Origin of the sequence: Herminiimonas sp. CN (genome assembly GCF_000622895.1) — a bacterium.
Lineage (GTDB): Bacteria > Pseudomonadota > Gammaproteobacteria > Burkholderiales > Burkholderiaceae_D > AVCC01.
The window spans coordinates 1-41,664 of sequence record NZ_AVCC01000023.1; the positions used below are offsets into that span (position 1 = coordinate 1).

The following is a 41,664-nucleotide window of genomic DNA, read 5'->3' on the forward strand; positions in this document are numbered from 1 at the left end:
CTGGAATGGCGAACAGCACATTGCTTTTCCTGCTTACAACGGCATTCTGCGTTTTGATTTGTCGGAGCAGGGGGTCGATGCGGATTGGTTGCGTAATGAGATACTGACGATTCGTCTGCGCAGTGGCGGAGAGCGGATGAAACTGGCTTTTAATCGTCCAACCAAAAGCCTGAAATATCATTATCAAGCTTGTAATGTTCCGGCTTGGGAGCGTGCGCGTCTGCCTATCATTACGACAGGCGAAGGTGCGGTTTTGTTTGCGGCCGGCATCGGTATGGATTGTCATCACCTTCGAAATACACTGGGACAGAAAATTTCATTACACTGGCAAGCGGATAATATTTGATCTTTTTATGTGCGCCGCTTTCTTTAGTTGCGTTTTCCAATGCGATCACTTGTTATTTTGCGTTGCAGCATGTACAGTTAAAAGCTTTTTTATATTTTTTCCCTTTTTGAAGTCAACCTTTTAATTCCCATGGCCTTAATCGTTCATAAATATGGCGGCACATCAATGGGCTCGACTGAGCGCATCAAAAATGTAGCCAGGCGCGTTGCAAAGTGGCATGATGCCGGCCACCAAATTATCGTGGTTCCTTCCGCCATGTCTGGCGAAACCAACCGCTTGATTAGTCTCGCCAAGGAAATCATGGATCAACCAGATCCGCGTGAACTTGACATGATAGCCGCCACTGGCGAACAGGTATCGGTTGGCCTGTTATCAATGGCGTTATTGGCGATCGGGAAAAAAGCGGTTTCCTATGCCGGTTGGCAAGTTCCGATCAAGACTGACTCCGCGTTTAACAAGGCGCGCATTCAATCGATTGATGATCTCAAAGTGCGTCGTGATCTGGATGCGGGGAAAATCGTTATCATCGCCGGCTTTCAAGGTGTCGATGAGGATGGCAATATCGCGACGCTGGGGCGCGGCGGTTCAGATACCTCTGCGGTTGCCGTAGCTGCTGCCATGCAGGCGGCCGAATGCCTGATTTTTACCGATGTTGATGGTGTCTACACAACTGATCCTCGTGTGGTTTCCGAGGCGCGACGTCTGAAGACGGTTACGTTTGAAGAAATGCTGGAGCTAGCCTCGCTGGGCTCAAAAGTCTTGCAAATTCGATCGGTTGAGTTTGCGGGAAACTACAGGATGCCGACACGGGTGTTGTCGTCGTTGACTGATCCGATGATACCGCTGGAGGTAGAAGCCAATTCCGGCACACTGATTTCGTTTGAGGAAGATACACATATGGAACAAGCCGTTATTTCCGGCATCGCATTTAGCCGCGATGAAGCCAAAATTACCGTACTGGGGGTGCCTGACAAGCCGGGTATTGCCTATCAGATTCTTGGTCCTATCTCTGATGCAAATATTGAAGTCGATATGATCATCCAGAATCAATCGGTGGAAGGCAAGACGGATTTTACTTTCACAGTGCCGCGCAATGAATATATCAAGGCCATGAATGTCTTGAACGAAAGCGTCAAGGCGCACATCGGTGCAGCCAGTATCATCGGCGATACCAAGGTTTCGAAAGTTTCTGTGGTCGGTGTCGGTATGCGCAGCCATGTGGGAATTGCTTCACAGATGTTCCGCACTCTGTCCGAAGAGGGAATTAACATTCAGATGATTTCCACCTCTGAAATCAAGATATCGGTTTTAATCGATGAGAAATACATGGAGTTGGCAGTGCGTGCCCTGCATAAGACTTTCAATCTGGAAAATGCATAAAAAAATCGCAGAAATGTGTTTTAAGGCATAGATTTCTTGACCAATTGCATCCAAGAAGATATGATCCTTTCCTTTGTTGCAGCGGGTAATTACCCCCGCTAAGACGTGGAGACTTGGCCGAGTGGTCGAAGGCACTTCCCTGCTAAGGAAGCATATGGGCTTAAACCTGTATCGAGGGTTCGACTCCCTCAGTCTCCGCCAGTTTTTGTAGTATTGCGGCTGTAGCTCAGCTGGATAGAGTACTTGGCTACGAACCAAGGGGTCGTGGGTTCGATTCCTGCCAGCCGCACCAGTATACGGAAAATGGATTGGCGAAAGCCAATCCATTTTTATTTATATGAATTTGTATAATGAACGTCCCTTATTACCCTGGATTTTTCACAGGGATAAGTATCAGTAGAATATTTAAAATCGAAAGAATTGACTGAACTTAGTTATTTCATTCTGAAAATATCATGCTATAATTTCGACTTTCGCGGCTGTAGCTCAGCTGGATAGAGTACTTGGCTACGAACCAAGGGGTCGTGGGTTCGATTCCTGCCAGCCGCACCAGTATTTAAAGCCGTTAGTGATGCGAGTCACTAACGGTTTTTTTACATTCATCCGATAACGCATCGCATATTTCTGCTCGTGCGTGGTTGATTTCAAACAATGGATTATTTGATGTTACGCAGGCGAAGATTGTTAATCTGCGGAAATAAAAAAAGCTGAAATTACGTTGTATTCCGGTTATTTGGTAAGTACATTTGGATCAGCGACGGCGACAGACTTGTCTTCGATGGGGGGGGGGGCGCGGGTCGTGGCAGCCAGACTATACGTCCGAAAATTTATGCTTGCAGTGAAACCAACAGTACGTCAAATTGAGCGTGATGATGGGAGTAAATTCAGCTTTTGGCTCTGATCGCCGCATCCGAATATCATGCGATATTTAAGAATTCAGGTCTGGACGTGAAGCAGTATGTCGTCTCGCTCGATTCACATCTGGATGCACATATTCGTATCTCGTGCCGGGCTTGGGCAATACGGGCGATCGGATATTCGGTGCAAAGTGATCAAATTTCTAAACAAAATCGGATGGTCAGTTTTTTTTGAAGCTTATGGAGTATAATTCCGCAATCGTTGAGATTCGAGCTAGTGGTGCAGTATTAGTCTGTCATTCCTTCTTGCTTCAAACGATGTAACGGGTATATGCCCAACTTAACTGAAATAGGAATTGCAATGGCAACTGGTATCGTAAAATGGTTCAATGATTCTAAAGGCTTCGGCTTCATCACTCCGGATGAAGGCGGAGAAGATTTGTTCGCTCACTTTTCAGCGATTCAATCGAATGGCTTCAAGTCTCTGCAAGAGAACCAACGCGTGTCTTTCGAAGTAACTGCTGGCCCTAAAGGCAAGCAAGCTTCGAACATTCAGCCTATCTAACGCTGAATACAGCGAGATAGTAAAAAACCCGGCATGCCGGGTTTTTTTCGTGCATACGCCTGCTGCATTTGGTTGGTCTTGAGCGGCTCTTGCGTCTTGTCCTATAACAATGTCGACAGCATTACGGCGCACTATTATTAAAATTCGTGAAAGAATACATGCGACTGTAATCGTGCTTGAAAACGCATATTTTTAACCTTATTTTCAACTTATATTGACATGATTGGAGCGAATATGCGTGCTGATAAATTGACGACAAAATTACAGGAAGCCTTGGCGGATGCCCAGAGCTTGGCAGTTGGAAACGATAACCAATATATTGAGCCGGTGCATTTGCTAACGGCCTTGTTGAATCAGGATGATGGTGGCGCGCGCTCCCTGCTGCAGCGGGCCGGCGTGAATATCGGTGGCTTGTCTGCAGCCTTGAGAAGCTCGCTTGATCGCATGGCGAAAGTCAGCGGCACCGGGGGGGAAGTGCAGGTTGGGCGAGAACTCAGTTCTTTGCTGAATCTGGCCGACAAGGAAGCGCAAAAGCGCGGCGATCAGTTTATCGCCAGCGAAATGGTTCTGCTTGCAATGGCCGATGACAAGTCGGATGCCGGCAAGCTATCGCGTGAAAACGGCTTGACGCGCAAGGCGCTGGAAGCTGCGATTACTGCGGTGCGTGGCGGTACCAGTGTGAATTCGCAGGAAGCCGAAGGGCAGCGCGAGGCGCTCAAAAAATACACGCTGGACCTGACCGAGCGGGCGCGCATGGGCAAGCTCGACCCAGTGATTGGGCGCGATGATGAAATCCGTCGTGCGATCCAGGTATTGCAGCGCCGCACCAAGAATAATCCGGTGTTGATTGGCGAGCCAGGCGTGGGCAAGACCGCTATCGTGGAAGGCTTGGCGCAGCGGATCGTCAATGGCGAAGTGCCTGATAGCCTGAAGAACAAGCGTGTGCTTTCACTCGATATGGCAGCGCTGGTCGCCGGCGCCAAATACCGCGGCGAATTTGAGGAGCGCTTGAAGTCGGTACTCAAGGAATTGGCGCAGGATGAAGGCCAGACCATCGTCTTCATCGACGAATTGCATACCATGGTCGGTGCTGGTAAGGCCGAAGGTGCGATGGATGCCGGCAATATGCTCAAACCTGCGCTGGCACGCGGCGAGTTGCACTGCGTCGGCGCAACCACTCTGGATGAGTACCGCAAGTATGTCGAAAAAGATGCGGCGCTGGAGCGGCGTTTCCAGAAAGTCCTGGTCGATGAGCCTAGCGTGGAGGCGACTATCGCGATCTTGCGCGGCCTGAAAGGACGCTATGAAGTCCATCACGGAGTCGAGATTACCGACCCTGCGATCGTTGCCGCAGCCGAATTGTCACATCGTTACATCACCGATCGCTTCTTGCCGGACAAGGCAATCGACCTGATCGACGAGGCTGCATCCAAGATCAAGATCGAAGGCGATTCCAAACCGGAAGTCATGGATAAGCTGGACCGCCGCATCATCCAGTTGAAAATCGAGCGCGAAGCGGTGAAGAAGGAGAAGGACGAAGCATCGCTCAAACGATTGGGCTTGATACAGGACGAAATTCTCAAGCTTGAACGGGAGTATGCTGATTTCGAAGAGATATTGAAAGCGGAAAAAGCTAGCGTGCAGGGGAGTACGCATATCAAGGAAGAGATTGAAAAGATTCGCCTGCAGATGGAGGAAGCAACCCGCCAGAGCGACTGGCAGAAAGTGTCCGAACTGAAATACGGCAAATTGCTGGAGCTGGAGAAGGCGCTGGAAGCGCAGGCGCAGCAGGATGCGCAAGTCGACAAGCTGGCGACGGATAAGCCGAAACTTTTGCGAACCCAGGTCGGAGCGGAGGAAATCGCTGAAGTGGTGTCGCGTGCGACCGGCATCCCAGTGTCTAAAATGATGCAGGGTGAACGCGAAAAACTACTGCACATGGAAGATGCACTGCATCAGCGCGTGGTCGGACAGCAAGAAGCAATCGTTGCAGTGTCGGATGCGATCCGGCGGTCGCGCGCCGGCTTGGGCGATCCGAATCGTCCCTACGGTTCTTTCATGTTTCTCGGCCCGACCGGGGTCGGCAAGACCGAATTGTGCAAGGCGCTGGCCACCTTCCTGTTCGATACCGAGGAATCGATGATTCGCATCGACATGAGCGAATTCATGGAAAAACATTCGGTCGCGCGCCTGATCGGTGCCCCGCCCGGGTATGTCGGCTACGACGAAGGCGGTTATCTGACGGAAGCAGTGCGGCGCAAACCGTATAGCGTGATCCTGCTTGATGAAGTCGAAAAGGCCCATCACGACGTATTCAATGTGTTGTTGCAGGTGCTTGACGATGGCCGCATGACGGATGGCCAGGGGCGCACCGTAGACTTCAAGAATACGGTGATCGTGATGACCTCCAACTTGGGGTCGCACAAAATTCAGGCCATGGAGGGCAGCGATCCTGCTTTGGTGAAAATGGAGGTTATGGCTGAGGTGCGATCCCATTTCCGCCCGGAATTCATCAATCGCATTGATGAAATCGTCGTGTTCCATGCGCTCGACGAGAAGAATATCGGTGCCATCGCCAAGATCCAGCTGAAAATTCTGGAGCAACGTTTGGCGAGCATGGAAATGGAACTGGATATTTCTGACGAGGCACTCCAGAAAATTGCGGAAGCGGGCTTTGATCCGGTGTATGGAGCACGACCGCTGAAGCGTGCAATCCAGCATCAAATTGAAAATCCGCTGTCAAAATTGATATTGCAGGGGCAGTTTGGTCCGAAGGATGTAATCAGGGTAAGCGTACATGAAGGGCATTTCACCTTCATGCGTTGAGCATTTACAGCGAAAAAATCACTGACAGACTTTTGTTTGTCAGTGATTTTTCATTTCTCATGAGCTGGCGTAGTCAATCTACGCTGCCTTTGACTTATCGGCCGCGGCCACCAGAGCGGTGTTGTGCCGATGAGCGCACTGCAACATTGCCATTGGCTGGTGCCGGCCCGGAGCGCGGTTTACCTGGTGTTCCACTGCGTGGTTTGCCGGCGCCACCTGCGCGTGGCTGTTGACCTCTGCCGCCACCACCACCGCTACGTAACTGAATCGGCTGTGCTTTGGCATGCGGATCAGGCTCGAAACCGTCGATGATTTCGCGCGGCAATTCGCGCTTGATCAGCTTTTCGATGTCTTTCAGCAGGCTGAATTCATCGACGCAGACCAGCGAAACCGCTTCGCCGGTAGCGCCGGCACGACCAGTGCGGCCGATCCGGTGCACATAATCTTCGGCTACGTTAGGCAAGTCGTAATTGACCACGTGCGGCAATTGATCGATATCGATGCCGCGCGCGGCAATGTCGGTTGCGACCAGTACCTGCAGATTGCCGTCCTTGAATTCCGCCAATGCTTTGGTGCGGGCCGACTGGCTCTTGTTGCCGTGGATCGCCATCGCGCTGATCGCATCTTTTTCGAGTTGCTCGACCAGCTTGTTGGCGCCATGCTTGGTGCGGGTAAATACCAGCACTTGCGACCATTGGTGGGTCTTGATCAAGTGGGTCAGCATCGGATGTTTCTTGTCGCGATCGACCGGATGCACTTTCTGCGCAATGATTTCTACGGTCGAATTGCGTCGCGCTACTTCGATCATGGCTGGTGCATTCAGCAAGCCATCGGCCAGCGTCTTGATCTCATCGGAGAAAGTGGCGGAAAACAGCAGGTTCTGGCGTTTTTTCGGTAATGCAGCCAAAACGCGCTTGATGTCCTTGATGAAGCCCATGTCTAGCATGCGATCGGCTTCATCCAGTACCAGGATTTCAACGTGATTCAGGTTGACCGTGCCTTGCTGCATGTGGTCCAGCAAACGGCCCGGCGTGGCGACCAGAATGTCGACGCCATGCTTGAGCAGCTTGATTTGCGGGTTGATACCAACGCCGCCGAAGATCACGGCCGAGGTCAGCTTCAGGTATTTTCCGTATTGACGCACGCTTTCCTCGACCTGGGCTGCCAGTTCGCGGGTCGGCGTCAGGATCAGGGTACGAATCGGGGTGCCATGCACGTTCGGATTTTTTATTGCGGTAGAAAGACGGTGCAGAATTGGCAGCGTAAAGCCGGCCGTCTTGCCGGTGCCGGTCTGGGCGCCAGCAAGCAAGTCGCCGCCCGCTAATACGGCAGGGATGGCTTGCGCTTGAATGGGAGTTGGGGTGGTGTAACCTTGATCGGATACAGCACGGAGAATTGCATCGGACAGGCCGAGTTCAGTAAATAGCATGGATTATTTTAAAAAGATCGGCCTGTCGCCATTCAAGGCGCCAGTCGCAGGCAAACAGATCGGTATGCGGAAAAGGTCGTAATAGACAGCGACAAGGGGACTGGTAAAGTGCCGCGTGCCGCAGTATAGCAGTAGCCGCGGTACACGGGGGATTTAACGATGGATGTGGAATGAGGCACGATCAGGCCGACCCTTAACTTGGAACCGGATCCGCACATGTATCAGTTGCAAAATAAAAAAGCCATCGGTCAGAGCGCGATGGCTTTTTCGTCGAAGCAGTTTTATTTACCCGCAAATGCCGTCAGTGCTGCCAGCATTTGCGCAAATACCTTGGGATTGCCGGCAATGATGTTACCGTGGTTCAGGTAGTCGGATTCACCGGAAAAATCGCCCATGATGCCGCCGGCTTCAGTCACCAGCAGCGATCCGGCGGCGATATCCCACGGCTTCAAGCCCTTGATGAAGTAACCATCCAGATAGCCGCACGCCAGGTACGCCAGATCGAGCGCGGCCGAGCCGCCTTGGCGCACGCCGTGGGATTTTTCCGCCATCAGACAAAACATCTTCAGGAATTCATCCATGTTGGCGGCATTGGCGTGGGTCAGGCTGGTGCCCAGCAAGGCGTCGCCGAGCTTGTCGCGCTTGGTTACGCGAATGCGTTTGTCGTTCAAATGGGCACCGGCGCCTTTGCTGGCCGTGAATAAATCGTTGCGGCTGGGGTCGTAGACAACTGCTTGGGTGATGACGCCGCGCTGCTGCAGTGCAATCGATACGCAGTATTGCGGATAACCGTGGATGAAGTTGGTGGTGCCGTCGAGCGGATCGATGATCCAGACGTTTTCATTTTCGTCGTGCAGGTTGGTGGAGGCGCCGGACTCTTCGGCCAGCACGGCGTGGCTCGGATAGGCGTTCAGCAGGATTTCGATGATTGCCTGCTCGGCAGCCTGATCGACGTCGGTGACGAAGTCGTTATGTTGTTTTTCAGTGACCGTAACGCGGTCGAGATCGAATGAGGCACGATTGATGACAGCCGCGCCGCGGCGGGCGGCCTTGACCGCCGTATTGAGCATGGGATGCATAGTGGTTCCGTTAAAATGGCGGCACTGTTTCGCAGGCAACAGCACCGCAAACAAAAGCCGCACAACATGGATTAAAGAACGATGCGGTATATTTGTGGCCAGAATGTCTGTGCAAGACGCCTGATTTCCCTATTTTTACCGCGCAATGACGCTATTTTAAATGAACCTGCAGCAAACCAACACGTCTCTTTTCAAGCGTCTGCGCTTTGTCCTCGTCGAAACCAGCCGTTCCGGGAACATCGGATCGGTTGCCCGCGCCATGAAAACCATGGGTTTTTCGGATCTAGTGCTGGTCAATCCGCGCTTTGCCAACATGCCACAGCAGGACGAAGCGATTGCGTTTGCCAGTGGTGCGCAGGATATTCTTGCTGCCGCACGCGAAGTCGGCTCAATCGAAGATGCGCTGGAAGGGTGTAATTTTGCCGCGGCCATCAGTGCCAGACTACGCGAATTTTCACCGCCGATCGTGTCGCCGCGCAATCTGGCCAACCAGTTGGCCGAAGATTGCAGTCTACATGCAGCGCTGGTATTTGGGAACGAGCGCTTTGGCTTGCCTAACGGCATAGTCGAAAAATGCAATGTGCTGATCAATATTCCGGCCAACCCGATTTACTCATCCCTGAATCTGGCACAGGCGGCGCAAGTGCTGGCTTATGAGTGCCGCGTCGCCGCAATCGGCGATGGAGTTTCAGACACGAGTATCGGTTTTCACGGTGCAGCTGCAGGCATTGCCGAGATCGAAGGCATGTATGTGCATCTGGAGCAGGCGCTGAAGGCAATTGGTTTTCTGAATCCGGAGCAACCGAAGAAATTGATGTCGCGCCTGAAGCGCTTATTTTCGCGGACACAACTGGAGGCGGAGGAAGTTAATATTCTGCGCGGAATCGCCAAAAAAAATTCTAGACCGGTAGCTGCAGCAAGGTTGTATGCACTATTTATATACTGCACTTGGTATTTTTAATTAACGTACGTATATATGCGATAAATTTGATGTAATTTCATATACTCATTGTTTTTAATTGATATCTGGTAAGAATGAGTATCATTGAAGCGTACCCCTGCACTGCATATGCGCGGCGGTATTTCGAAAGGGGCTGGCCGGCTTGCCTGCAGCTGCGGAGCAATGGGAGGCGATCTTGCTGCGCGGGATCGGCAGTCCAGATTCCTGCGGCAAGGCATTGGTGGCGCAGAAGTGGTGCGGCTATTAAAGTTGCAACGCGCCGGTTGCGATGATAACTACCTGTTCGGCGCAGCGGTTATAGCTAGCGTAAGCCGGCGCAACGATCAACAGTATATTGGTGGATGGAGCACGCCATTCAATCGTCTGGCGCGCATCTTCATGCCCGGCTGTGCGCATCTGCTTTAGCGGCTACCGGGGTGTATGCTTGCAGAATCAGACCCATGACCGCAGCAGTCCGACTGCCAATCCTTCAAGAGCGAAATCATCGTCATCCGGTTTGATTTTTATTGGCACAAAGTCTGAATTTTCCGGCAGCAATTCGATCAGTGCGCCGGTTTTTCGGTAGCGCTTGACCGTCACATCATCGCCCAGTCTGGCGACGATAATCTGGCCGTTTTTGACACTGTCCGCTTTTTTGACTGCCAGCAGGTCGCCATCCAGAATGCCGGCATCGCGCATCGACATTCCCCGCACCTTCAGTAGAAAATCTGGCTTGCTGGAGAACAGACTGGGATCGACCTGATAGGTAGCTTCAATATGTTCCAGCGCCAGAATCGGCGAGCCGGCTGCCACGCGACCAACCAACGGCAGGCTTAGCTGCATCAGTCGGGCGTGCGGTAAGGTCATTTGCGCATCGCGACTGTGCTGGCTCCGCATTTGATCGCGCGCGTCACACAGGCGAATGCCGCGCGATATGCCTGGCGAAAGCTCGATTACACCCTTGCGCGCCAGTGCTTGCAGATGTTCCTCGGCAGCGTTGACCGAGCGAAAGCCCAGTTCAGTCGCGATTTCCGCGCGCGTCGGCGGAAAACCTGTATTTTCAATCGCATCCTTGATCAGGTTTAAAATTTGCTCTTGACGCGCAGTAAGTTTTAGCATGGTGTTTTTTGACGCTGTTCATATAAGCAGCCTGTATTTTTGTACAGTGTGACATTGAATGCAAGCGTATTGTGCTTAATGCCGGTTATTTTCTGGCCTGTGGCCTGCATGCAGCCAGCATTCTTGAGATTTTCAGGGTTTCGCAGTATAATTACTGGCTTTTCTCTTCCCACACTCGTCTTGACGCCGAGGTGGGCGATTTTTTAATCAGTCCAGAAGGAGTTCACATGCGTCATTATGAAATAGTATTTATCGTCCATCCGGATCAAAGCGAGCAAGTGCCTGCGATGATCGAACGCTACAAAGCCAGCGTAACTGCGCGCGGCGGTCAGATCCATCGTGTGGAAGACTGGGGCCGTCGTCAGATGGCGTACATGATCCAGAAGCTTGCCAAAGCGCATTATGTCTGCATGAATATCGAATGCGACAATGAAACCTTGGTTGAAATTGAAACAGCGTTCAAATTCAACGATGCCATCCTGCGCCACCTCACCATCAAGATGAAAAAAGCTGAGACAGCTCCATCGCCAATGATGAAGACCGTGCAAAAGGAAGATGCTGCCAAGAGCCATCGCACTGAGGCACCTGCTGCCGCAGCACCAGTCCCGGCAGCTGCGTAATTGCGCCCCAGGGAGTGAACCGAACATAGTGAATCGGCTGCAATTTGTTGCCAGTATTGTTGAACGTGATGTGCTGCGTTACACACCGGCAGGTATTCCGATGGTGTCGGCAAGATTGCTGCACAGTTCGCAACAGATGGAAGCAGGCATTGGCAGATCGGTCGAGTTTGAAATCGCAGCGCTAGCCGCAGGCGAAGTTTCAGGCCGGTTCAACCAGGCTGATTTAGGCGGCATGTTTCAGTTCACGGGATTCCTGGCACGCAAGAACCGTAACAGCAAAAGCCTCGTATTCCACATCATGGATTTCGAGACATATTCATTAGCACATTGTTAAAGTACAGGAGCCTAAAATGGCATTCGGTAAAAAATTCGATAAAAGCAAGCTCAAATTAAAACGTCAACAGCAAAACCCACTGTTCAAGCGCAAGAAATTCTGCCGTTTTGCGGCCGGACATGTTGCGCAGGTCGATTACAAGGACATTGATACGCTCAAGGATTTCGTTCAGGAAAACGGCAAGATCATGCCGGCACGCCTGACCGGAACCAAGGCTATTTATCAGCGTCAGGTTGATACTGCAATCAAGCGCGCGCGTTACCTCGCGCTGTTGCCGTACACCGACCTGCACACTGCGTAATTGACGGCTGATTCAATTACGAAAATTCGGAGAAAAATATGCAAGTTATTCTGTTAGATAAAGTTGTTAATCTCGGCAATCTTGGTGAAGTGGTGCGCGTCAAGGACGGTTATGCACGCAATTTCCTGATCCCGCAACGCATGGCGCGTCGCGCGACAGCACATGCTATTGCTGAATTTGAAGTCAAGCGCGCAGAGCTGGAAACAGCTGCATTGGCAAAATTGGCAGTGGCGCAAGCGCTGGGCGCGAAACTGGCCGGCATGACAGTGCAGATTACGCAAAAATCGGGTGTCGATGGCCGTTTGTTCGGCTCCGTTACCAATGCCGATGTTGCTGAAGCACTGACCAAGCAAGGTTTTGCAGTCGAAAAAGCGCAAGTACGCTTGGGTACTGGCCAAATCAAGACTGTTGGCGATCACGCTATTTCGGTTGCTTTGCATTCTGATGTGCTGGTTGATCTGACGGTCTCTGTTTTGGGTGAGCACGCTTAATCAACTTGTATCCCTGATGCATTAGCTGTTTGAAAAGCCGGGCTTGCCCGGCTTTTTTTTGCCCGGATTTTTCCTGAATTTTTCTATGCGGAAATAAAGAACGTTCAAAGTGTTTTTTGAACAGTATTTTTCATTGCTTGCAACCGGAAAATTTTAGCGCTCGAGATTGAACTCGGGCCGAACCGTGATGCGACAGCGGTATAATGCGCGCCATGAATAATCGTTCTGATCCTCAACTAGACTCTCTTCGCGTACCGCCGCATTCCATAGAAGCAGAACAATCAGTATTGGGTGGTTTGCTGCTGGATAACGCGGCTTGGGACCGGATTGCCGACTTTTTGCATAGCGACGATTTTTACCGTTTTGACCACCGCGTCATCTTCCAGAATATCGTCAAGCTGATTAATGCATCCAGACCGGCTGACGTAATTACCGTTTTTGAAGCCTTGACCAGCGTAGGCAAGGCGGAAGAAGTCGGTGGCTTGTCTTACCTGAATGCGCTGGCGCAAAACACACCGTCTGCCGCCAATATTCGCCGCTACGCAGAAATCGTGCGCGACCGAGGCGTGCTGCGCAAGTTGATCACGGTTTCCGACGAGATTTCCGGCCAGGCTTTTAATCCGCAGGGCAAGGAAGTCAAGCAAATGCTGGACGAAGCCGAGTCAAAAATCTTCGCAATTGCCGAGGAGGGCGCTCGCGGAGCGCAAGGTTTCCAGGAAATCCAGCCGTTGCTGACACAGGTAGTTGAACGTATCGATGAACTGTACAACCGCGACAACCAGAACGATATCACGGGGGTACCGACCGGATTTGCTGATCTGGACCGCATGACGTCTGGCCTGCAACCAGGTGACCTTGTCATTGTGGCGGGACGACCGTCGATGGGTAAAACCGCATTTTCAATCAATATCGGGGAGCATGTCGCGATTGAAAGCGGCTTGCCGGTAGCCGTGTTCTCGATGGAAATGGGGGGCACGCAACTGGCCATGCGCATGCTGGGCTCAGTCGGACGTCTCGATCAGCACCGCTTGCGTACCGGCCGCCTGGCCGATGAGGATTGGCCGCGTTTGACCCACGCAATCCAGAAAATGAATGATGCGCAACTGTATATCGACGAGACTCCGGCGCTGAATTCGATCGAACTGCGCGCCCGTTCCCGGCGCTTGTCGCGCCAGTGCGGCAAACTCGGCCTGATCATCATCGATTACCTGCAACTGATGTCAGCTAACAGTTCGGGCGAAAACCGCGCTACCGAAATTTCGGAAATTTCGCGCAGCTTGAAAGGATTGGCCAAGGAACTCAATTGCCCGGTGATTGCCTTGTCGCAGCTGAATCGTTCGCTTGAGCAACGTCCCAATAAGCGGCCTGTGATGTCGGACTTGCGCGAGTCCGGCGCGATTGAGCAGGATGCCGATGTGATCCTTTTCATTTATCGCGATGAAGTATACAACCCGGATTCTCCGGATAAAGGGACGGCTGAAATCATCATCGGCAAGCAACGTAACGGGCCGATTGGCAGCGTGCGATTGACCTTTATGGGGCAATACACCAAATTTGATAACTATACCGGCGCACAAAATTTCCACGGCGGCGATTGAGCGACGTTTGATTCCTGATTTGGTGTCCCCAGCGGCGCCGAGTTTTTGTAAAATTTTCAATTAGAGCTGCAAACCAGAAGAAAGAGTACATATGTTCGGACGTTTGATGCCTACTGAAGGCAAATTTTTTGACCTGTTTTCCCAGCATGCCGATTTGTGTGTGCAGGGAGCGCAAGAAATGGTCGCGTTGATGACAAATTTCGATGATCTCGATAAACGCGCACATGCGATCGAAACTATTGAAAAACAGGCAGATAAGGTGACGCATGAAACCATCGATTTGCTGCATAAAACCTTTATCACGCCATTGGATCGCGACGATATTCATCAATTGATTACGCGCATGGACGATATCCTCGACTTGCTAGAAGATGCGGCACAAACAGTCTCGCTGTACGACATCAAGGCCATTACACCCGAAGCAAAACGATTGGCAGAGCTATGCCTGAGTTGCACGGAAAAGGTTAAAGTTGGAGTTTCCCTGCTGCATAACATGGATAACTCGGAGAAAATCCTGGCTATTTGCAAGGAAATCGATCGCCTTGAGTCAGATGCGGATCATGTGATGCGCGCAGCCATGTCAAAATTGTTTCGCGATGAACCGGATGTGCGCAATCTGATCAAGCTGAAAGCAATTTACGAAATTCTTGAAACAGTCACCGACCGCTGCGAAGATGTCGCCAATATCATTGAAGGCATTATCGTAGAGAACGCCTAAGCCTCCTCGGGCTATCGAATCAGGCTTTGTAACGTGCGGTTTGATTATGGCGTTTCGAGCATATCGAAACCACCAATCGGCAACCCTTACCCGCGCTCCCGGCAGTGCTTCTCCGGGAGTGCATAAAATCTAAACGGCTTCCATGCACACACTTCAAATCAGCATTTATGTGCTCGCTTTACTGATCGCGTTGGCGTTGTTGTTCGACTTCATGAACGGTTTTCATGATGCCGCCAACGCCATTGCAACAGTCGTATCAACCGGAGTCATGAAGCCGCAAACTGCGGTGGCAATGGCAGCTACGTTCAACTTTATTGCAATTCTTATATTCCAACTGAAAGTCGCATCTACCGTCGGCAAGGGCACCATTGATCCGCAGGTAATTGACCATTATGTGGTTTTCGGAGCTCTGATCGGCGCGATTTGCTGGAATTTCCTGACCTGGTATTACGGCATTCCATCGTCGTCATCGCACGCCCTGATTGGCGGCCTGGTAGGCGCTGCAGTGGCTAAAGCGGGAACCGATTCGCTGATAGCTTCCGGTTTGCTGAAAATCATCGCATTTATCGTACTGTCGCCGCTGCTGGGCTTTATCTTCGGATCGATCATGATGTTGCTGGTTTCGTGGCTATTTGTAAAATCGACGCCGCGCCGGGTGGATAAATGGTTTCGTCGCTTGCAACTGCTTTCAGCATCGATGTACAGCCTGGGGCACGGCGGCAATGATGCGCAAAAGACCATGGGGATTATCTGGATGTTGCTGATTGCTTCCGGCTACCTCGGAGCGCATGATCCACTGCCGATCTGGGTCGTTATTTCCTGTTATAGCGCAATCAGTTTCGGCACCCTGTTCGGCGGCTGGCGCATTGTCAAGACGATGGGGCAACGGATCACGAAACTCAAACCGGTGGGTGGATTTTGCGCCGAATCCGGCGGTGCGATGACATTGTTTCTGGCAACCGCTCTTGGCGTTCCAGTCTCCACCACGCATACCATAACCGGCGCAATTGTCGGGGTTGGTTCGGTGCAGAAAATGTCAGCGGTGCGCTGGGGCGTGGCCGGCAATATTGTGTGGGCATGGATTTTCACGATTCCTGCATCGGCTTTCGTTGCCGCCATTGCCTGGTGGATCGGAACGCAGATTCTCTAATCCTGATTCGAACAGCGAATTTGTGCAAAGATAAAAAAACCCACTGATGCGATTCAGTGGGTTTTTTGTGTGCTCAGAACGTACAAACGAATGCTACAACACCTCGCTGGCGTGGTCGGCCAGGCGTGAACGCTCGCCGCGCGCCAGGGTTATATGGCCGCTGTGCGTCCAGCCCTTGAAGCGATCGACAACATAGGTCAGACCGCTGGAGCCTTCGGTCAGGTAAGGGGTATCGATCTGCGCGATGTTGCCCAGGCAGATGATCTTGGTGCCCGGACCGGCGCGCGTCACCAGTGTTTTCAATTGCTTCGGCGTCAGATTTTGCGCTTCGTCGATGATCAGAAACTTGTTGACGAAAGTGCGGCCGCGCATGAAGTTGAGCGACTTGATCTTGATGCGTGATCGGATCAGGTCCTGCGTTGCTGCCCGGCCCCAGTCCCCGGCATCGGTATCGGACTTGTTCAGGACTTCAAGGTTATCGTCGAATGCGCCCATCCAGGGCGACATTTTTTCCTCTTCGGTACCCGGCAGGAACCCGATATCTTCGCCGACCGGCACGGTGACGCGGGTTACGATGATTTCGTTGTAGAGCTTGGATTCGAGCACTTGCGCCAAGCCGGATGCAAGCGCCAGCAAAGTTTTCCCGGTGCCGGCCTGACCCAGCAGGGTGACGAAATCGCATTCCGGATCCATCAGCAGATTGAGTGCGAAATTCTGCTCGCGGTTGCGCGAGGTAATACCCCATACGCTATTCTTGACGTGGCCGTAGTCGCGCAGGGTTTGCAGAACGGCGGTTTTGCCGTTGATTTGCCGGACCTGCGCATATAAAGGTGTTTCGCCGGTTTTTGGTTCCAGATAGACGAATTGATTGAGCAGGAATGACGGCACCAGCGGTCCGGTGAGGCGGTAAAAAGTGTATCCGCTACCGTTCTTGTTTTCTTGCCATGACTCCATGTTTTTGCTGTGCTTATCCCAGAAATCGTCAGGCAGTTGCATGATTCCCGAGTAGAGCAGATCGGTGTCCTCCATGACATGGTCATTGAAGTAGTCTTCCGCCGGCAGGCCCATTGCGCGCGCCTTGATGCGCATGTTGATGTCTTTGGAGACCAGCACGATGGCGCGACCGGGCTGTTCCGCTTCCAGCGCACGCACCACGCCGAGAATCTGGTTATCCGCCTTGCCTACCGGTAGTCCTTCAGGCAGGGTGGCATTTTGCAGCTTGGTCTGAAAGAACAGGCGGCCCTTGGCGTCCTTGTTGCCCAGTTTGGATAAGGGGATGCCTTCTTCAATCGCATTGTCAGGCGTGTCTGCTACCAGGGCGTCGAGCGAGCGCGAGACCTGGCGTGCGTTACGAGCGACTTCCGACATGCCTTTCTTGTGGTCGTCGAGTTCTTCCAACGTCATCATCGGCAGATATACATCGTGTTCCTCGAAACGGAACAGCGATGTCGGATCGTGCATCAGGACGTTGGTGTCCAGCACAAAGAGTTTGTGGGCACCGGCTTTATCGGCAGCACGACTGGTGCTCGATTTCAGATGGCGTTCGATCGGCTTGGCTTGTAGCGGCTTTGCTTGCAGCAGGGCAGGCTTTGATGGCGGCGTGGTCTTGCTGCGGGGTGTGCGCGCTTCAGGAGCAACCGTTACCGGCGCTGCTTGCCGAACCAGCTTTGGCGCAGCTTCAATCGGTGCCAGTGCCGGCTTTACGGATTTGCCTTTGACCGCTTTCGGGTAATCTGCCGGCGACAGGACAGTAGCGGGTTTGCTTGGCATTTTTGGCAGGGGCATCAGAACCTCAAATTAAAAATGTTTGAAAAGAACCCATACACCAGTTTGCGGACGGTAGTGGGAGAGATGACGGTTGTAATGCTAAACCGCGAAGTAAAAAAGCCGTCTGGGGCGGCGTCATGCGCTGTCCACAAACGGCTTCCTGCAAATATTTTGAGCGACTCAATGGCGGTTCGAATCAAGAAAGATTTTTGGCGAATTCCAGTACTTCATCAACGTGTCCGGGAACCTTTACTCCACGCCATTCTTTCACTAATTGACCGGTTGCGTCAATCACGAAGGTGCTGCGTTCTATGCCGCGAACTGTTTTGCCGTACATGCTTTTCATTTTCATTACACCGAACAACGTGCAAATTGCTTCGTCCGGGTCGGAGATGAGTTCGAATGGCATTTCCAGTTTGGCCTTGAAGCCTTCATGCGAGCGAAGACTGTCCCTGCTCAGGCCGAAGATTTCGGTATTGGCTTGCTGGAATTCGGCGAAAAGATCGCGAAAGGCAAGGCTTTCCGCGGTGCAGCCTGGCGTATTGTCTTTTGGATAAAAAAACAACACGATGTTCTTGCCTTTGTAATCGGAGAGCCTGAAAGTTTTTTCACTGGTCATTGCCGCAGTAAAATCCGCTAACTTCTGACCCACTTCGACGCAACTGTCTGCCAAGGTATGCTCCTATTTTGTTGTTCTGCTGTGGCATGATGGGCAATAGCCGGCGCGTTTGCATCATGTAAATATCCGGCATATCTTACCGCTCTAATCAAACGCCTGAAACGATTAATTGACCCGAGCGTCCTGGCAACTCGGCCCAGGCCAGGGTATGCGTGGGTAATGCCGTATTCTTGATTTTTTGATGCAATTGCGCCATCGATATGCAGTCATAACCCTGCGCCTGCCAACCCAGCAGCAGCTGTTCAAAAATGGGGGCCAGTTTCTGGCCTTCAAGTTCTGCGTGCAAGGTGTAGACATGGTCGCGCGGCGCTTGCGTCAATTTGAGTAGCGTACCAGCAATATTTGACAGCGTAATGACTTCGCCGTTAATGGTTCGCCCCAGCATCTCATCCAGCGTCGGCAGCGTGGTCGGCATTTGGATGCAAGTTAGCGTCTTGTCGGATATCCGCAGCCGGTATGGCCCCACGTCCGGATCAATCAGTGCCCCGGATGGGTTGAGCATCGCACGCGCATCGGAGGAGTAGGCGATGCCGCATGCATCGAGCTGGGCGAATGCATGCGGGTTCATCTGCCAGCCGGCGGCACCATGGGTCTGTGGCTGCTGGCCGAAAATTGCCTTGAAGCGCTCAAACGACCGTTGCATCTGGCGCTGCGTCCAGGCCGCGTCCGCCGTGCGCACATTGTCTTGCCACAGCACATGGTCCCAGGTGTGGATGCCGCACTCGAAACCGGCATCCCGCACCGCGCGCATTTCTGAGGCGCACTCCAGACCGATGTCGGGTGCCGGCAGCAATACGCCGTACATCAGGGTTTTCAAGCCGTAGTGCTCGACCACTGAAGTCCGCGATACCTTCTTGAAAAAACCGGGCCGGAATGCCCGCCGCAGCGCCCAGCCGGTATGATCCGGACCGAGCGAGAACAGGAAGCTTGCGTTGGCCTGGTGCTTTTGCAGCAGGCGTACCAGATTCGGCACGCCTTCGCGCGTGCCGCGATAGGTGTCGACGTCGATCTTTAAGGTAATGGAAGGCAAGGCGGTCTGCAACCCATTAATCCATCAAGGCGCGGGCTTCGGCGACTTGGCTGCGATACGCATCGAAGATGTTGCGCAGCGTATCGGCCATGTCGGTGGTCGGTTGCCAGCCCAGTTCCTCGCAGGTATTGGTGATTTTCGGCACCCGGTTCTGCACGTCCTGATAGCCGGCGCCGTAGTAAGCGCCGGAGGTGGTTTCGAGCAACTGCACCTGCTTGACGGATTCCGCGTATTCCGGATATTCGGTCGCCAGCTTCAGCATCATGCCGGCCAGATCGCGAATCGAATAATTGTTGTGCGGGTTGCCGATGTTGTAAATTTTGCCGCTGGCGATGCCGTTCTGGTTGGCGATGATTTTCATCAGCGCATCGATGCCGTCGCCGACGTGGGTGAACGCGCGTTTCTGCGCACCGCCGTCCACCAGCGAAATGTTTTCGCCGCGCACGATGTGGCCGAAGAACTGGGTCACCACGCGCGAACTGCCTTCCTTCGGCGTATGGATCGAATCCAGGCCGGCGCCGATCCAGTTGAACGGGCGAAACAGCGTGAAATTCAAGCCTTCCATGCCATAGCCCCAGATCACGCGGTCCATCAATTGCTTGGCGCAGGAGTAGATCCAGCGCGGCTTGTTGATCGGGCCGCAGATCAGTTCCGACTGTTCCGGGTCGAATTCGTCGTCGTGGCACATGCCGTACACTTCCGAAGTCGATGGGAACACCAGGTGCTTGCCGTATTTGGCCGCAGACCGGACGATCGGCAGGTTGGCCTCGAAATCGAGTTCGAATACGCGCAGCGGCTGCTTGACGTAAGTCGATGGCGTCGCGATGGCAACCAGCGGCAGGATCACATCGCATTTCTTGACGTGGTATTCGACCCATTCCTTGTTGATGGTGATGTCGCCTTCAAAAAAGTGCATGCGCGACTTGTATTCCGGATTGTCGAGCAGGTCGTTGATGCGATCCGTCATCATGTCCATGCCGTAGACGTGCCAGTCGGTGGTTTCCAGGATGCGCTTGGACAGATGATGGCCGATAAAGCCGTTGACGCCGAGAATGAGGACTTTTTTCATTGTTTGCTCTGATTTTTCATTGATTGGTGAGAAGCATCCGGAGTGCTTGCGGCGAGATGGCTTTGCCTTCGCACAATAACGTTTGGATGTCTAGCGTGCGACCGTCGCCGCAAATGCCCAGGATGGCATTATCTACTACCGCCAGGCCAGGCGGCAAATCGGCCCGGATTCGCGGGCTCAGCCGGGCGCTGCCGATAACCAGATGCTTGCCGTGGATTTCGGTAAAGGCGCCGGGGTAGGGCGGCGCCACTGCCCGGTGCAGGTTGTAGACCGCCTGTGCCGGTTGCGACCAGTCGATGCGGCCGTCCTCCGGCTTGCGCCCGCCGAAGTAGCTGCCCTGCGACAGATCGTTTTGCAAGTGCGGTGCATTGCCGGTCAACAGTGCCGGCAATGCATTCCACAGCGTTTGCTCGGCCGCCACCGTCAGCTTGCCGAATACGTCATGCGCGGTATCGTCCGGCAGGATCGGCACCGCGGTTTGTCCGATGATGACGCCGGCATCGGGTTTTGCTGTCATTTGGTGCAGCGTGGCGCCGGTTTCGGTTTCGCCGTGCAGCACCGCCCAGTTGACCGGCACCCGGCCGCGGTATTTCGGCAGCAGCGAGCCGTGCATGTTGTAGGCGCCGCGTGCGGCCAGCGCCAGCAAGGCTTGCGGCAGCATGTGGCGGTAATAAAAGCTGAAAATGAAATCGGGCTGCAGCGCCTGGATTTGTGCAAATAATGCAGGCGAGTTCGGGTCTGCTGGCGTGACGCAGGCAATGCCGTGCTCGCGGCACAGCGCGGCGACCGATTCGAACCAGATGGTTTCAGCCGGATTGTCTTCATGGCTGACCACCAGCGCCACCTCGACCCCGCGCGCCAGCAAGACTTTCAGGCAGCGCACGCCAATGCTGTGATAGGCGAAAACCACCGCTTTCATGGGTGCTCCGGCAGGCTGGGCGAAACCTTGTTTTCCTGGCGCCGCTCGACGAAAGGCGGTTCCTGCAGCACGGTTTTGACCACATATTGCGGCCGGCCGCGCACTTGCTGGAAGATGCGCCCGATGTACTCGCCCAGCAGGCCGATGCCGAACAGCACCACGCCCAGCATGAAGAATACGACCGCAAACAGCGTAAACACGCCTTCGGCTTCGGCTCCCAGCAGGAAGCGGCGCAGCAGCAGCAGCAGCACCAGCAGCCCCGATGCCGCCGACAGCACCATGCCGAGCATCGAGAACAGCTGCAAGGGTACCAGCGAGAAGCCGGTCATCAGGTCGAAATTCAGGCGGATCAGGCTGTACAGCGAATACTTGGATTCGCCTGCCACGCGCTCTTCGTGTTCGACCGTGATTTCGGTCGGCTTGCGGGCAAACGTGTATGCCAGCGCAGGCACGAAGGTATTGACCTCGCTGCACTGGTTGATCAGGTCGATCACATTGCGGCCGTAGGCGCGCAGCATGTTGCCCTGGTCGGTGATCTTGATGTGGGTGATTTTTTCGCGCAGGCGGTTCATGGCCTTGGAGGCGTAGGTGCGCCACGCCGAATCCTGCCGCTTGCGGCGGATCGAGCCGACGTAGTCGTACCCTTCGCGCATCTTGGCCACCAGGTTGCCGATTTCTTCCGGCGGATTTTGCAGGTCGGCGTCGAGCGTGACGGTGATTTCGCCGCGGGAGGCTTCGAAGCCGGCCAGAATCGCCATGTGCTGGCCGTAGTTTCCGTTCAGCAGCACCACGCGGGTGACTTCCGGACGCAGGCGGAACTGGTCGGCCAGCAGCGCCGGCGAATTGTCGCGGCTGCCATCGTTGACGAAAATGATTTCATAGCGCAGGTTCAGCGCATCCAGCGCCGGGTAGAGCCGCGCATACAGCTTGGCCAGGCCGGCTTCTTCGTTGTATATCGGGATGACGACGGAAAGTTCTGGTTTCATTGTTTTTGCATCCAGTCATAGGAGCCGCAAGCGGAGCCAAGGCATGGCGTCGCATGCCTTGGTGGCGCCGTGCTTGCGGCAGCGTGTTGTTTTCAAGCTGAAAGTACCGATTTGATTGCCGCCACGGTGCGATCGACATCCGCTTCCGTCAACGCATAAAACATCGGCAACGACACGGTCTGGCGGCCGACCCGCTCCGCCACCGGGAACATGCCGGGGCCGAAGCCGCGTTCGCGGTACAGCGTAAATAAATGGATCGGGGCGTAATGGAAGCCGATGCCGATGTTGTGCTGCATCATTTCCGCCATGAATTCGGCCCGTTTGACATGCTCTGGCAGGATGATCTGGAACAGGTGCCAGTTGGTATTGTCAAACTCGGCCAGCGGCAACTGGGCCCCGGTTCGCGCTTCGAAATCGGGGCCGAAGCCGGCGAAATAGCGCTTAGCCAGCGCGCGGCGATGCGCGGTGATGGCATCCAACTGCGCAAACTGGCCCAGCCCGATGGCGGCCGCGATGTCGGTCATGTTGTATTTGCCGCCCAGCAGATCGACATCGATGCCGTCCATGCCGCTGCGGGTGACGCCCTGCAAGCGGTATTTCTCGGCCAGCCGCGCTTCTTCGGCATTGTTGAGCACCAGGCAGCCGCCTTCGGCGGTGGTGATGTTCTTGTTGGCCTGGAAGCTGAACGATACCAAGTCGCCGAAGGAGCCGATCAGCCGGCCTTTCCAGCTGGAGCCGATGGCCTGCGCCGCGTCTTCCACCACCCGCAAGTTGTATTTTTTGGCAATCGCGTACAGCCGATCCATGTCGACCGGCAAGCCCGACAAGTGGACCGGAATGATCGCGCGGGTAGCCGGCGTGATTGCGGCTTCGAGCTTGTCGAGGTCGATGTTGCGGGTGACCGGATCGATGTCGGCAAAGACCGGAGTGGCGCCGACCTCGATGATGACATTGGCGGTGGCGACCCAGGAGATCGGGGTCGTGATCACCTCGTCGCCGGGACCAATGCCGGCGATGCGCAGCGCGATTTCCATGGTGCAGGTGCCGGAATTGAAGGTGCGCACCGGACGGCCGCCGAAATAGGCCGACAGCGCGGCTTCGAGCGCCTGCACCTTCGGCCCGCTGGTCAGCCAGCCGGAGCGCAGCACGTCGCCGACCGCGGCAATCGTCGCTTCGTCGATGCTGGGGCGGGAAAAGGGCAGGAAGGGCAGGGCGGAGTTGTCGGTCATGTTGTCGGCGTCAGGAAAGGTGGCTCGTTTTGTGATTTTCTTTGAATGCATTAATACTGCATTAGGTATATTTTAATACCGCAATGATCATATGCGGAAAATCCAAGGTTATTTGGCATACTCTGGATTTTTTAAAATCAGCTACGGGTCAGGAGTATTACTCCGACGATGATTACGCCAATTGCCAGGATGCGCTGAGCCGATACCATCTCGCCCAGAAAGTACCAGGCGCCAATCGCATTGATGATATAGCCCAGCGACAGCAATGGATAGGCGATGGTGACATCGACCCGCGACAAGCCGATGATCCAGACCACCACCGAAATCACATAGCAGGTCAGTCCGGCAATGATCGGCAGTTGCGTGGCCAGCTTGATGGCGGTGCCAAACCAGTTTTCCGCCGTCAGGTGGATCGCCCCGACCGCATTGGTACCGGCCTTGAGCAGCAGTTGCGCGATGGCGTTGAGGCAGATGCCGACGAAGATGAAGCCGAAGGTAGGCAGGTTCATAGTTGTAAGTTCATGGTTTTGCGTCGTTCGCAATTGCAATCCTGCGTCCATCCCGGGCGATGATGCGCATCGGCACCCCGCGTTGTTGCAAGTCGGCATAAATTGTCGGTGTTGTGACGGCAACCGCTTTCGGGCCTGAAGCCCATTGCTTGATGAATGCCTCGCGCGTGGGCAGCCAAAGCTGCGGCTGCCGCTTGAGCTCAAAATCCAGCTCGTCCGGATTTTCCACCATGACCATGGTGCGGCGCAAATAAAACAGCAGCGAATGATCCAGCCGGCCCACGGAGTACAGCGTCGTGGTCGGCGTGATTTCTGCTTCGATGGCAGCCACCAGTGGCCGGCCGGAAGCATAATTGCCGAGCGGATCGTGGCCGATCATCAGGAGTTGGCCGCCGACGAAGCCGCTGATTGCCAGCACGGTGGCAGCCAGCTCCCGGCGCCCGCGTTGCGCGGCAAGGAATGCGCCGATACCGCCAATCAGCATCGCGATAGCGGCGGCTGTCACCCACGGCTCGTAAGCCAGGTAGAGCGGAATTTCCAGCGGCACATCCGTCATTGTGCCGATGCGCGGCACGAAAAACAGGCCGACTGCACCGCTGGCCGCCATCAGACCGGCGGCCAGCATCAGATGCAGGCGCCCGGCAGCGTCCCAGCAGACCGCGATCAGCAAAGCCAGCGCCGGAAAAATCGGCAGGATGTAGGACGGCAGCTTGGAGCCGGAAATGCTGAAAAAGAAGAAGATGAACCCGGCCCATACCAGCAGCATGCGTTTCGGCTTGAAGGTGCTGCCGGGCGCAGCGCTCCAGCTTTTTAGCACGCTTTGAAACAGGATTCCCAGCCACGGCGCGATACCGAGCAGCAGCAGGGGGATGAAGTAATACCAGGGGCCGGCGCGATGGTGGACTTCGCTGGTGAAGCGCTGGAAGTGTTCATGGATGAAGAAAAAATACGGGAATTCCGGATTCCGGATCGATACCAGCACGAACCAGGGCGTCGTAATGGCGAAAAACAGCAGCAGTCCCTTGCCGATATGCAGCCGCTTCCAGATGCCAAAATCGTTTGCCGCCAGCGAATAAATCACCAGCACCGCGCCCGGCAATACCAGCCCGATCAAACCTTTCGAGAGCACCGCCAGCGCCATGCCGGCCCAGCAGGCCAGCATCCAGTTGCGCCGCGCGCGCGCATCGGCGTCATCGCGCTGCGCGATCAGCAAGCTGCACAGCGCCAGCGTCATCATGCCCGACAGGCCCATGTCGAGCGTATTGATGTGTCCCAGCGCCGCCCACAGAAAGCTCGACCCCAGCACCAATGCCGCCAGGAAGCCGACCCGCGCGCCAAAGACGCTGCGCCCGGCCTGGTACGTCAGCAGGATGCCGAAGAAGCCGCACAAGCCGGTCCAGAAGCGCGCCTGCCATTCGCCCAGGCCGAACAGCGTGAAAGTCAGCGCGTTCATCCAGGTTTGCAGCGGTGGTTTTTCGAAATATTTGATGCCGTTCAGGCGGGTGGTGATCCAGTCGCCGCTGGCGACCATCTCGCGCGCCATCTCGGCATAGCGGCCTTCGTCGGTGGGTACCAGCGTGCGCAAGTCCAATGCATAAAACCAGCACAGGGTAAAAATCAGGAACAGCGCCCAGACAACGGGCTTGGACTGGTGTAAATCGTTCATGCCGGGTCGGATCCGGCGCCGGTGGCTGCGGCAGGCTCGATGATCAGCGCCAGCGCGACTTTGCGGCCCTCCGCCATCAGGATGTTGTAGGTACGGCAGGCCGCCTGATTGTTCATGCATTCGACGCCGATCCGGCGCACGGTGAGCACGTTCGTCAGCTGCGGATGCACGAAGCGCTGGCGCTGGCCGGTGCCGAGGATCACCACATCGGGCTGCTGCGCTTCGATCTGCGCGAAATGCGCGGTTGTGAGGGCTTCGAATTGGTTGACCGGCCACGCGGTCGGGGCAATTTCCGGCAGCACTACCAGGCTGTGCTGGAAGCGTCTGGCGTTGATTTCGACGCCGGCATCATCGTATGCGGTGACGGTCTGGTATTGTTGTGTAGAGGTAATATGAAGCTTCATGGCGCGATTGTCAGATCGATCGGGATGCCGCCCCGGAGTCCGGCATTTATGTGCGTTCCGGGCCGAGGAAGAGCGGCAAAGCTGGCATTGTAGCTTTTTTCCGCACCAATCTCGGCTGTGATCGGTGTTTTTGATTGATAAAACACGATCCATTCGGCAGAATAGGATTTTTCGGCGCTGCAGCAAAATGCGCGCCATTGTGTATCAAAATGACAAGGAATTGCTGCTGTGCGACCGATTCAGAAGTCCAAAAAATTAGCCGAGGTCTGTTACGACATCCGTGGTCCGGTGCTGGAAAAAGCACGCCAGATGGAGGATGAAGGCCACCGCATCATCAAGCTCAATATCGGCAATCTGGCCGTATTCGGCTTCGATCCGCCGGACGAGATCGTGCAGGACATGATCCGCAATCTGCACAACGCGGCCGGCTATACCGACTCCAAGGGCATGTTTGCGCCGCGCAAATCGGTCGTGCATTACACCCAGGAGAAGAAAATCGCCGGCGTTACGGTCGATGACGTCTATCTCGGCAATGGCGCCTCCGAACTGATCGTGATGGGCATGAACGCCTTGCTCAATAGCGGCGACGAAGTGCTGGTGCCGGCGCCCGATTACCCGCTCTGGACTGCCGCCGTCAGCCTGTCCGGCGGCAGGCCGGTGCACTATGTCTGCGACGAAGCGTCCGGCTGGATGCCCGACATCGAAGACATCAAGAAAAAAATCACGCCGCACACCAAGGCGATTGTCGTCATCAACCCGAATAATCCGACCGGCGCGCTGTATCCGGTGGAAATTCTGCAGCAACTGGTCGAAGTGGCGCGGCAGCATCAGCTGATCGTGTTCGCCGATGAAATTTACGACAAAACCCTGTACGACGGCGAAACCCATACTTCGATGGCCTCGCTGGCCGACGATGTGCTGTTCATCACGCTCAACGGCTTGTCGAAAAACTATCGTTCCTGCGGCTATCGGGCCGGCTGGATGGCGGTGTCGGGCGAGAAGCGGCATGCCAGGGATTACATCGAAGGCTTGAACATGCTGGCCTCGATGCGGCTGTGCGCCAATACGCCGGGCCAGTTTGCGATCCAGACCGCGCTCGGCGGCTATCAAAGCATCAACGACCTGGTCGCGCCGAACGGCCGCCTGACCAAGCAGCGCGATCTCGCGCACCGCTTGCTGACGGAGATCCCCGGCGTCACCTGCGTCAAGCCGAAGGCGGCGTTATACATGTTTCCGCGGCTGGACCCGAAGCTGTATCCGATTGCCGACGACCAGGATTTCGCCCAGGAATTGCTGGTCGAAGAAAAAGTCCTGATAGTGCAGGGCACCGGCTTCAACTGGATCGCGCCCGACCATTTCCGGGTCGTATTCCTGCCGAATGTGGATGACCTGACCGACGCGATGGGCCGGATTGCCCGTTTCCTCAATGGTTATCGCAAGCGTCACGGCACTGCATAACTCTGCCTTCCCTGAGTGGGCCGGCTTGGAAAATCCGTGATTTTCCAAGCCGGCCTGCCGATTTTTAGCTGTTTAGTCATCTCACCACCATTGAAATCATGAAATCAATCAAAGTAGGCTTATTGGGCATCGGCACCGTTGGTTCCGGCACATTCAACGTCTTGAAGCGCAACCGGGAAGAAATCATGCGCCGCGCCGGTCGCGCCATCGAGATTACGATGGTGGCCGACCTCAACACCGAACGCGCCAGGGAGCTGACCAATGGCGAGTGCGAAGTGGTAAACGATGCCAATCTGGTCATCAACAACCCTGACATCGATATCGTCATCGAACTGATCGGCGGCTACGGCATCGCCAAGGACCTGGTGCTGAAGGCCATCGCCAACGGCAAGCATGTGGTGACCGCTAACAAGGCGCTGCTGGCGCTGCACGGCGACGCCATTTTTAAGGCCGCACAGGAGAAGGGCGTGATGGTTGCCTTCGAGGCCGCTGTCGCCGGCGGCATCCCGATCATCAAGGCACTGCGCGAAGGCCTGACAGCCAACCGGATCGAATGGCTGGCCGGCATCATCAACGGCACCACCAATTTCATCCTGTCGGAGATGCGCGACAAGGGCCTGGACTTCGATGTGGTATTGCAGGAAGCGCAACGGCTGGGCTATGCGGAAGCGGACCCGACCTTCGATATCGAAGGCATCGATGCGGCTCACAAGGTCACGCTGATGGCCGCGATCGCCTTCGGCATCCCGGTCCAGTTTGATAAGGCATACGTCGAAGGCATTACCAAGTTGCAAGGCATCGATATCCAGTATGCGGAGCAGCTCGGCTACCGCATCAAGCTGCTGGGCATTGCCAAGCGGATGCCGAACGGGATCGAATTGCGCGTGCACCCGACCCTGATTCCGGCCAAGCGCCTGATCGCCAACGTCGAAGGCGCGATGAACGCGGTCATGGTGCAGGGCGATGCGGTAGGCCCGACGCTGTATTACGGCAAGGGCGCCGGCGCCGAGCCGACCGCTTCGGCGGTGATCGCCGATCTGGTTGACATTACCCGCCTGGCCACCGCCGACCCCGAGCATCGGGTGCCGCATCTGGCGTTCCAGCCGGACGCGGTGCACGACACGCCGATCCTGCCGATGGGCGAAATCACCACTTCGTATTACCTGCGCATCCACGTCGCCGACGAAGCCGGCGTGCTGGCCAGCATCACCAGCATCCTGGCCGACGCCGGAATATCGGTCGGCGCGATGCTGCAGAAGGAGCCGGTGGAAGGCAAGCCGGAAACCGACATCATCATCCTGACGCACCAGACGCTGGAGAAGAATATCGATGCCGCCATCGCCCGCATCGAGGCGTTGCCGACGGTGCGCGGCAAGGTGGTGCGGATTCGCTCCGAAGAACTGGCGTAAATTATTTCATACTGGCTATGGTATATATAAAAATATGCCATTTCACGCTTGAATTTATTGCGATAATTAAAAATACTCTTGTATTTTTAATGTAATGCAGCAGGCCGGCATGATTCCGGCCTGCTGCCTTTAATCATTCTTCTGCGTAAAAAATGTCGGTGGCGGCTGGCCGTAGGTTTTCTTGAACCTGGCCGCAAATGCCAGCTGGCTGGCGTAGCCGAATTCGGCTGCGACTTTTGCGCCAGCGTGCGTTCGGACGTGCGGCGCCTGGGAACCTGTTCAGGTGCATCGGTACTCCCAAGCCCTATGCCAGCACGCCCTCGCATTTTTGCATACACTGAACCTTTGTTTTGCTGCGAGATAGTGATGAATAAAGAACAGACTTTGCAACAGGATGCGAAGGTGATCGGCCTGGTGGCCACCGCCCACGGCGTGTCGCACTTTTCCCAGCTGCTGCTGGCATCCTTGTTTCCCTGGCTAAAGGTGGCTTTCGACCTGTCGTATGCGCAACTGGGCCTGCTGATGACGGTGTTTTTCATCGTTTCCGGAGTCGGCCAGGCGCTGGCCGGTTTCGTGGTCGACAAGGCCGGCGCCCGCACCGTGCTGTTTGCCGGCCTGGCCTGTCTGGGCACGGCCGCGCTGGCGATGTCTCTGGCGCCCAATTACGGCATGTTGCTGGCGGGTTCGATGCTGGCCGGTTTGGGCAATTGCGTATTTCATCCGTCCGACTTCACCCTGCTCAACCAGCGGGTTTCGCTCTCGCGTCTGGGCCATGCGTTCTCGGTGCATGGTATTTCCGGCAACCTCGGCTGGGCGGCCGCGCCGATTTTCATGACCGCGATTGCGGCAGCCGCCGGTTGGCGTGTGGCGCTGTTTTCGGCCGGACTGGTGGCCTTTGCGGTGCTGGCCTTGCTATGGGTGTACCGCGCGGTGCTGGCCACGCCGGCAGCGCACCCGGCAGCATCGCACCAGGCGGCAGTCCAGGACGGCGCGTTGCTGGACTTCATGCGGCTGCCTTCGGTCTGGCTATGCTTTGCTTTTTTCCTGATCACTGCGCTGGCGCTGGGCGGGATTCAAAGTTTTTCCTCGTCCAGCCTGCGCGCGTTGTACGGCATGTCGCTGCCTTTGGCAACCGCCGCCTTCACCGCGTTCATGCTGGCGTCGGCCGCAGGCATGGTGCTGGGCGGTTTTCTGGCGGCCAGGGCCAGCCGCCATGACCGCACGATTGCGCTGGCATTCACCTTTTCCGGCGCGATGGCGCTGATTGTCGCCACCGGCGCGGTGCCGGTGTGGGCGGCGCTGGTATTGATGGGCATGGTCGGGCTGGGGGCAGGGGTCGCCGGCCCGTCGCGCGACTTGCTGATCCGCGCATCGGCCCCGAAAAACGCCACCGGACGGGTGTACGGCGTGGTGTATTCGGGGCTGGATGCCGGTGTGGCGATCGCGCCGCTGCTGTTCGGTGCGCTGATGGACGCCAGCCGGCCGGCCTGGGTGTTCATCTGCATCGGCCTGTTCCAGATGCTGGCGATCGTCACCGCGATCAATGTCGGCAACGACACCAGCAAGCGCGCTGCCGCCGCGCCGGCATAATGCTGCGCGAATTGCAATGAAAAAGGACGTCGCCGCCACGACGTCCTTTTTCATTGCGCGCGATCCGCTTACAATTTGCCCTTGCATTACTTATACCAACCAGACTGATTGCCGAGGAACCCGATGACTTTTGCCACCTGCGATATTTGCGATGCCCACGAAGACCAGCTTGCCAGCGGTGCGCTGGCGGTATTGCCGCCGCTGTTCAAGGCTTACGGCCGGGAACCGGTTTTTTCCGGCCCCGCCTATACGCTGAAAGTATTTGAAGACAATGCGCTGGTGCGCACCGCGTTGGAGCAGCCGGGCAATGGCCAGGTGCTGGTAATTGATGGCGGCGGCAGCCTGCGCTGCGCGCTGGTCGGGGGCAATCTGGCCGTGCTGGCGGTCAAAAACGGCTGGAGCGGCATCGTGGTCAATGGCTGCATACGCGATTCGGTCGAGATCAATGGCTGCGCGATCGGCGTGCGCGCGCTGGCGACCCATCCGCAAAAAAGCATCAAGAAGGGTGTCGGCGATGTGCAGCTGCGCGTGATGATCGCCGGCGTCGCCGTGCGACCAGGCAGCTGGATTTATGCCGACCAGGACGGAGTGCTGGTGGCGCAGGAAAAACTGATTTGATACGGCTGGCCTGATGCGGCCGGCTTGATTCGGTGCAATTAAATGAAAAATGCCGCGCTTGAAAAAGCGCGGCATTTTTATGCGGTAGTCGTCAGGCGGGAGTCAGGCGCATTCCTTGGTCTGGTTCAATGCCTTGCCCAAAGCCAGCGCGCGCGCATCCGCGCCCATCGCGATGCCTTCGGCACGGATCACCGTGATGTCGCTGATGCCGAAGAAGCCCATCACCGCGCGCAGATACGCTTCCTGGTGATCCATTGCCGTTTCGAAGGCGGCGCCTGCATACATGCCGCCGCGCGACGATACGATGATCATCTTCTTGCCGACAATCAATCCTTCCGGACCCTGCGCGGTGTAGCGGAAGGTGCGCCCCGCTTGCGCAATCCGGTCGATCCAGGCCTTGAGCTGGGTCGGCACCGAGAAGTTGTACATCGGCGCGCCGATCACCACCACGTCGGCTGCCAGGAACTCGCACAGCATGGTTTCGGTCAGCGCCAGTTCGGCGCGCAGGCTTTCCGGCGCAACATAACCTTTCTGCGGGCGCAATGCGGCCAGCAATTTGTCGTCCAGATGCGCCGGCGGCGCTTCGACCAGGTCGCGGTAAGTGACGGTTGCACCAGGATGGATTTCCTGCAGTTGATAGACGGTCGCTGCAGTCAGTTCCCGCGTAACCGACATCGCGCCCGTCGCGCTTGAATCAATATGAAGAACTTTCACGCTTGCTCCGTTGATGAATGAGGTTGAAATGCGATAATTGAATTAGTCTAAAATAAAAAAAATTAACGATAAATAGCCATATTTGAGAATGATTATCCTGCATATAGGATAATCGGCGGGATTGGCGCGCATGGGATCTGCAATGCACGATTTGAACGATATGTATCTGTTCGCCAAAGTAGTCGAGCAGGGCGGTTACAGCGCTGCCGCGCGCCATCTCGGGATGCAGGTATCCCGCCTCAGCCGGCGCATCAACGATCTGGAAACCAGCCTGGGCGTGCGCCTGCTCAACCGCACCACCCGCAAGATTTCGCTGACCGACATCGGCCAGACCTTTTACCAGCACTGCATCGCGCTGGTGGCCGAAGCCCAGGCGGCGCGCGACACCGTAGATCGCACCCGCGCCGAGCCGCAGGGGCTGGTGCGGCTGAGTTGCCCGGTCGGCTTGTTGCATAGCAATGTCGCCGGCATAGTGGCGCGCTTTCTGGCCGAGAAGCCGCTGGTACGGGTGCATGTGGAAGCCACCAACCGCCGGGTCGATGTGGTTGAAGAGGGTTTCGATATTGCGCTGCGGGTCAGAAGCCTGCCGCTGAAAGACTCCAACCTGGCGGTGCGCACGCTGGCCAATACCGAGCTGATCCTGCTCGGCAGCCCCAGCCTGTTTGCCCGCCATGGCAAGCCGCAGCAACTGGCCGACCTGAGCCGCTTCCCGACCCTGAGCATGACGCGCCCGGGCGATAAATATACCTGGCAGTTCACCCGCCCGGATGGCAGCGTCGAGGTCGTTGCGCACCTGCCGTGCCTGGCCACCGACGACTTCGTCACCCTGCACCGGGCCGCACTGAATGGCGTCGGCATCACCTATCTGCCCAAGTTCATGGCGCAGCAGGATCTTGCCAGCGGCGCGCTCGAACATGTGCTGCCGGAACTGACGATTCCGCAGGGCGTCGTGCATGCGCTGTTCCCGTCGCGCCGCGGCTTGGTGCCGGCGGTGCGCGATTTCATCGATGCGCTGGTGGAAGGCTTCGCGGCCGGCGAGCAAACCTTGCTTGGCTGAATCCTGTGGTTTTAAAAATACATGGAGTATGCGAATAAATGCAGTAGCTGCCGCACGTTTATATTGCGGCAATGTAAAATACATCGGCTAGTATGAATTTACTGAAAAAGCCGGGCAGCTATGCCTCTGACATCGTTGCCAGCCACCATCAAGAGAAAACCATGACCAAGAATGAAGCCATCCAGCGCGTCAACGACGCCCTCGGCAGCCCGCTGCTCAATGAGCGCAACACGCACTGGGCCAGCGTGGTCGCCCATGCCGGCGACGAAGGCTGGTGGATTCACATCCCCTTGCTGCAGTTCAAGAAGGAAATCCACATCCTGCTCTGCAGCGAAAAAGCCAAGGTTTTCCGCCATCTGAAAATCAAGGCCAGTGAAATCCTCAGCCCGGCCATGAAGTTCCGCTGCAAGGATCAGGTCGCCGACATCTTCATATCCGCTGCCAGCCCCAGAAAGCTGGCCGACATATTGCCGGGCGGCACCAAGCACAATTTCAGCAAACACATCGTATCCGAATACCGCTTCTGAACATGACCAAACTACTGCAACACTCCCGCGCCGGCACCGGAATGCGCGTCATCGCACTCGCATTGCTCGCCGTCGCCGCTAGCGCCCAAGCTGCGCCGCTGCTGCGCTGCCAGGTCACGTATGCCGGCACCACCCATCTGGTGGAAGCGGTGCCCGGCACCGACCCCTACCGCGCGCCATCGGTCGACATCGGCGGGCGCTTCCGCTTCAAGGCGGTGGTGCTCGGCAGCCGACAACGGATCGACGCCATCAATCTGTACGCCTATATCGACACCCGGCGCCAGCCGGTGCTGATACATCAGGCCAAATACTTGCCGCCGTTCCGCAAATCCGCCGCGCCCTACGCGCTGACCGGGCACAACAGTCTGTATGCATCGAATGTGGAGCGCGAACTCCAGTACAGCTGCACCTTGCAGGGAGTGCAGTCATGATTTTATTTTCAACATTGAACAGACTTGCCGCAGGCCTTGCTCTGTGCATGGCAAGTGTGGCCGCAGCGCAATCCGCACCCTCGGTCAGCCTGCTGTTCGCCGGCGACATCGTGCTTGACGGCAAGGCAGGCAAGGCGATCGCGCAGGGGCGCGACCCGTTCGCCCCGTTTGCCGCGATACTGGACTCGGCCGACATCCGCGTCGGCAACCTCGAATGCGTGGTCGCCACCGGCGGCGACCCGGCCGACAAGAACTACACCTTCCGCGCCGATCCGCGCACGCTGCCGGTGCTCAAGCGCCATTTCGATGCGGTGGCGCTGGCCAACAACCATTCCGGCGATTACGGCCGCCCGGCGTTTGCCGAAATGCTCGGCCTGCTCGACCGCGAGGGCATCCTGAAATTCGGCGGCGGCCACAATCTGCGCGAAGCGCACGCGCCGCTGATCGTCGAGCGCAGCGGCATCCGCATCGCGCTGCTGGGCTACAACGAATTCATGCCGCGCAGCTTCGAAGCTGACTACGACGCCCCCGGCGTCGCATGGAGCGAAGACGAGCAGGTGGTGGCCGACATCAAGGCCGCGCGCAGCATCCACCATGCCGATCTGGTGATCCCGATCATGCACTGGGGCTGGGAAAACGAGACCATCGCCGGCACGCGCCAGCGCCAACTGGCTCGACGGATGATAGACGCCGGCGCTGACGCCGTCATCGGCGGCCATCCGCACGTCACGCAAGACATCGAGCACTACAAGGGCAAACCGATCATCTACAGCGTCGGCAACTTCGTGATGGAAGACATCGACAACCCGAACCAGGCGATCGGCTGGGTGCTGCGGCTGCAGCTCGACCGCCAGGGCGTGCAGCGCTTCGACACCCGCGTCGCCAACCTCGACAGCGATGGCCTGCCGCATCCGGCGCCGGACGCCAAAAGCCCGTGCTGGCAGCGCGGGCAGGATGCGGTGGCGCTGTGCGGGGACGGGGATTGAAAAGGCAAAAACCTTCCCGCTCGGCTAGCGCTCCAGCTCCGCATAGTGCCTAAAAATGCCCTGCTGGTTGAACGGCAGGCGTCGCTCCGATTTCAGATAGGCGGCAATCCGTGGCCGCAATGCAACGCTCCGGTGCAACGCCATCAGGCGCGGATAGGCGGGCGCCAGCGCCTTCATCGTGCGCGGGAACGCGTAGCGCAGGCCAGCCATGATCTGGAACAGCGACAGGTCGACATAGGACAGCGCATCGCCCAATACATGTTCGCCGCTGTTACGTTCGAGGATGCGCTCGAAATAGCCGAGGAACTTCGGCAGCCGGGTGCCGGTGAAGTCGTGCGCGCGCCGCAGCGCTTCCGGCTTCTGGTTCTTGTAATACAGGCTGCTGGCGATCGGGTGATGGGTGTCGTGCACTTCGGTCAGCAGGTCGGCGATGGTGAGCTGCAGCTGGTGCGCCCATAGCCGGCTGGCTTCATCTTCCGGCACCAGCCCGAGCCGCGGGCCGAGGAACAGCAGTATGTTGGCGGTCTGCCCGATGATCTGGTCGCCGGCTTGCAAGAACGGCGGCGCAAATGGCGGATGCTCGATCTCGTCGCCGTCGAGCAGGCGCAGCATGGCGTCACCCTCCGCACCGCGGGCGACATCGTCATAGTCGGCCCCGGCCTCTTCCAGCGCAAGCCGGATGAATTCTCCCCGGCCCTGTATGGTCGGCCAGTAGTACAGTTGATAGCGCATGGACGGGCTCCCGGCAGTGAGGATGCGGTGGGATAAATTGCGCCGACAATGGGCGCAATCAGATTACTACCGATTATCACGCCAGTAGCGCAGCTTCGGTTAGCGCTTCATCAGACCGACATTCCCCGAACGATGCTGAGATTGACGTCCTGGTCCAGCGACATCCGTGCACCGTGCTCCGGCATGACCTTCGCTCTCAAGCTCATGCAGGATAATTTGTCAGGGGTATGCTTTAAAAACATATGTTTTACGCATTTTTTTATGCGCTATTAAAAAATACAGGGAATAGTATATTTTATTTCAATAAATTCCTGAAACTGCTGGCCGCAAATTGCGGCTGTCGATAGAATCGTCATCCATCGCATTTTTCACGCACTTTCATCCAGCAAACCTCATTCATGCCTCCATCCGGCCAATTTTCCCTGCTCGCCCAGCGTCGTTTCGGGCCGTTCTTCTGGACCCAGTTTTTCGGCGCGTTCAACGACAACGTGTTCAAGACCGCATTGCTGACCATCGTCACCTACGACGTCTTGCGCTGGACTACGATGGACGTGGGCCTGCTGAACAACCTGATTCCGGGGCTGTTCATTCTGCCGTTCGTGCTGTTTTCCGCGCTGTCGGGGCAGCTGGCCGACAAGTTCGACAAGGCGCGCCTGGCGCGTTTTGTGAAGCTGCTCGAAATCGGCATCATGCTGGTCGCCGCCTACGGCTGGATGACGCACAACCTATGGATTCTGGTGGCGGCGGTGGCCGGCATGGGGCTGCACTCGACGCTGTTCGGGCCGGTGAAGTACGCGTATCTGCCGCAGCACTTGCAGACCGCGGAGCTGACCGGCGGCAATGGCATGGTCGAAATGGGCACTTTCGTCGGCATCCTGCTGGGCGAAGTGCTGGGCGCGGTGCTGGTGGTGCAAAAGCCGTGGGGGTTGGCACTGATTGCCGGCAGCACGATAGCCTTCGCGCTGATCGGCTGGCTGGCCAGCCGTGCAATTCCGCCGACGCCGGCGCCGGTGCCGGAGTTGCAGATCAGCTGGAACCCGTGGCGCGAGACGCTGCGCAACCTGCGCTTTTCGCGCCAGAACCGCACGGTGTTCCTGGCCATGCTCGGCAATTCGTGGTTCTGGTTCTACGGCGCAATCGTGCTGGCGCAGTTCCCGGTGTATGCGCGCGATTACCTGCATGGCGACCACAGCGTGTTCGTGCTGCTGCTGACGGTGTTTTCGTTCGGCATCGGCGCCGGCTCGCTGCTGTGCGAACGCTTGTCGAAGGGCCGGGTGGAGATCGGGCTGGTGCCGCTGGGCGCGATCGGCCTGACGCTATTCGGCTTCGATCTGTTTTTGGCCAGTGTCGCCTACAGCAATGCGGCAACGGTCGGCATGGCCGGCTTCGTGGCCCAGCATGGCAGCCTGCGGATCCTGTTCGACTGCCTGCTGATCGGCGTCTTCGGCGGCTTTTACATCGTGCCGCTGTTCGCGCTGATCCAGACCCGCTGCGACCGCCAGCATGTTTCGCGCACCATCGCCGGCATGAATATCCTGAATGCGCTGTTCATGGTGGTCGCCGCGCTGGTGGCCATGCTCCTGCTGCAACTGGGCTGCAGCATCCCGCAAATCTTCATGGTGACGGCAGTGCTGAACGCGCTGGTGGCGGCGGTGATTTTTGCCGCAGTGCCGGAATTCTGGACGCGCTTCGTGGCATGGCTGCCGGGGCGCTAGGCTGGTAAAATCAGGCCTTTACAGCTTAACTGGCCGCAGTCCCGGCCCACTCCTATGTCCGGCAATACATTCGGTACCTTGTTTACAGTCACCACTTTCGGCGAATCCCACGGCCCGGCCATCGGTTGCGTCATCGACGGCTGCCCGCCGGGCATGGCGCTGTCGGAGGCCGACATCCAGCCCGATCTGGACCGGCGCAAGCCCGGCACCTCGCGCCACGTCACGCAGCGCCAGGAATCCGACACGGTGGAAATCCTGTCCGGCGTGTATCAGGGCCAGACCACCGGCACCCCGATTGCGCTGCTGATCCGCAACGAAGACCAGCGCAGCAAGGATTACGGCAACATCGCCGAAACCTTCCGCCCCGGCCATGCCGATTACACCTATTGGCAGAAATACGGCATCCGCGACCCGCGCGGCGGCGGCCGCTCGTCGGCCCGCCTGACCGCGCCGGTGGTGGGCGCGGCGGCCATCGCCAAGAAATGGCTGCGCCAGCAGTACGGCACCACCTTCACCGGCTGCATGAGCCAGCTGGGCGAAATCGCGATTCCGTTCGAATCCTGGGACCATGTGCGCAACAACCCGTTCTTTGCCGCCACCGGCAACCTCGGCACCATCGCGCAGCTGGAAGAATATATGGACGCGCTGCGCAAGGCGGGCGATTCGATCGGCGCGCGCATCGAGGTGGTGGCGCAAAACGTGCCGGTCGGCCTCGGCGAGCCGATCTACGACAAGCTCGATGCCGAAATCGCGTATGCGATGATGGGCATCAATGCGGTGAAAGGCGTGGAAATCGGCGCCGGCTTCAAATCGGTCGCGCAAAAGGGGTCGGAACACGGCGACGAACTCACGCCCGCAGGCTTCGTCGGCAACAACGCCGGTGGCGTGCTGGGCGGCATTTCGACCGGGCAAGACATTACAGTGTCGATTGCGGTCAAGCCGACTTCATCGATTCGCATACCGCGCCGCTCGATCGACAAGGACGGCGCGCCGAGCATGGTAGAGACCTTCGGCCGGCACGACCCCTGCGTCGGCATCCGCGCCACCCCGATCGCCGAGGCGATGCTGGCTCTGGTTCTGATGGATCACGCATTGCGGCATCGGGCTCAGTGCGGCGATGTGCGGGTCAATACGCCGAAAATTGCCGCGCACATTTGAGGTTGTAGATTGCCGGGTTTTGTGCAGCAAAACCCGGTAAAAAATATTGTGAAAAGCGCTTTGGAAAAGAAAAAAGGGTGAACCGAAGTTCACCCTTTTCAATGTCTGGCGGAGTGGACGGGACTCGAACCCGCGACCCCCGGCGTGACAGGCCGGTATTCTAACCAGCTGAACTACCACTCCTAATTAATACTGATGCAACCTGTCACAGCTGCTGTTTGACTGATGGTGGGTGCTGACGGGGTCGAACCGCCGACCTACGCCTTGTAAGGGCGCCGCTCTACCAACTGAGCTAAGCACCCATATTTTTTGCTTAGTCAGCCAAACTATCGGTGTTTATGTTGCAGCACCGAAGAAGCGAAACTATACAGGGGCTTTTTAATTTTGACTAGGTCTGGCGGGAAATATTTTGATATTTTCTGTTCCGGCAACTATTTTTCCAAAGCGCCGATGGCTCATGCTTCGGGTTAAACTTGCGCATTGCGGTTTTGTGCCTGCCAACCGCTGCTCATCATGCATTTATTTTTCATAGGTTTTCAATGACTCGCCCTCGTTTCTTGCCGGATAGTTTTACTCTGGCGATTGTTTTGTCCGTCGTCGTCGCCAGCTTTTTTCCGTGCGAGGGGCAGGTCGCAGTGGTGTTCGACCGGATCACCAGCCTTGCCATTGGCCTGCTGTTCTTTTTTCACGGCGCAAAGCTGCCGCGCGACGCGGTACTTGCCGGCATGCGGCACTGGCGCCTGCATCTGACCGTGCTGGCATGCACTTTCCTGATGTTTCCTGTGCTGGGCATTGTGCTCAAGCCGCTATTGCTGCCGCTGGTCACGGCCGATCTGTATCTGGGTATCCTGTTTCTGTGCGTGTTGCCGTCCACCGTGCAGTCGTCGATTGCATTCACTGCGGTGGCGCGCGGCAATGTGGCAGCTGCGGTGGTCAGCGCTTCCGCCTCGAACCTGCTCGGTATCTTCCTGACGCCGCTGCTGGTGGGGCTGCTGGTGGTCGCAGGCGGGACCAATCATTCTTCGATCGATTCCGTCATCAGTATCGCGCTGCAATTGCTGCTGCCCTTCGTGGCCGGCCAGATTGCCCGTAAATGGATAGGGCGCTGGGTCGACCGCCATAGATCCAGGCTGAAATTCATCGACCAGGGCTCCATCCTGCTGGTGGTGTATACGGCGTTCAGCGCATCGGTCGGGCAGGGTCTGTGGCAGCAGTTGCCGCTGCGCTCGCTGGGTGGTCTGTTCATCGTCAGTGCGATATTGCTGGCGCTGGCGATGACGATCAGCACCTTTGTCGCGCGTCGCTTGGGTTTCAACAAGGAAGATGAAATCGCGATTGTCTTTTGCGGTTCCAAAAAAAGCCTGGCCAGCGGCGTGCCGATGGCCAAGGTGCTGTTCGCCAGCCATGCAGTCGGCGCCATCGTGCTGCCGCTGATGCTGTTTCATCAGATCCAGTTGATGGTATGCGCGGTACTGGCGCAGCGTTATGCGCTTCGCCTGCAAGCGGGCGCAAAGCAGGACAGCGCGCTGCCATCCTCGTCGCGCGAATTGAAATGAGGGTCACCTTTTCCCCGCAATCGGCGCAACTGTCAAATCCTGTCCACCCGAACCGATTCGGATTTAGAATAAACGTCTTTTCTTCCTTTGGCCTATGCCGGTGCGTGGCCAGCGAAATATTCGAGCCATGAAAGTCTTTAACCTGTGTTGCGCGCACGATCATCGATTCGAGGGATGGTTTTCCTCGGAGCAGGATTATCTGGCGCAAACGGCAGGCAGCCGGATCGAATGCCCGATCTGCGGGACGAAGGAAGTTCAGAAACTGCCATCGGCACCGCGCCTGAATCTGTCCCGGGCGCAGACGCCGCAACGGGCGCAGGCGGCGACGGCACAGCAGGAATGGCTGACCGTGGCGCGTCAGGTAATGGCCAATACCGAAGATGTCGGCGACGGTTTTGCCGATGAGGCGCGCCGCATTCATTACAAGGAAACGCCGGCGCGCAACATTCGCGGCGTGGCCAGCAGCGAGCAGCATGCAGCCCTGATTGACGAAGGCATTGAAGTGATGTCCATCCCGCTTCCCGGGATACTGAAACAGCCGCTGCACTGATATTCCCACCTCGCCTTGCAAAGGGCGTATTTCCCGCACATTTCTGTCTGTCTGCAGGCACAAAAAATCCGTTTTCCGGACGATTCGCTGTGCAATTAATTGTGAATTGTCGTGCTTTTAATATAAATTGGGAGGCAGCATGGATTTGAATTACAGCGCGCAAGGCGCGGGTCGGGCAGGCGCTGAAATTTATCGGCCAGCAGGCGATACAACGGCATGGGGGCATGGGTGTCACCGACGAATTGCCGACAGCCCATTACTTCAAGCGGTTGACGATGATTGAACTGACCCTGGGCGATACCGACCACCACCTGGCGCGCTTCATTGCGCAACCGGGGTTTAAGGTGGCAACGGAAGCAGGTTGATTTTTGTCTGATGCTGGCCTGCAAGCTACATAACGCCGTTTCACGGAAAAATGTAGATTGCTTGCAAGACAGCATTCAAAGCTACCGCCTTACTTTACGAGTAATTGCTTGCCGGCTGGCCCCGACTTTTTCGGCAGCGTCAATTCAAGCACGCCATTCTGATAACTCGCTTCCGATTTTTCCTCATCGACATCGCAGGCGAGGGTGAAGCTGCGGTACTGCTGGCCGTAGTAACGCTCACTGCGCACAACGGTTTCTCCGCTTTTTTCTTCAGTTTCCTTTTTGGTTTCGGCGCTGATTGAAACCTGGTTACCTTCGATGGAGACCTTGATATCCTCCTTGGTGACGCCGGGAATCTCAGCCTTCACGACATAATTTTTGTCAGTTTCCGTTACATCCATTTTGATGCGGGGCGTTGACGGCAGACTGGACCAAGTCGGTGCAATGCGAAAATCCTTGAGCATATCGTCGAAATTCCTGAACGGATCTGCGCGGACAAGTTCATTGAACGGGTCAAAGCGCGTCAGGTTATTAGCCATGATAATTCTCCAGATTGATGAGATGGATGTGCATGAAACAAAGCCAAGCGTTTTGAAGCCGGACTGTTGTATGGCAATAGATGCTTCATCACCATAGAGAAGAATATTCCTGCTCCGGCAGTCAGCATTGAGGAGTCGCAAAGAATGAGATTATTCAGGCGGCATATCCATACCCAGCCGTAAGTTGCTTAATTAAATTCGCACTATAAAAAAAGACGCTCTTTTAGTTAGCGCTTTTTGTTACACCA

General features: G+C 56.3%; 40 protein-coding genes, 5 tRNA genes and 2 pseudogenes. 29 read left to right on the forward strand and 18 right to left on the reverse strand.

The features are described 5' to 3' along the window. The 7 genes from tilS to clpB form a co-directional block, all read left to right on the forward strand. On the forward strand, nt 1–346 hold a 346-nt coding region (tilS, locus tag HMCN_RS18600), incomplete at its 5' end, for a tRNA lysidine(34) synthetase TilS (protein ID WP_155837457.1). A 129-nt stretch (nt 347–475) separates the two neighbouring features. Next, nucleotides 476–1,726: an aspartate kinase gene (locus tag HMCN_RS0107085; protein WP_025916727.1), complete on the forward strand. Its 1,251-nt coding sequence runs from the start codon at nt 476–478 to the stop codon at nt 1,724–1,726. A gap of 107 nt (nt 1,727–1,833) precedes the next feature. Beyond that, nucleotides 1,834–1,927, forward strand: a tRNA-Ser gene (locus tag HMCN_RS0107090). Nucleotides 1,928–1,941: 14 nt separating this feature from the next. Then, a tRNA-Arg gene (locus tag HMCN_RS0107095) sits at nt 1,942–2,018 on the forward strand. 183 nt (nt 2,019–2,201) lie between these two features. Continuing rightward, nucleotides 2,202–2,278 (forward strand) — tRNA-Arg (locus HMCN_RS0107100). Nucleotides 2,279–2,944: 666 nt separating this feature from the next. Next, nucleotides 2,945–3,148, forward strand: a complete 204-nt coding sequence (locus HMCN_RS0107105) for a cold-shock protein (RefSeq protein ID WP_010398811.1) — start codon at nt 2,945–2,947, stop codon at nt 3,146–3,148. A gap of 234 nt (nt 3,149–3,382) precedes the next feature. After that, nucleotides 3,383–5,974, forward strand: coding sequence for an ATP-dependent chaperone ClpB (clpB, locus tag HMCN_RS0107110; protein WP_025916728.1), 2,592 nt, complete (start codon nt 3,383–3,385; stop codon nt 5,972–5,974). A gap of 94 nt (nt 5,975–6,068) precedes the next feature. Here clpB and HMCN_RS0107115 read toward each other — a convergent pair whose 3' ends face one another. Continuing rightward, complete coding sequence (locus tag HMCN_RS0107115; RefSeq protein WP_025916729.1) at nt 6,069–7,403, reverse strand: DEAD/DEAH box helicase; 1,335 nt, start codon at nt 7,401–7,403, stop codon at nt 6,069–6,071. 281 nt (nt 7,404–7,684) lie between these two features. After that, entirely contained in the window at nt 7,685–8,482 is a 798-nt protein-coding gene (locus tag HMCN_RS0107125) for an inositol monophosphatase family protein (protein ID WP_081801442.1), read from the reverse strand. Between the two features lie 160 nt (nt 8,483–8,642). Here HMCN_RS0107125 and HMCN_RS0107130 point away from each other — a divergent pair, with 160 nt between their 5' ends. Next, nucleotides 8,643–9,443, forward strand: coding sequence for an RNA methyltransferase (locus HMCN_RS0107130; protein ID WP_025916731.1), 801 nt, complete (start codon nt 8,643–8,645; stop codon nt 9,441–9,443). 84 nt (nt 9,444–9,527) lie between these two features. After that, nucleotides 9,528–9,848: a hypothetical protein gene (locus HMCN_RS19185; RefSeq protein ID WP_155837459.1), complete on the forward strand. Its 321-nt coding sequence runs from the start codon at nt 9,528–9,530 to the stop codon at nt 9,846–9,848. A 27-nt stretch (nt 9,849–9,875) separates the two neighbouring features. Here the strand turns inward: HMCN_RS19185 and lexA are convergent, their stop codons facing one another. After that, the gene (gene lexA, locus HMCN_RS0107145; protein WP_025916732.1) at nt 9,876–10,541 is read right to left on the reverse strand and encodes a transcriptional repressor LexA; all 666 of its coding nucleotides are present in this window, start codon (nt 10,539–10,541) and stop codon (nt 9,876–9,878) included. 227 nt (nt 10,542–10,768) lie between these two features. Between lexA and rpsF the strand changes: the two genes are divergently transcribed. The 7 genes from rpsF to HMCN_RS0107180 all read left to right on the forward strand — a co-directional run bounded on the left by rpsF (nt 10,769) and on the right by HMCN_RS0107180 (nt 15,753). Beyond that, entirely contained in the window at nt 10,769–11,161 is a 393-nt protein-coding gene (rpsF, locus tag HMCN_RS0107150; protein WP_025916733.1) for a 30S ribosomal protein S6, read from the forward strand. A gap of 28 nt (nt 11,162–11,189) precedes the next feature. After that, nucleotides 11,190–11,495: a primosomal replication protein N gene (gene priB, locus HMCN_RS0107155; RefSeq protein ID WP_025916734.1), complete on the forward strand. Its 306-nt coding sequence runs from the start codon at nt 11,190–11,192 to the stop codon at nt 11,493–11,495. A gap of 16 nt (nt 11,496–11,511) precedes the next feature. Next, nucleotides 11,512–11,796, forward strand: coding sequence for a 30S ribosomal protein S18 (rpsR, locus tag HMCN_RS0107160; RefSeq protein ID WP_025916735.1), 285 nt, complete (start codon nt 11,512–11,514; stop codon nt 11,794–11,796). A gap of 38 nt (nt 11,797–11,834) precedes the next feature. Next, a complete protein-coding gene (gene rplI, locus HMCN_RS0107165; RefSeq protein ID WP_025916736.1) occupies nt 11,835–12,287 on the forward strand; it encodes a 50S ribosomal protein L9 in 453 nt (150 codons plus the stop codon). A gap of 212 nt (nt 12,288–12,499) precedes the next feature. Then, nucleotides 12,500–13,885, forward strand: coding sequence for a replicative DNA helicase (locus HMCN_RS0107170; RefSeq protein ID WP_025916737.1), 1,386 nt, complete (start codon nt 12,500–12,502; stop codon nt 13,883–13,885). A gap of 91 nt (nt 13,886–13,976) precedes the next feature. Continuing rightward, complete coding sequence (locus HMCN_RS0107175) at nt 13,977–14,603, forward strand: DUF47 domain-containing protein (protein WP_025916738.1); 627 nt, start codon at nt 13,977–13,979, stop codon at nt 14,601–14,603. A 142-nt stretch (nt 14,604–14,745) separates the two neighbouring features. Then, complete coding sequence (locus tag HMCN_RS0107180) at nt 14,746–15,753, forward strand: inorganic phosphate transporter (protein WP_025916739.1); 1,008 nt, start codon at nt 14,746–14,748, stop codon at nt 15,751–15,753. A 93-nt stretch (nt 15,754–15,846) separates the two neighbouring features. Here HMCN_RS0107180 and HMCN_RS0107185 read toward each other — a convergent pair whose 3' ends face one another. From HMCN_RS0107185 to HMCN_RS0107230, 10 genes are all read right to left on the reverse strand, one after another. Then, on the reverse strand, nt 15,847–17,538 hold the full coding sequence (locus HMCN_RS0107185; RefSeq protein WP_025916740.1) for a PhoH family protein: 1,692 nt from the start codon (nt 17,536–17,538) through the stop codon (nt 15,847–15,849). Between the two features lie 178 nt (nt 17,539–17,716). Further along, nucleotides 17,717–18,193: a peroxiredoxin gene (locus HMCN_RS0107190; protein ID WP_025916741.1), complete on the reverse strand. Its 477-nt coding sequence runs from the start codon at nt 18,191–18,193 to the stop codon at nt 17,717–17,719. 94 nt (nt 18,194–18,287) lie between these two features. Beyond that, nucleotides 18,288–19,229, reverse strand: a complete 942-nt coding sequence (locus HMCN_RS0107195) for a polysaccharide deacetylase family protein (protein ID WP_025916742.1) — start codon at nt 19,227–19,229, stop codon at nt 18,288–18,290. 16 nt (nt 19,230–19,245) lie between these two features. Then, entirely contained in the window at nt 19,246–20,298 is a 1,053-nt protein-coding gene (locus HMCN_RS0107200; RefSeq protein WP_025916743.1) for a bifunctional UDP-4-keto-pentose/UDP-xylose synthase, read from the reverse strand. A 16-nt stretch (nt 20,299–20,314) separates the two neighbouring features. After that, a complete protein-coding gene (locus tag HMCN_RS0107205; RefSeq protein WP_025916744.1) occupies nt 20,315–21,217 on the reverse strand; it encodes a formyltransferase in 903 nt (300 codons plus the stop codon). After that, nucleotides 21,214–22,203, reverse strand: coding sequence for a glycosyltransferase (locus HMCN_RS0107210; protein ID WP_025916745.1), 990 nt, complete (start codon nt 22,201–22,203; stop codon nt 21,214–21,216). The genes HMCN_RS0107205 and HMCN_RS0107210 overlap by 4 nt, the downstream gene beginning before the upstream one ends. A gap of 92 nt (nt 22,204–22,295) precedes the next feature. Beyond that, nucleotides 22,296–23,432, reverse strand: a complete 1,137-nt coding sequence (locus HMCN_RS0107215) for a DegT/DnrJ/EryC1/StrS aminotransferase family protein (RefSeq protein ID WP_025916746.1) — start codon at nt 23,430–23,432, stop codon at nt 22,296–22,298. A gap of 137 nt (nt 23,433–23,569) precedes the next feature. Continuing rightward, nucleotides 23,570–23,941 (reverse strand): EamA family transporter, encoded by a 372-nt coding sequence (locus HMCN_RS0107220; protein WP_025916747.1) that lies wholly within the window; start codon nt 23,939–23,941, stop codon nt 23,570–23,572. Nucleotides 23,942–23,951: 10 nt separating this feature from the next. Then, on the reverse strand, nt 23,952–25,607 hold the full coding sequence (locus HMCN_RS0107225) for a glycosyltransferase family 39 protein (RefSeq protein WP_025916748.1): 1,656 nt from the start codon (nt 25,605–25,607) through the stop codon (nt 23,952–23,954). Continuing rightward, nucleotides 25,604–26,011: an Mth938-like domain-containing protein gene (locus HMCN_RS0107230; RefSeq protein WP_025916749.1), complete on the reverse strand. Its 408-nt coding sequence runs from the start codon at nt 26,009–26,011 to the stop codon at nt 25,604–25,606. The genes HMCN_RS0107225 and HMCN_RS0107230 overlap by 4 nt, the downstream gene beginning before the upstream one ends. 228 nt (nt 26,012–26,239) lie before the next feature. Here HMCN_RS0107230 and HMCN_RS0107235 point away from each other — a divergent pair, with 228 nt between their 5' ends. The 4 genes from HMCN_RS0107235 (at nt 26,240) to rraA (ending at nt 31,086) form a co-directional block, all read left to right on the forward strand. Beyond that, nucleotides 26,240–27,469 (forward strand): pyridoxal phosphate-dependent aminotransferase, encoded by a 1,230-nt coding sequence (locus tag HMCN_RS0107235; protein ID WP_025916750.1) that lies wholly within the window; start codon nt 26,240–26,242, stop codon nt 27,467–27,469. A 98-nt stretch (nt 27,470–27,567) separates the two neighbouring features. Further along, nucleotides 27,568–28,878 carry a homoserine dehydrogenase gene (locus HMCN_RS0107240; RefSeq protein ID WP_025916751.1) on the forward strand — a complete coding sequence of 437 codons (1,311 nt, stop codon included), beginning with the start codon at nt 27,568–27,570 and terminating at the stop codon, nt 28,876–28,878. Between the two features lie 366 nt (nt 28,879–29,244). Beyond that, nucleotides 29,245–30,468: an MFS transporter gene (locus HMCN_RS0107245; RefSeq protein WP_025916752.1), complete on the forward strand. Its 1,224-nt coding sequence runs from the start codon at nt 29,245–29,247 to the stop codon at nt 30,466–30,468. Between the two features lie 123 nt (nt 30,469–30,591). Next, entirely contained in the window at nt 30,592–31,086 is a 495-nt protein-coding gene (rraA, locus tag HMCN_RS0107250) for a ribonuclease E activity regulator RraA (protein ID WP_025916753.1), read from the forward strand. 102 nt (nt 31,087–31,188) lie between these two features. Here rraA and HMCN_RS0107255 read toward each other — a convergent pair whose 3' ends face one another. Next, a complete protein-coding gene (locus HMCN_RS0107255) occupies nt 31,189–31,800 on the reverse strand; it encodes an FMN-dependent NADH-azoreductase (protein ID WP_025916754.1) in 612 nt (203 codons plus the stop codon). A 142-nt stretch (nt 31,801–31,942) separates the two neighbouring features. Between HMCN_RS0107255 and HMCN_RS0107260 the strand changes: the two genes are divergently transcribed. From HMCN_RS0107260 to HMCN_RS0107275, 4 genes are all read left to right on the forward strand, one after another. Next, nucleotides 31,943–32,857, forward strand: a complete 915-nt coding sequence (locus HMCN_RS0107260; protein WP_155837462.1) for a LysR substrate-binding domain-containing protein — start codon at nt 31,943–31,945, stop codon at nt 32,855–32,857. Nucleotides 32,858–33,018: 161 nt separating this feature from the next. Further along, a complete protein-coding gene (locus HMCN_RS0107265) occupies nt 33,019–33,384 on the forward strand; it encodes a hypothetical protein (protein WP_025916756.1) in 366 nt (121 codons plus the stop codon). A 2-nt stretch (nt 33,385–33,386) separates the two neighbouring features. Continuing rightward, complete coding sequence (locus HMCN_RS0107270; RefSeq protein ID WP_025916757.1) at nt 33,387–33,815, forward strand: hypothetical protein; 429 nt, start codon at nt 33,387–33,389, stop codon at nt 33,813–33,815. Then, nucleotides 33,812–34,801, forward strand: coding sequence for a CapA family protein (locus HMCN_RS0107275; protein WP_035626220.1), 990 nt, complete (start codon nt 33,812–33,814; stop codon nt 34,799–34,801). Before HMCN_RS0107270 ends, HMCN_RS0107275 begins: the two co-directional genes overlap by 4 nt. A gap of 24 nt (nt 34,802–34,825) precedes the next feature. Here HMCN_RS0107275 and HMCN_RS0107280 read toward each other — a convergent pair whose 3' ends face one another. After that, entirely contained in the window at nt 34,826–35,533 is a 708-nt protein-coding gene (locus HMCN_RS0107280) for a glutathione S-transferase (protein ID WP_025916759.1), read from the reverse strand. Nucleotides 35,534–35,931: 398 nt separating this feature from the next. On the opposite strand from HMCN_RS0107280, the pseudogene HMCN_RS0107285 reads away from it, so the two are divergent. After that, nucleotides 35,932–37,236 (forward strand): annotated as a pseudogene (locus HMCN_RS0107285) (MFS transporter); the annotation flags it as partial. 66 nt (nt 37,237–37,302) lie between these two features. Next, entirely contained in the window at nt 37,303–38,406 is a 1,104-nt protein-coding gene (gene aroC / locus HMCN_RS0107290) for a chorismate synthase (protein WP_025916761.1), read from the forward strand. A 106-nt stretch (nt 38,407–38,512) separates the two neighbouring features. On the opposite strand, the gene HMCN_RS0107295 is transcribed toward aroC, so the two are convergent. Then, nucleotides 38,513–38,589: transfer RNA gene (locus HMCN_RS0107295), tRNA-Asp, on the reverse strand. A gap of 43 nt (nt 38,590–38,632) precedes the next feature. Continuing rightward, a tRNA-Val gene (locus HMCN_RS0107300) sits at nt 38,633–38,708 on the reverse strand. Nucleotides 38,709–38,945: 237 nt separating this feature from the next. On the opposite strand from HMCN_RS0107300, the gene HMCN_RS0107305 reads away from it, so the two are divergent. The 3 genes and pseudogenes from HMCN_RS0107305 to HMCN_RS18605 form a co-directional block, all read left to right on the forward strand. After that, nucleotides 38,946–39,962 (forward strand): bile acid:sodium symporter family protein, encoded by a 1,017-nt coding sequence (locus HMCN_RS0107305; protein ID WP_025916762.1) that lies wholly within the window; start codon nt 38,946–38,948, stop codon nt 39,960–39,962. Nucleotides 39,963–40,089: 127 nt separating this feature from the next. Next, complete coding sequence (locus HMCN_RS0107310; protein ID WP_025916763.1) at nt 40,090–40,512, forward strand: DUF1178 family protein; 423 nt, start codon at nt 40,090–40,092, stop codon at nt 40,510–40,512. 149 nt (nt 40,513–40,661) lie between these two features. Further along, nucleotides 40,662–40,877, forward strand: a pseudogene (locus HMCN_RS18605) (pimeloyl-CoA dehydrogenase small subunit); the annotation flags it as partial. 89 nt (nt 40,878–40,966) lie between these two features. Here HMCN_RS18605 and HMCN_RS0107320 read toward each other — a convergent pair. Beyond that, a complete protein-coding gene (locus HMCN_RS0107320) occupies nt 40,967–41,416 on the reverse strand; it encodes an Hsp20/alpha crystallin family protein (protein ID WP_025916764.1) in 450 nt (149 codons plus the stop codon). Nucleotides 41,417–41,664: the final 248 nt, after the last annotated feature.

Excerpts from the sequence above, each read along its gene's own strand:
- HMCN_RS0107185 (WP_025916740.1), bottom strand. The coding sequence starts at position 17,538 with ATGCCCCTGCCAAAAATGCCAAGCAAACCCGCTACTGTCCTGTCGCCG.
- rpsF (WP_025916733.1), top strand. The coding sequence starts at position 10,769 with ATGCGTCATTATGAAATAGTATTTATCGTCCATCCGGATCAAAGCGAG.
- HMCN_RS0107275 (WP_035626220.1), top strand. The coding sequence starts at position 33,812 with ATGATTTTATTTTCAACATTGAACAGACTTGCCGCAGGCCTTGCTCTG.
- HMCN_RS0107205 (WP_025916744.1), bottom strand. The coding sequence starts at position 21,217 with ATGAAAGCGGTGGTTTTCGCCTATCACAGCATTGGCGTGCGCTGCCTG.
- HMCN_RS0107175 (WP_025916738.1), top strand. The coding sequence starts at position 13,977 with ATGTTCGGACGTTTGATGCCTACTGAAGGCAAATTTTTTGACCTGTTT.
- HMCN_RS0107200 (WP_025916743.1), bottom strand. The coding sequence starts at position 20,298 with ATGAAAAAAGTCCTCATTCTCGGCGTCAACGGCTTTATCGGCCATCAT.
- HMCN_RS0107170 (WP_025916737.1), top strand. The coding sequence starts at position 12,500 with ATGAATAATCGTTCTGATCCTCAACTAGACTCTCTTCGCGTACCGCCG.
- HMCN_RS0107210 (WP_025916745.1), bottom strand. The coding sequence starts at position 22,203 with ATGAAACCAGAACTTTCCGTCGTCATCCCGATATACAACGAAGAAGCC.
- HMCN_RS0107085 (WP_025916727.1), top strand. The coding sequence starts at position 476 with ATGGCCTTAATCGTTCATAAATATGGCGGCACATCAATGGGCTCGACT.
- HMCN_RS0107305 (WP_025916762.1), top strand. The coding sequence starts at position 38,946 with ATGACTCGCCCTCGTTTCTTGCCGGATAGTTTTACTCTGGCGATTGTT.
- rplI (WP_025916736.1), top strand. The coding sequence starts at position 11,835 with ATGCAAGTTATTCTGTTAGATAAAGTTGTTAATCTCGGCAATCTTGGT.
- rraA (WP_025916753.1), top strand. The coding sequence starts at position 30,592 with ATGACTTTTGCCACCTGCGATATTTGCGATGCCCACGAAGACCAGCTT.
- HMCN_RS0107245 (WP_025916752.1), top strand. The coding sequence starts at position 29,245 with ATGAATAAAGAACAGACTTTGCAACAGGATGCGAAGGTGATCGGCCTG.
- HMCN_RS0107125 (WP_081801442.1), bottom strand. The coding sequence starts at position 8,482 with ATGCATCCCATGCTCAATACGGCGGTCAAGGCCGCCCGCCGCGGCGCG.
- HMCN_RS0107105 (WP_010398811.1), top strand. The coding sequence starts at position 2,945 with ATGGCAACTGGTATCGTAAAATGGTTCAATGATTCTAAAGGCTTCGGC.
- HMCN_RS0107180 (WP_025916739.1), top strand. The coding sequence starts at position 14,746 with ATGCACACACTTCAAATCAGCATTTATGTGCTCGCTTTACTGATCGCG.
- clpB (WP_025916728.1), top strand. The coding sequence starts at position 3,383 with ATGCGTGCTGATAAATTGACGACAAAATTACAGGAAGCCTTGGCGGAT.
- HMCN_RS0107115 (WP_025916729.1), bottom strand. The coding sequence starts at position 7,403 with ATGCTATTTACTGAACTCGGCCTGTCCGATGCAATTCTCCGTGCTGTA.
- HMCN_RS0107230 (WP_025916749.1), bottom strand. The coding sequence starts at position 26,011 with ATGAAGCTTCATATTACCTCTACACAACAATACCAGACCGTCACCGCA.
- aroC (WP_025916761.1), top strand. The coding sequence starts at position 37,303 with ATGTCCGGCAATACATTCGGTACCTTGTTTACAGTCACCACTTTCGGC.
- rpsR (WP_025916735.1), top strand. The coding sequence starts at position 11,512 with ATGGCATTCGGTAAAAAATTCGATAAAAGCAAGCTCAAATTAAAACGT.
- HMCN_RS0107260 (WP_155837462.1), top strand. The coding sequence starts at position 31,943 with ATGCACGATTTGAACGATATGTATCTGTTCGCCAAAGTAGTCGAGCAG.
- HMCN_RS0107270 (WP_025916757.1), top strand. The coding sequence starts at position 33,387 with ATGACCAAACTACTGCAACACTCCCGCGCCGGCACCGGAATGCGCGTC.
- HMCN_RS0107280 (WP_025916759.1), bottom strand. The coding sequence starts at position 35,533 with ATGCGCTATCAACTGTACTACTGGCCGACCATACAGGGCCGGGGAGAA.
- HMCN_RS0107320 (WP_025916764.1), bottom strand. The coding sequence starts at position 41,416 with ATGGCTAATAACCTGACGCGCTTTGACCCGTTCAATGAACTTGTCCGC.
- HMCN_RS0107240 (WP_025916751.1), top strand. The coding sequence starts at position 27,568 with ATGAAATCAATCAAAGTAGGCTTATTGGGCATCGGCACCGTTGGTTCC.
- HMCN_RS0107130 (WP_025916731.1), top strand. The coding sequence starts at position 8,643 with ATGAACCTGCAGCAAACCAACACGTCTCTTTTCAAGCGTCTGCGCTTT.
- HMCN_RS0107265 (WP_025916756.1), top strand. The coding sequence starts at position 33,019 with ATGACCAAGAATGAAGCCATCCAGCGCGTCAACGACGCCCTCGGCAGC.
- lexA (WP_025916732.1), bottom strand. The coding sequence starts at position 10,541 with ATGCTAAAACTTACTGCGCGTCAAGAGCAAATTTTAAACCTGATCAAG.
- HMCN_RS0107310 (WP_025916763.1), top strand. The coding sequence starts at position 40,090 with ATGAAAGTCTTTAACCTGTGTTGCGCGCACGATCATCGATTCGAGGGA.
- HMCN_RS0107215 (WP_025916746.1), bottom strand. The coding sequence starts at position 23,432 with ATGACCGACAACTCCGCCCTGCCCTTCCTGCCCTTTTCCCGCCCCAGC.
- HMCN_RS0107220 (WP_025916747.1), bottom strand. The coding sequence starts at position 23,941 with ATGAACCTGCCTACCTTCGGCTTCATCTTCGTCGGCATCTGCCTCAAC.
- HMCN_RS0107225 (WP_025916748.1), bottom strand. The coding sequence starts at position 25,607 with ATGAACGATTTACACCAGTCCAAGCCCGTTGTCTGGGCGCTGTTCCTG.